This is a genomic window from Bacillus sp. FSL W8-0223 (assembly GCF_038006805.1).
Lineage (GTDB): Bacteria > Bacillota > Bacilli > Bacillales > DSM-4216 > Bacillus_O > Bacillus_O smithii.
Window position 1 is genome coordinate 2,965,602 of the sequence record NZ_JBBOVX010000001.1, and the last position, 57,671, is coordinate 3,023,272.

Annotated in this window: 43 protein-coding genes, 4 pseudogenes and 1 CRISPR repeat array (1 of these 48 only partly in view); of the genes and pseudogenes, 6 read left to right on the top strand and 41 right to left on the bottom strand. The window is 40.5% G+C overall.

What is annotated here, in order from left to right:
- Positions 1-187 precede the first annotated feature (187 nt).
- The 9 genes from NST81_RS14330 to NST81_RS14370 all read right to left on the bottom strand — a co-directional run bounded on the left by NST81_RS14330 (position 188) and on the right by NST81_RS14370 (position 9,830).
- Positions 188-1,729 (bottom strand): acyl-CoA carboxylase subunit beta, encoded by a 1,542-nt coding sequence (locus NST81_RS14330; protein WP_341030104.1) that lies wholly within the window; start codon positions 1,727-1,729, stop codon positions 188-190.
- Between the two features lie 14 nt (positions 1,730-1,743).
- A complete protein-coding gene (locus NST81_RS14335; protein ID WP_048623950.1) occupies positions 1,744-2,520 on the bottom strand; it encodes an enoyl-CoA hydratase in 777 nt (258 codons plus the stop codon).
- Between the two features lie 7 nt (positions 2,521-2,527).
- On the bottom strand, positions 2,528-3,442 hold the full coding sequence (locus NST81_RS14340; protein WP_003352519.1) for a hydroxymethylglutaryl-CoA lyase: 915 nt from the start codon (positions 3,440-3,442) through the stop codon (positions 2,528-2,530).
- A 7-nt stretch (positions 3,443-3,449) separates the two neighbouring features.
- The gene (locus tag NST81_RS14345) at positions 3,450-3,662 is read right to left on the bottom strand and encodes an acetyl-CoA carboxylase biotin carboxyl carrier protein subunit (RefSeq protein ID WP_327805493.1); all 213 of its coding nucleotides are present in this window, start codon (positions 3,660-3,662) and stop codon (positions 3,450-3,452) included.
- Between the two features lie 219 nt (positions 3,663-3,881).
- Positions 3,882-5,249, bottom strand: coding sequence for an acetyl-CoA carboxylase biotin carboxylase subunit (locus NST81_RS14350; protein WP_003352521.1), 1,368 nt, complete (start codon positions 5,247-5,249; stop codon positions 3,882-3,884).
- Position 5,250: 1 nt separating this feature from the next.
- Complete coding sequence (locus NST81_RS14355; RefSeq protein ID WP_341030105.1) at positions 5,251-6,891, bottom strand: AMP-binding protein; 1,641 nt, start codon at positions 6,889-6,891, stop codon at positions 5,251-5,253.
- A 21-nt stretch (positions 6,892-6,912) separates the two neighbouring features.
- The gene (locus NST81_RS14360; RefSeq protein WP_341030106.1) at positions 6,913-8,055 is read right to left on the bottom strand and encodes an acyl-CoA dehydrogenase; all 1,143 of its coding nucleotides are present in this window, start codon (positions 8,053-8,055) and stop codon (positions 6,913-6,915) included.
- Between the two features lie 99 nt (positions 8,056-8,154).
- Positions 8,155-8,793 (bottom strand): TetR/AcrR family transcriptional regulator, encoded by a 639-nt coding sequence (locus NST81_RS14365; protein WP_048623955.1) that lies wholly within the window; start codon positions 8,791-8,793, stop codon positions 8,155-8,157.
- Between the two features lie 158 nt (positions 8,794-8,951).
- Positions 8,952-9,830: a CvfB family protein gene (locus NST81_RS14370; RefSeq protein WP_341030107.1), complete on the bottom strand. Its 879-nt coding sequence runs from the start codon at positions 9,828-9,830 to the stop codon at positions 8,952-8,954.
- Between the two features lie 353 nt (positions 9,831-10,183).
- Here NST81_RS14370 and NST81_RS14375 point away from each other — a divergent pair, with 353 nt between their 5' ends.
- Positions 10,184-11,599 (top strand): LysM peptidoglycan-binding domain-containing protein, encoded by a 1,416-nt coding sequence (locus tag NST81_RS14375; protein ID WP_327797070.1) that lies wholly within the window; start codon positions 10,184-10,186, stop codon positions 11,597-11,599.
- A gap of 160 nt (positions 11,600-11,759) precedes the next feature.
- Here the strand turns inward: NST81_RS14375 and NST81_RS14380 are convergent, their stop codons facing one another.
- The 15 genes from NST81_RS14380 to NST81_RS14450 form a co-directional block, all read right to left on the bottom strand.
- Positions 11,760-12,908 (bottom strand): saccharopine dehydrogenase family protein, encoded by a 1,149-nt coding sequence (locus NST81_RS14380; RefSeq protein ID WP_327824108.1) that lies wholly within the window; start codon positions 12,906-12,908, stop codon positions 11,760-11,762.
- Positions 12,909-13,178: 270 nt separating this feature from the next.
- Positions 13,179-14,354: a M20 family metallopeptidase gene (locus tag NST81_RS14385; RefSeq protein ID WP_445662362.1), complete on the bottom strand. Its 1,176-nt coding sequence runs from the start codon at positions 14,352-14,354 to the stop codon at positions 13,179-13,181.
- Positions 14,355-14,556: 202 nt separating this feature from the next.
- On the bottom strand, positions 14,557-15,537 hold the full coding sequence (locus NST81_RS14390; protein ID WP_327797072.1) for a S66 family peptidase: 981 nt from the start codon (positions 15,535-15,537) through the stop codon (positions 14,557-14,559).
- A gap of 115 nt (positions 15,538-15,652) precedes the next feature.
- The gene (locus tag NST81_RS14395) at positions 15,653-15,979 is read right to left on the bottom strand and encodes a YnfA family protein (RefSeq protein WP_327805507.1); all 327 of its coding nucleotides are present in this window, start codon (positions 15,977-15,979) and stop codon (positions 15,653-15,655) included.
- A 253-nt stretch (positions 15,980-16,232) separates the two neighbouring features.
- The gene (locus tag NST81_RS14400; RefSeq protein ID WP_048623960.1) at positions 16,233-17,495 is read right to left on the bottom strand and encodes a PTS ascorbate transporter subunit IIC; all 1,263 of its coding nucleotides are present in this window, start codon (positions 17,493-17,495) and stop codon (positions 16,233-16,235) included.
- Positions 17,496-17,507: 12 nt separating this feature from the next.
- Positions 17,508-17,774, bottom strand: a complete 267-nt coding sequence (locus NST81_RS14405; protein ID WP_003352540.1) for a PTS sugar transporter subunit IIB — start codon at positions 17,772-17,774, stop codon at positions 17,508-17,510.
- Positions 17,775-17,787: 13 nt separating this feature from the next.
- Positions 17,788-19,860 carry a BglG family transcription antiterminator gene (locus tag NST81_RS14410; protein ID WP_341030108.1) on the bottom strand — a complete coding sequence of 691 codons (2,073 nt, stop codon included), beginning with the start codon at positions 19,858-19,860 and terminating at the stop codon, positions 17,788-17,790.
- Positions 19,861-20,251: 391 nt separating this feature from the next.
- Complete coding sequence (locus tag NST81_RS14415; RefSeq protein ID WP_048622726.1) at positions 20,252-21,535, bottom strand: IS110 family transposase; 1,284 nt, start codon at positions 21,533-21,535, stop codon at positions 20,252-20,254.
- 312 nt (positions 21,536-21,847) lie between these two features.
- A complete protein-coding gene (locus tag NST81_RS14420) occupies positions 21,848-22,666 on the bottom strand; it encodes an ABC transporter substrate-binding protein (protein ID WP_341030109.1) in 819 nt (272 codons plus the stop codon).
- A 153-nt stretch (positions 22,667-22,819) separates the two neighbouring features.
- Positions 22,820-23,842, bottom strand: a complete 1,023-nt coding sequence (locus NST81_RS14425) for an AI-2E family transporter (protein ID WP_270583451.1) — start codon at positions 23,840-23,842, stop codon at positions 22,820-22,822.
- Between the two features lie 485 nt (positions 23,843-24,327).
- Positions 24,328-25,146, bottom strand: a complete 819-nt coding sequence (locus NST81_RS14430; protein ID WP_341030110.1) for an alpha/beta hydrolase family protein — start codon at positions 25,144-25,146, stop codon at positions 24,328-24,330.
- Positions 25,147-25,967: 821 nt separating this feature from the next.
- Positions 25,968-26,513 carry a signal peptidase I gene (gene lepB, locus NST81_RS14435; RefSeq protein ID WP_341030111.1) on the bottom strand — a complete coding sequence of 182 codons (546 nt, stop codon included), beginning with the start codon at positions 26,511-26,513 and terminating at the stop codon, positions 25,968-25,970.
- Between the two features lie 164 nt (positions 26,514-26,677).
- Positions 26,678-27,400, bottom strand: coding sequence for an amino acid ABC transporter ATP-binding protein (locus tag NST81_RS14440; protein ID WP_048623966.1), 723 nt, complete (start codon positions 27,398-27,400; stop codon positions 26,678-26,680).
- Entirely contained in the window at positions 27,397-28,053 is a 657-nt protein-coding gene (locus NST81_RS14445) for an amino acid ABC transporter permease (RefSeq protein ID WP_003352551.1), read from the bottom strand. Before NST81_RS14445 ends, NST81_RS14440 begins: the two co-directional genes overlap by 4 nt.
- A gap of 101 nt (positions 28,054-28,154) precedes the next feature.
- Positions 28,155-28,970, bottom strand: coding sequence for a basic amino acid ABC transporter substrate-binding protein (locus tag NST81_RS14450; RefSeq protein ID WP_341030112.1), 816 nt, complete (start codon positions 28,968-28,970; stop codon positions 28,155-28,157).
- A 478-nt stretch (positions 28,971-29,448) separates the two neighbouring features.
- On the opposite strand from NST81_RS14450, the gene NST81_RS14455 reads away from it, so the two are divergent.
- Positions 29,449-29,976: a sigma-70 family RNA polymerase sigma factor gene (locus NST81_RS14455; protein ID WP_048623968.1), complete on the top strand. Its 528-nt coding sequence runs from the start codon at positions 29,449-29,451 to the stop codon at positions 29,974-29,976.
- 142 nt (positions 29,977-30,118) lie between these two features.
- Here NST81_RS14455 and NST81_RS14460 read toward each other — a convergent pair whose 3' ends face one another.
- The 15 genes and pseudogenes from NST81_RS14460 to NST81_RS14530 form a co-directional block, all read right to left on the bottom strand.
- Complete coding sequence (locus NST81_RS14460) at positions 30,119-30,532, bottom strand: FixH family protein (protein WP_341030502.1); 414 nt, start codon at positions 30,530-30,532, stop codon at positions 30,119-30,121.
- A 992-nt stretch (positions 30,533-31,524) separates the two neighbouring features.
- Complete coding sequence (gene cas5b, locus NST81_RS14465; RefSeq protein WP_048623969.1) at positions 31,525-32,217, bottom strand: type I-B CRISPR-associated protein Cas5b; 693 nt, start codon at positions 32,215-32,217, stop codon at positions 31,525-31,527.
- A complete protein-coding gene (gene cas7i, locus NST81_RS14470; RefSeq protein ID WP_341030113.1) occupies positions 32,214-33,113 on the bottom strand; it encodes a type I-B CRISPR-associated protein Cas7/Cst2/DevR in 900 nt (299 codons plus the stop codon). The genes cas5b and cas7i overlap by 4 nt, the downstream gene beginning before the upstream one ends.
- Complete coding sequence (locus NST81_RS14475) at positions 33,106-34,626, bottom strand: hypothetical protein (protein ID WP_341030114.1); 1,521 nt, start codon at positions 34,624-34,626, stop codon at positions 33,106-33,108. The genes cas7i and NST81_RS14475 overlap by 8 nt, the downstream gene beginning before the upstream one ends.
- Complete coding sequence (locus tag NST81_RS14480; protein ID WP_048623972.1) at positions 34,610-34,900, bottom strand: hypothetical protein; 291 nt, start codon at positions 34,898-34,900, stop codon at positions 34,610-34,612. Before NST81_RS14480 ends, NST81_RS14475 begins: the two co-directional genes overlap by 17 nt.
- A 2-nt stretch (positions 34,901-34,902) precedes the next feature.
- Positions 34,903-35,619 (bottom strand): CRISPR-associated endoribonuclease Cas6, encoded by a 717-nt coding sequence (gene cas6 / locus NST81_RS14485; protein WP_048623973.1) that lies wholly within the window; start codon positions 35,617-35,619, stop codon positions 34,903-34,905.
- A gap of 376 nt (positions 35,620-35,995) precedes the next feature.
- Positions 35,996-37,414: a glycoside hydrolase family 1 protein gene (locus NST81_RS14490; protein ID WP_341030115.1), complete on the bottom strand. Its 1,419-nt coding sequence runs from the start codon at positions 37,412-37,414 to the stop codon at positions 35,996-35,998.
- A gap of 1,130 nt (positions 37,415-38,544) precedes the next feature.
- On the bottom strand, positions 38,545-39,921 hold the full coding sequence (locus NST81_RS14495; RefSeq protein ID WP_048623976.1) for a putrescine aminotransferase: 1,377 nt from the start codon (positions 39,919-39,921) through the stop codon (positions 38,545-38,547).
- Between the two features lie 30 nt (positions 39,922-39,951).
- Positions 39,952-41,424: an aldehyde dehydrogenase family protein gene (locus NST81_RS14500; protein WP_048623977.1), complete on the bottom strand. Its 1,473-nt coding sequence runs from the start codon at positions 41,422-41,424 to the stop codon at positions 39,952-39,954.
- A 191-nt stretch (positions 41,425-41,615) separates the two neighbouring features.
- Positions 41,616-42,962, bottom strand: a complete 1,347-nt coding sequence (locus tag NST81_RS14505) for an APC family permease (protein ID WP_048623978.1) — start codon at positions 42,960-42,962, stop codon at positions 41,616-41,618.
- 406 nt (positions 42,963-43,368) lie between these two features.
- Positions 43,369-44,313 carry an agmatinase gene (speB, locus tag NST81_RS14510; RefSeq protein WP_048623979.1) on the bottom strand — a complete coding sequence of 315 codons (945 nt, stop codon included), beginning with the start codon at positions 44,311-44,313 and terminating at the stop codon, positions 43,369-43,371.
- Between the two features lie 342 nt (positions 44,314-44,655).
- The gene (locus NST81_RS14515) at positions 44,656-46,794 is read right to left on the bottom strand and encodes a sigma 54-interacting transcriptional regulator (protein WP_048623980.1); all 2,139 of its coding nucleotides are present in this window, start codon (positions 46,792-46,794) and stop codon (positions 44,656-44,658) included.
- 861 nt (positions 46,795-47,655) lie between these two features.
- A pseudogene (locus tag NST81_RS14520) lies at positions 47,656-47,814 on the bottom strand (aldo/keto reductase); the annotation flags it as partial.
- 144 nt (positions 47,815-47,958) lie between these two features.
- Positions 47,959-48,354 (bottom strand): aminoacyl-tRNA deacylase, encoded by a 396-nt coding sequence (locus NST81_RS14525; protein WP_048624529.1) that lies wholly within the window; start codon positions 48,352-48,354, stop codon positions 47,959-47,961.
- A gap of 43 nt (positions 48,355-48,397) precedes the next feature.
- Positions 48,398-49,759 carry an IS4 family transposase gene (locus NST81_RS14530; RefSeq protein ID WP_003353499.1) on the bottom strand — a complete coding sequence of 454 codons (1,362 nt, stop codon included), beginning with the start codon at positions 49,757-49,759 and terminating at the stop codon, positions 48,398-48,400.
- A gap of 1,078 nt (positions 49,760-50,837) precedes the next feature.
- On the opposite strand from NST81_RS14530, the gene NST81_RS14535 reads away from it, so the two are divergent.
- A complete protein-coding gene (locus NST81_RS14535; protein WP_341030116.1) occupies positions 50,838-51,416 on the top strand; it encodes a TetR/AcrR family transcriptional regulator in 579 nt (192 codons plus the stop codon).
- A 1-nt stretch (position 51,417) separates the two neighbouring features.
- Positions 51,418-51,972: an HXXEE domain-containing protein gene (locus NST81_RS14540; RefSeq protein WP_048623983.1), complete on the top strand. Its 555-nt coding sequence runs from the start codon at positions 51,418-51,420 to the stop codon at positions 51,970-51,972.
- 57 nt (positions 51,973-52,029) lie between these two features.
- Here NST81_RS14540 and NST81_RS14545 read toward each other — a convergent pair.
- A pseudogene (locus tag NST81_RS14545) lies at positions 52,030-52,239 on the bottom strand (butanediol dehydrogenase); the annotation flags it as partial.
- Positions 52,240-52,819: 580 nt separating this feature from the next.
- Here NST81_RS14545 and NST81_RS14550 point away from each other — a divergent pair.
- Positions 52,820-54,031: pseudogene (locus NST81_RS14550) on the top strand (IS1182 family transposase); the annotation flags it as partial.
- Positions 54,023-55,169: pseudogene (locus tag NST81_RS14555) on the top strand (IS3 family transposase). The pseudogenes NST81_RS14550 and NST81_RS14555, both read left to right, overlap by 9 nt.
- A gap of 24 nt (positions 55,170-55,193) precedes the next feature.
- Positions 55,194-57,317: a CRISPR direct-repeat array (repeat unit 29 nt; unit sequence CTTTATATCCCACTACGTTCAGATAAAAC).
- A 314-nt stretch (positions 57,318-57,631) separates the two neighbouring features.
- Here NST81_RS14555 and cas2 read toward each other — a convergent pair.
- On the bottom strand, positions 57,632-57,671 hold the 3' portion of the coding sequence (gene cas2 / locus NST81_RS14560; RefSeq protein ID WP_003352573.1) for a CRISPR-associated endonuclease Cas2. It continues 224 nt past the right edge of the window; 40 of the gene's 264 nt are visible here — the last part of the coding sequence; its start codon lies off the right edge, out of view — the gene reads right to left on this strand; its stop codon occupies positions 57,632-57,634.

Here is a 57,671-nt window from a genome sequence, read left to right on the forward strand (position 1 = left end):
TCCAACTGTATGGAGGCCTTTCCCTCGTACAAAAAGTTCAGAAGAGCAATGGACGTTATCAAAAACTGTACGCACAAAAATAGCAGGGCCAGGTTAGTCCCCGCTTGTCAGTTTTGAAAATACGTTTTATCTAATAATATTTCATCTGCGTACGGTTTTTTTTATCATCTGTCTTCGTCCTTTTGGATCAGACAGGATAAACCGGGTGCTTCCGCTCGGAAAAAACTAGATACTTGGACATATAGACTTCCAGACGTTGGGATAATTCTTCACGGAGTCGATTCGGCTCCACAATATCGTCCACGACTAACTCAGACGCCAACCGGTATATATCAATATCTTTTCGATATTCTTCACGCTTTGCTTCCACAAATGCCGCTCTTTCTTCCGGTTCCATCGCTTCTATTTTATTGGCGTACACCGCGTTGACAGCGGCTTCCGGCCCCATCACCGCAATTTGGGCAGTCGGCAAAGCTAAACAACAGTCCGGTTCAAAAGCGGGACCCGCCATGGCATACAGGCCGGCTCCGTATGCTTTGCGGACAATCACAGTCATTTTTGGAACCGTTGCTTCGCTCATTGCCGCGATCATTTTGGCGCCATGGCGAATAATCCCTGCTTTTTCTACATTCGTTCCAATCATGAAACCGGGAACGTCCGCCAAGAATAAGAGCGGAATATGGAAGGCGTCGCACAAATGAATGAACTTAGCGGCTTTGTCGGCAGAATCATGAAACAACACTCCGCCTTTTACACGCGGTTGATTAGCAATAATACCAATCGGCTGCCCTTCTAAACGAGCAAGACCCGTAATAAGTTCAGCCGCAAATCTTTTTTTGATTTCACAAAAAGAATCTTCATCCACAATGCGGTCAATAAGCTGATACATATCAAAAGGAGCGTTCTGGTTTTTTGGAATGATGTCTTCGATTGACTGATCAAAAGATTTGGGAGATTTTTTTTCGGCTCGTTTCGGCTTTTGCGTGTAATTGTCCGGGAAGTATGTTAAATATCGGCGGGAAAACTCGATGGCTTCCTCTTCGGTTTTTACGAGCACATCACCGCAGCCCGAAACACTGCAATGCATTTTGGCTCCGCCCATTTGTTCAAGCGTCACTTTTTCGCCGATCACCATTTCCGCCATCCGCGGCGATCCTAAATACATGGAGGCATTTCCATCCACCATCACGACAATATCGCAAAAAGCGGGAATATAAGCGCCGCCAGCAGCCGAAGGGCCAAATAACAGACAGATTTGCGGAATTTTCCCTGAAAGTTTTACTTGATTGTAGAAGATTCTTCCCGCTCCTCTCCTTCCAGGAAACATCTCTATTTGGTCGGTAATTCGGGCTCCTGCGGAATCAACCAAATAAATGAGCGGACAGCGAAGCTTTTCTGCCGTTTCCTGAATTCGAATGATTTTTTCCACTGTTCTTTTTCCCCATGAACCAGCTTTCACAGTGGAATCATTGGCCATTACGCATACAGTGCGTCCATGAATTTTTCCAATCGCCGTCACGACTCCGTCCGCCGGAAGGTCACCGGCAAGACAATTGGCAAATAGCCCGTCCTCCGCTATTATATCTTCGTCGAACAGAAGCTTGAGGCGGTCACGGACAAATAATTTCCCTTTCGCTTTATTTTTCCGATGGTATGTTTCATTCCCACCTTTTAGCACTCCATCTTTTATCTCATGATAGTTGGTAAGAGCTGCTTTTATTTCCGACATTGGGTGCCCCTCCTTTATCTTCCCGTGTATCGGGGTTGTCGTTTTTCCTGAAACGCTTTGAGCCCTTCTATTCGGTCAGAACTATTTAAAAGAGCGTTATAAGCCAATTCTTCTATTTTTAAGCCTGTCATGATGTCCGTTTCCATCCCTTTGTTAACGGCTATTTTGGCTTGCCGCAAAGAAAGCGGAGCGTTTTCCACAAATTCTTTTGCCAGTTCAAAAGCCTTCTCCAGCACTCGTTCCGCTTCTACCGCGTATTCCACCAGTCCAAGTGTTTCGGCTTCTGCCCCTGAAATTTTACGAGCCGCAAAGATTAATTCTTTTGCTCTTCCTTTCCCGATTAATCTTGGAAGACGCTGAGTGCCTCCCGCACCGGGGATAATACCGAGAGAAGTCTCGGTCAATCCCAGTTTGGCATCTTGAGCAGCAATTCGAATATCGCATGCCAGCGCCAATTCCAAACCTCCTCCCATCGCAGCACCATTGATGGCGGCAATCGTCGGCTGAGGAACATTTTCCACTTCGTTGATGATGGAACGTATCTGTTGTACCGCCTGTTTCACTTCTTCTTCATCCATCCCTTTTCTTTCTTTCAAATCAGCGCCAGCACAGAAAAACGGACCGCTTCCCGTAATAATGACCGTTTGAATATCGCTCTGTCCTTTTATTGTTTGCAGCAGCTGTTTTAATTCACTGAGCAGCTGTTTTGACAAAGCATTAGCTGCTTCCGGGCGGTTTAAAATAATGATCGCTATCTTCTCCCTATGTTCCCATCGAACCATTTCACCCATCGCTTTTTCACTCCTTCCTCGTCCGTCTTGCCAACTCCATTTGTTTGCTTGACAACGGCTTTTCCAATTTTTCTTCTATAAAATGCGCCGCTTGAAGCAGACGATTCCGATCAATTCCCGTCTCAATCCCCATCCCTGTAAGCATGTAAAGCAAATCTTCCGTTGCGACATTTCCGGTAGCTCCTTCGGCATACGGACATCCCCCCAGCCCTCCGAGTGAACTGTCAAAAGTGGTTATCCCCATTTGCAAAGAAATGAGAACATTGGCTAACGCAGTCCCACGAGTATCATGAAAATGCATCGCAAACTGATCCGCTTTATAAGATTTCAAAAGTTCTGAAAGCAAAGCTTCTACTTGCGACGGTACGCCCACGCCAATCGTATCGCCGAGAGAAATTTCATCCACACCCATTTCAAGAAGCCGATCTACCACCCTTTTGACTTGAGAAACCGGAATCTCCCCTTCATACGGACAAGCAATCACTGTGGATACGTATCCGCGCACCGTTTTTCCGGCAGATTTGGCTTCTGCCACGACTTCTTCTAAAACCGGAAAAGTTTCAGATATGGATTTGTTTATATTTTTTTGATTATGCGTTTCACTGGCTGACATAAACAGACAGACTTCGCCCACGTCCGCTTTCAACGCTCTTTCCAATCCTCTCAAGTTCGGGACAAGCGCTGCATACTTGACTCCTTCTTTTCTATGGATCTTGGAAAATACCTCTTCGGCATCGGCGAGCTGCGGAATCCATTTCGGGTTGACGAAAGAACTCACTTCAATCGAAACAAGCCCCGCCTCAGACAGCCGATTGATCCATTCCGCTTTGACATCAGAAGAAAGAATTTTATCTTCATTTTGGAGACCATCCCGGGGGCCAACTTCTTTAATGTGTACTTTCTTGGGCCACTTCAAAAACATCCCCTCCCTACTCCATTTCGATCAAATCGTCCCCTTCGTTGACAAAATCCCCCTCTTGAACATGAATGGCTTTTACGATTCCCTCTTCATCTGAAGAAATGGGAATTTCCATTTTCATTGATTCGAGAATGATCACATCTTGACCTGATGTTATTTTCTCCCCTTCTGAAACCAGTATTTTCCATACGCTTCCGGCCATGCTCGCTTGAATGGCACTCATATTTTCATCCCCCTGACATCCTATTTCTCGTATTCCGCCAACAAATTATTGCCTCCTTTTCCATCATTTCTCGTCGTTACCCAATTTTCTATAGCAAACAAGGAAAGGCGGCCTTTATTTTTATAGAAAATTCAGATATTTTTTCGTATACATCTTACTGATGGTCATAATGAAAAACTATGAAGGCAAGGTATGATTCTCCTTTTTCAATCAGCTCCCTTATGATGTTTTCGGCTGCTTGGTGCTTTCTTGCAAATAATGACGATTCACAAACTGCGTTGTCGTGTCTCCGGCTAAAAACCGCTCATGGGACACCGTTTTTAAAAGCATTGGGATATTGGTTTTAATCCCTTCAATTTGATAGTGTTTCAGAGCCTCGATCAACCGATTGCACGCTTCTTGACGGTCTTTTCCCCAGGCAATCAATTTGCCGATCATCGGATCGTAAAATGGAGTGATCACCGTCCCTTTTTCGATGGCCGTTTCATGCCGAATGCCCTCCCCTTCCGGCAATCGCAGAAAAGTGATTTTGCCTGGCGATGGATAAAATGTATTCGGATCTTCCGCATAAATTCTTACTTCAATCGCATGGCCGTCTCTTTTGATATCTTCTTGGGAAAATTCCAACCTTTCTCCGGCTGCTATTTTGATTTGGTGCTCAACAAGATCCAGTCCGGTGATTTCTTCTGTGACAGGATGTTCCACTTGAAGTCTTGTGTTCATTTCCAAAAAGTAAAAATTTTGATTTTTATCGACTAAACATTCCATCGTACCCGCATTGGTATAGCCGATTTTCCGAACCGCTTGCAGCGCCGACGCCAACATTTTTTTCCGAGTAGATTCGCTAATAAATGGAGACGGGGCTTCTTCCACCACTTTTTGATTTCGTCTTTGAATGGAACATTCCCGTTCCCAAAGCGCTACAGCATTTCCAAATGAATCGGCTAACACTTGCACCTCGATATGATGCGAGTCTTCAATATACTTTTCTACATACATCGTCCCGTCCCCAAAAAATGATTCCGCTCGTTTTTTATTGCCGGCAAATGCTTTTCGCAGCTCTTCTTCAGAACGAATCACTTGCATGCCAATCCCTCCACCGCCTGCAGAAGCCTTTAACATAAGGGGATAGCCGATTTCTTTTGCAGCCAATACAGCTTCCTCTTCATTCCGGAGGGGAATATCGATTCCTTCTATAATTGGCATTCCGGCTTGTTTCATTGTTTTTCTCGCTTCAATTTTGCTTCCCATCGCTTTAATGATATCGGAACCGGGACCAATAAAAACAAGTCCTTCATCGTGGCACACCCTCGAAAATTCGCTATTTTCAGATAACAATCCGTATCCCGGATGAATCGCTTCCGCTCCGGACTCCTTGGCGACACGGATGATAGCATCCATATTTAAATAGCTTTGATTGACAGGAGGCTTTCCAATGCAGAACGCTTCATCGGCCTCATGAACATGCAGTGAATCCTTGTCCGCTTCCGAATAGACGGCGACTGTTTCAATCCCCATCTTTTTGCAAGTACGAATGACTCGTCTAGCAATTTCCCCCCGATTGGCGATTAAAATTTTGGAAAACATCTTATCTCCCCTTTATATCCTCTAAATACCTTTCCCGAAGTTTAAATTTTTGAATTTTTCCCGAAGCGGTCATCGGATATTCATCTGTAAAGAAAACGTATTTTGGAACTTTGTGCCGTGATATCTTTCCTTTGCAGAACGCTCGTATTTCCTCGGCATCGGCTGTTTCTCCTTCTTTCAAAATAATCCATGCGCCTACTTCTTCCCCGAATTTCTCATCCGGCACTCCCACTACTTGCACATCTAAAATTTTCGGGTGTTGATAAAGAAATTCCTCGATTTCTCTTGGATAAATATTTTCCCCGCCGCGGATAATCATATCTTTTAGGCGACCGGTAATCCGTACATAGCCATTTTCATCCATTACCGCCAAATCGCCTGTATGGAGCCAGTGATCTTCATCTATTACTTCTTTTGTTGCCTCCGGATTTTTATAATAGCCTTTCATCACATGATAGCCTCTTGTACAGAGTTCCCCTTGTGTGTTCGCCGGCAGCACGCGGTTGCTGCCTGGTTCCACAATTTTTACTTCGACATGAGGCAATGCTTTTCCTACTGTTTCCACCCGCAGCGAAACCGGGTCGTCCGTGCGGCTTTGAGTGATGACAGGCGAAGATTCCGTCTGTCCGTAGCATATGGTAATATCCTTCATCCCCATTTTTTCCATGACTGCCTTCATCACTTCCATCGGGCAATTAGAACCCGCCATCACCCCCGTCCTTAAAGTCGTTAAATTGTATTTTGAGAAGTTCGGGTGATTCAATTCTGAAATAAACATCGTCGGAACGCCATGAAGGGCTGTGCATTTTTCTTTTTCTACCGTTTGCAGGACAGCCTCAGGGTCAAATTCCTGAACCGGAACCATCGTCGCTCCGACACTTACAGAGGCAAGTGTACCGATCACGCAGCCGAAGCAATGGAAAAAAGGAACAGGAATGCATAAACGGTCATCTTTCGTAAGCTTCATGCATTCAGCGATATTGCGGGCGTTGTTGACGAGATTATAATGAGTCAACATAACCCCTTTCGGAAATCCGGTCGTTCCCGAAGTGTATTGCATATTAATGACGTCATCAGGATGAAGAGATCGAGACCGTGCTTTCAGTTCTTGATCACTGATTCTTTTCCCCTTTTCTATCAATTGAGACCAATTGTACATTCCACTATATGGTTTTTCACTTAAAACAATCACATTTTTTAAGAGCGGCAGTCTTTTCGATTGCAGTTCTCCAGGCTGGGAATGGCGAAGCTCAGGGCATATTTCATAAATCGTATCCACATAAGAAATTCCCCTGTATCCTTCTATTAAGATTAAAGTCTTGGCATCGGATTGCCTCAGCAAGTATTCCAGTTCCATGGTTCGATAATTCGTATTAACCGTAACTAAAACGCCGCCCATTTTCCCGGTGGCGAACTGGAGCGCAACCCATTCTGGTGTATTGGTGGTCCAGACAGCCAAATGATCTCCCTTTTCCACCCCTAGCGCCATTAAGCCTTTCGCGACCAAATTGCACTCTTCGTTCAATTCACTGTAGGTCCATCTAAGATTGCGGTCGGCATATACTAATGCCTCGTGATCCGGAAAATCATGCACCTTTTCCTCCAACAACTGCCCAACCGTTTTACGTAGTAATTCGGCCATTTTCTCCTCCTAAAAATGGTTTTAGCAACCAAGTTGACGCGCGATGACGAGCCTTTGGATTTCGGATGTTCCTTCGCCGATTTCCATTAATTTTATATCGCGCAAGTGTCTCTCTACATCATATTCACGCATATACCCATATCCTCCATGAATTTGAATCGCTTGATTGCAAACGCGAAAGCCGGTTTCGGAGGCAAACAATTTGGCGATTGCCGCTTCTTTTGAGAACGGCTTCCCGTGATCCTTCAGCCATGCCGCTTTATAAACTTGGTTGCGAGCGAGTTCAATCTCCATTGCCATATCCGCTAATTTAAATTGAATAGCCTGGAATTTTGAAATGGGTTGACCAAACTGATATCGTTCTTTAGCATAACGAAGAGCTTTTTCAAACGCTGCTTGTGCAATGCCGACAGAAAGAGCCGCAATGGATATTCGACCTCCGTCCAGTGTATAAAGAAATTGGCTGAATCCTTTTTCTGGATCGCCGAGCAAATTCTCTTTCGGCACAAGCACGTTGTCGAGTACAATTTGACAAGTATTAGACGCTCTTACTCCCATTTTTTCATAGTCACAAGAGATTTGAACACCTGGCGTATTCGTAGGCACAATGATGGCTGAAACAATCGGTCGGCCGTTATCCCGCCTCCCTGTGACAGCGGTTACAATAACTTGTCTAGCAAATCCCGCATTCGTAATCCAGCACTTTTCTCCATTAATAACATATTCATTTCCGTCTAAAATCGCTGTGGTTCTCGTGCCCCCAGCATCGGACCCAGCATTAGGTTCTGTCAGACCGAAAGAGCCCAGTGTTTCCCCTTTTGCCATTGGAACGAGCCATTGTTTCTTCTGTTCCTCCGTACCGAAATAATAGATGGGACTAGCACCAAGGCTGATAGCGGCGGCATAACTGAGACCTGTCCCCCCACACGCTTTGCCGATTTCCTCTACAGCAATACAGTAGGAAATCGTATCCCCTCCCGATCCCCCATATTTTTCCGGAAACGGAATACCAAGCAGGCCAAGTTCGCCCATTTTTTTAAACGTTTCATATGGAAATTCCGCTTTTTGATCAAGTTCTCTAGCATAAGGTTTGATTTCCTTTTCAGCAAAATCACTGACCATTTCACGGATCATTTGCTGTTCTTTTGTCAACTCAAAATTCATGAAAATTCCCCCTTTTTAATAACCGACTAGTCGGTCTATATTCGTGTGAACCAACTGATCGAGGTCGCCCTTTTTATTTGCCATTTTAGCACCATTCATTCACCGCTTTACCGGCTGATTTCGAAGCAGATGCTCTTGTGCTGCCGGATCTTTCATGCCTTTTTCCGTTAAAAGGGCATGAAAAATTAAATCAACGTAGATTTTTCCAATGTCTTCAATGGAAAGCGGCCCTTCTTCATGAAACCATTTATACAACCAGTTCACCATTCCGATGACCGCCATGACGGTGATTTCAGCAGGGACTTCTGAACGAAAATCACCGGATTCTTGCCCTTCCCGAACAATTTGCAAAATGATATTTTTATATTGTTTGCGCTTCCGATTGATGTTGATCTCAAATTCTCCTTTAAGATAGGTGCTTTCTTGGTAAAAAACAGTGATGTGGGGTTTATACATTCCAAATACTTTCGTAAACGATTGAATGATGGCACACATTCTGGAAACGGGCGTCGTATATCGATCATATGCTTCTTGCGCTTTTTCAATGACATAAGAAATAAAAATATCATGAATGTGAAAAAGCAATTCATCTTTCGATTTAAAGTTGTGATAAAAACCGCCTTTGGATGTGCCGCATTGTTCTACAATCCGATCAACTGTCACCCCGTGGTAGCCTTCTTTTTCAAAAAGTATCAGCGCTGTATCGATAATCTTTTCTTTCAATGATTTTTTTCCCATAAAACTGATTACCATCCTTTATTTGACATACTACCATACGACGCGCTCTCTGTAAACAGAATAATCAGAATATTCAGTTTTTGTTACAAAAAAAGACCGTTGGCTTCTTTATGAAGCTGTCCGGTCTTTGTCTTTTATGAAAGTCATCTGCAGAACCATTACGATTGATCCCTTGTTTCAGAACCCTTTAAATAGGTCCATCCTTCTTCTTGATAAATTTTTCCCTCTTTCATCAGTCGGCCCATTGCTCGTTTAAAAGCCCCTTTGCTCATATGAAAGCGAGCCTGTATATCTTCAGGTTGGCTTTTATCGCTGTATGGCATCGAGCCGCCACGCGTTTGCAAATAAGCCAATATGGCAGCGGCGTCTTCTTCAATCGCTTCGTGAGTTCTTTTCAGAAGGGAGAGATTGACCGATCCGTCTGGTTTCACATCGATAATTCTGGCGTGGACCGTTTCGCCGAGGCCGGGTTCTTCCATCCTCTGCGATTCGTGAATAAATCCGCGGTACCCTTCCTCTGTCAAAACAAAGGTTCCTGACTTTAACGTACGATATACGACGCCGGTTACATCTTTATTGAAATCCTTCGCCGATGCTTCTACAAATAAATTCTTCATCACTTCTTCCGTTGCCAGTTTGGCATAAAGAAGCCCGTTCCGGTCCGTTTTCAAGGTGCAATAGAGACGTCCTCCTTTTTTCGGCCACACGTTCATGAGCGGTGGAAGGTCTCCTTTCGCGATCAAAATATCTTTATGAATGCCAATAGAAATAAATACGCCCAGTTCACGATGGACATCCGCCACTTCAGCCCAGCCGTAGCGACCGATTTGAATCTCCGGGATGATCATAGTGGCCGCTAATCTTCCTTGTCGATCTTGAAAGATAAATACGTCAACTTGTTCATCAGGACGAAAACCGTCTGTTATGCCGCTTTTATGTAAAAGCACTCTATCTTTCCCATTCGTTAAAAACCAGCCGTATGGCATCTCTTTATCCGGTTTTAACGTTACCACCGTTCCTGCTTGCAGAGCAGCCATTCCATCATTTCCTTTCCTAGAAGATCTTATTTTTCTATTTTTTTCAATGAGCCGAAAAATCCTCGCTATCATGAAGTTTTCCAATAGACCTTGCTTAAGGGTACCAAAAAAAGAACTGGACCGCAAAGGAATTCAGCTGCTCACAAAAAAACCGCCTCTATAAATTCAAATCATTCTTCTGATTTTCACCCGAAAGGTCATACATATGACCAGCCCCTTCCTGAATATAATGGGTATCAAACGTATATTTTACCGGACAGTCCTTATCAAATCTGCTTTTCAGAATAAAGCAAGGAAAGTGTTTTCCGTCTCAGGTAAAAACGGAATTTATCCAAGTATAGGAGCTGAGCATATTGCACATTCATGTCATTCAGCGCGGTGAAAACTTATTCACCCTCGCACGTCGATACGGAGTTTCCGTAGAAGATATTTCACTTGCCAATCAATTGGCGAATCCAAATCAGCTTGTGATCGGGCAAGCGCTAGTTATTCACAGCCCCGGACGGGAATATGTAGTAAAACAGGGAGATCAGCTCCGGCAAATCGCTGACAGGTTCGGCATTTCTGAACAGGCGCTTGCAGATTACAATCAAATTGCCAATCCAGCGCTTATTTTTGCCGGGCAAATTCTGTTTTTTCCCTACTCGATCTACACCGTTCGTCCAGGAGATAATCTTAGTAGGATTGCTGCACGCTTTGGAGTCACTGTGCAACAGCTTCTTTCAGCCAACTCCCTTTCAAATCCGAATGTGCTTTCACCAGGTCAACGACTCATCGTTCCAGCCGCGAGAAGGCCCGTCATTGAAGTGAACGCCTATTCCGCTAGTACAGACGAAAGCAGCCGGCAAGAGGTGTTGAGGCTTGGAAAATATTTTACGTATTTAAGCCCCTTCAGCCATTCCATACGCGAAGATGGAACCCTTTCACCATTAAACGACGATAGACTCCTTCAGGCAGCAACAGCCAATCGAACAGAGACTTTGCTGGTGGTGACCAATTTTGTGAACGGCAGTTTCAACTCGGACAGAGCCGCTGCCATTTTGCGAAATCCCTCTCTGCAAGAAACATTGATCACCAATATTTTATCGGCAGTACGTTCCAAAGGATACAGAGGGGTCAATTTTGATTTTGAATATATCTATCCTCAAGATAGAGAAAATTATAATGCGTTTTTACGGAGGGTCGTAAGCCGGCTCAGGCCATTAGGGATATCGGTATCCACGGCTCTCGCCCCTAAAGAAAGAGAAAACCAGCCCGGTTTATTATATGAAGCACATGATTACCGGGCTCACGGTGAAATCGTCGATTTTGTCATCTTAATGACGTACGAGTGGGGATGGGCCGGGGGAAGACCATGGGCCATCGCACCGATCAATAAAATCAAACAAGTTTTAGATTACGCCGTTACCGCCATTCCTAGAAAAAAAATTATGATGGGTGCACCGTTATACGGCCGCGATTGGAGAATTCCATGGATGGAAGGGACCATTGCACGCACCATCAGTCCGCAGGAAGCCATTCAGTTGGCCGTTCGCTATCGAACAAGCATTGAATATAGCGAGGCATACCAGGCCCCGTTCTTTCATTACACCGATGAAACCGGCCAGCGGCATGAAGTATGGTTTGAAGATGCCCGCAGCATGCAGGCAAAAATGGATATCATTAAACAATACGGATTGCGCGGAATCAGTTATTGGGTTCTTGGCAACCCGTTTCCTCAAAACTGGGCCATTCAAAGCCGCAACTTTCAACCAAGAAAAAGAATGTAAAAAAGCCGGTCCTCGGCAACTAATTACAGAGGACCGGCTTTCCATGAGTTATGTCTAAAAATGTGCCATCTATATCCATGATTCCACTATTTTCATCCGTTAGCCATGTTTCGCAGTTTTCATACTTATTATCCGTATCCTATTAAACTCCAATTCCTCTTTAATGCACTTTTTCCTTAATTAATACCCCTCTTTTGGCCATTTCCTTGATGTATTCCTTGCCGGGAACGATTGTCTCCGGCGGGTGCACCCCACGCTTTTGAATCGTACCCGTTCCGATCATTTGAGCAACAACGGAAAGAGTGTAAGCCGTCGATCTCGCCATGGCGGTCACTTTATGAATTCGATCGTTATAAGTCGTCATTTCAAATGTATGAACCGATCTTCTCCCATACTTTCTTCCTACAGTGATAACCCGCAACAATACGACATCATCTTTGCCTTTTAAATCGACAATCGGGTCGATCACTTTCAAAAAAACATCCCGAGGCTTGATTTTTTGTCCATTCACTTCAACTTCATAATCTTTCCTCGTTAAATTCAAATCGACGAGCAATTGGAATTTTTGCGCATGGCCCGGATAGCGGATGGTTTTATACTCTAAAACATCGAGATGGGGAAAAGTGCGGGAAAGAGTAGAGGTTCCTCCTGCCGTATGAAAGGCTTCAAGGGGGCCAAACTTTTCGAAATAAATTGGCTCTATTTCTGACAATGAGGGAACTTCCACTTTTCGTCCGTTGCGGATGATCAACGACGGATCCGTATAATGGTCAAACACACCTTCCATTGAAAATACATGATTGTATTCAAGGGGAGGATCAGGCTTAACGGGGATGCCGCCAACATAAATTTTGATTTCTTTTACTTCGTCTAATTGACTCGCCCCATATCCGGACAAAATATTAATCATACCTGGCGCTACTCCCAGATCGGGGATTAAGGTAACGCCGGCACCCTCCGCCGCTTTGTTCAGTTCCAAAACACGATCGGTCACATGGCCGATATGCCCGCCAAGATCGACCGAATGGACGCCGGCAGCAATCGCCGCCTTCGCAACCGCATAATTAAAAGAATAGAACAATGCATTTAATGCAATATCATGCTTTCGCATCAATTGCACCAGTTGGGTTTCGTCGCCCGCATCTACAAAAACGGGATGAATCTTTGGCGAGTGCAGATCGGCGCAAGCCAGCTTAGCTTTTTCGGTATCTACATCAGCCAACGTTACGAACTCCACCCCATCGCTATTCACTAAATCCCGGGCCGCCTCTTTCCCCATAAGACCTGCTCCTAACACTAAAGCTTTCATGTTATCAACCTCCTATTCTATTGAAGGTGAAAAAATGTTGGCATCATGGATACGACATCTTCTGTTTTCTGCCACCGTCCCGCCCTTTATTCCCACACTATTCTCCATTTAAAGATGACTATTAGAGGTTCGCCAAATGGAATTCATTTCCTATTTTCTGTTTTCCCAATCAATCCATTCTTTTTATATGTATTCAAGGGCGATTGTCCAGCGTTCCTTTTTCTTCAAAAAAATGGGGCCTCCAACGATTTTGAGGCCCTACTATTTCATTCAATTTTGCAAATATTGGATTGCCGCTGCTGCCAGCACCTTGGCTGCATAAAGCATGGCACGTTCATCAATGTCGAATTTTGCATGATGATGAGGGAAAGAAGCAAGCTTTTCAGAGTTTCCGGCTCCGGTTAAGAAAAACGTCCCCGGTACTTTTCGTAAATAATAAGAAAAATCTTCTCCTACCATTAAAGGGTCTGTTTCGAAAACATTTTCGATTCCAACGACTTTTTTTGCACATGCTGCTGCTAATTCGGTTTCTTTGGAATGATTCACCACCGGTGGATAGCCCTTTTCATAATGGAATTCATAATCCGCTTTTTTCGCCAGGCAAAGAGTTCGCAAAAGTGTTTCCATCTGTTCGATGATCAAATTCTGAATTTCCGGCTTGAACGTTCGAACCGTCCCTTTGATCACCGCTTGATCCGGAATCACATTATATGTTTCTCCTGCATGAAAAGAACCAACGGAAATAACAGCGGACTCCACTGGATTAATCGATCGTGAAGGGATTTGTTGAAGCAGTTGAAGATAATTAGCTGCTATTAAGATGGGATCGATCGTTTCATGCGGCTGGCCGCCATGTCCTCCTTTTCCTTTGATCACCGCTGTAAAATTGTCAGCTGCCGCCATGATCGGTCCTTTTCGAATGGCTATTTTTCCAACGGGAATCGGTGTCCAAAGATGGGTGCCAAATATGGCATCCACTCCGTCCAGACAGCCATCCTCAATCATCGGAAGAGCACCGCCGGGAGGCACTTCCTCAGCAAACTGATGAATGAGGACAATGTTCCCTTTTATATGACCACGATACGTTTGCAACGCTTTTGCGACCGACAAAAGCAGGGCCGTATGGGCATCATGTCCGCAGGCATGCATGACGCCTGGTATTTTCGAACGGTAAGGAACTTGTTTTTCATCTTGTATAGGCAGTGCATCAAAATCAGCCCGAATCGCCACTGTTTTTCCCGGCTGTTCTCCTTGAATGATGCCGACTACACCTCTTCCGCCTACCATCGTTCTCGTTTTAATCCCTAAATCATTTAAATATTCCAAAATTTTAGCCGGTGTTTTTTCCTCTTGAAAAGAAAGTTCTGGATATTGATGAAAAAATCTTCTTAATGAGACCGTTTCCGGAAAAATCGCATCCAGCTCGCTGAACACTTTCTCAATCACGCCGCCTCCTCCTTTCTACTTTTTCAATTATATGCTGAAAATTTCTAATTAAAGCGTACTGTACTTCGGAATGTACAAAACTGTATATGAGAATGTTTTCAACAAAAAAGCCCGAATTCCTGTCCATTCATACAACAGATCAGCTTGTATCCCCTTCCAAATCGCGTTCAAGAAAGGGGATATGAAAAGATGGCTTTCTTTTTTAGCTGTTCGGATACACCGAAATGGAGACTTCGCCATTTTCAGCATGAATGGAAGCTTGTCCGCCAATCGGAATGGTGGCGATTGGATCGGTATGCCCAAAGTTGACATTCGCAATAACCGGCACTCCTTTTAATTCTTTCTTGCTAAGAATCATTTTCTTTAATGCTTCAAGTGTCATGTTTGAATTTTTTTGAAAACGGCCGATGATGATGGCTTTGATCCTTTCAGCGTCCGGAAGATGCAGCAAAGATTGAAGCTGTCGGTCAAACGCGAATGGATGGCATTCTTCATCGTCCTCAAGAAAAAGCACAGCGTCCTTTAATGAAGGCATAAATTCCGTCCCTTGCAGCAAATTCAAAGTCGATAAATGTCCACCGACTAGAGTGCCTTCTCCTTCACCATCTTGAAGGATGTCGTAATCGGATTGCGGATAATAGATTCGGTCCTCTTTCTCCACATGCCATTTGTCATCGCTCCACTGCTTAGAAGGTTCAATGTCGAAAGGAGCATCATTTGTGAGCGCCTCCAAAAAACATTGCATCGTATAATCGGATGGCACTTTCATGCCCAATGTTGAAAAATGAGGTCCGTAGTACGTAATAAGGCCGGTTTTCCGGTAAATCGCCAGTTGAAGAGCGGTAATATCGCCGCATCCGCACAAAATTTTAGGGTGTTCTTTGATCAAGTCGTAATCCATTTCTTTTAAAAGCTGGTTGCTGTTATAGCCTCCGACCGCCGTTAATATCGCTTTTACTCGTTTATCTTGAAAAGCTTCGTGCAAATCTTCTAGACGGTGTTCAACCGAAGTAGAAAAAAACTCATCATGCTCCTCGACATGTTGGCCAAATGTAACATGAAAGCCCAATTTCTCTAATCGTTCTTTGGCTATTTGCAGCTGCTCTCCTTTGACAAGCGCCATACTGGTCGAAGGAGCGATGACACGGATTTCATCCCCCGGTTCCAATCTTGCTGGAAACATGCCTTTTCCTCCTATCTATCTATCTATCGATGTTGTATTTTTCTGCAAACAAGGACCGTTCTCAAGAAGCTCATTCGAACAGCGTGACAAAGCTATTATTTTACTATCACAAAACCTAATGCCTCGGCGCCCAAAGAATCACGCCAACTCCCACTAAACAAATCAAAGCACCGAGCCAATCATATAAATCGGGCGTTTTTCTATCGACTCCCCATCCCCACAGGACAGAAAGAAAAATAAAGACACCGCCATAAGCGGCATAAACTCGCCCGAATGCCGGATAGCTTTGTAACGTTGGAATGATACCATACAGGACAAGTACAATCGCTCCAATAACCCCGTACCAGAATGAATATTGTTCCCGAATCCACAGCCAAATCAAATAACCGCCGCCGATTTCCGCCAATCCCGCCAGCAAAAACAAAGCCGCCGCTCTTACCATTGCTCACACTCCAAAAATTTTATGTTCCTCGTTTTATTATAAACTAGAAAAATAAGTTTGTCAGAATAGGCAAGAAAGAAGATAAATGCAACGGTCATCTCTAAAGGTCATTTGTCATTTACTCGTTCCCGCGGGTGGACACCCTATCACCAGACAGTCGAAAACCATGAAAAATCCCTCCTGTGAGACAGGATGAGCTTTTTCAAAACTGTCTGCACATAAGGGATTCACTTTAGAAGAGATCAGCTTTTCATTAAGAAAACAATTTCATCAAATAGCCAAGAAGAATACCGACAATGCCAAAGTCAGCGTCACCGAACGTTGTTCCTTCGAAACCAAGCGATCCGAGGACCGGAAGGAGAATAGCCGGCAAAAACGAGATCAGCAGTCCGTTTGCGAATGAGCCGATCACGGCGCCTCTTCGGCCACCGGTCGCATTTCCGAACACACCCGCCGCTGCTCCTGTGAAAAAGTGAGGAACAAGACCGGGCACAATAACTTTTAAGTGGAACAAAGGAAGCAAAAACATCGAAACCAACCCGGCCACAAAACTAGTTAAAAATCCGATAATAACGGCATTTGGCGCAAAAGGAAAAACAGTTGGGCAATCCAGCGCGGGTTTCGCATCTTTTACAAACTTATCGGCTATCCCTTTAAATGCAGGAACAATTTCTGCGATGATCAAACGAACGCCCGATAAAATGATATACACGCCGGCAGCAAAGGTAATCGATTGCATAAAAGAAAAGACTAAGAAATTCGTTCCGCCGCTTAGCTCCTTTTCGATAAATGCAGGACCGGCGAAACCGGCAACGATGAAGAACAAGATGCACATTGTCAACGATACGGCTACTGAAGTATCCCGCAAAAATCCCAGTGATTTCGGGACTTTTATTTCTTCCGTTGTACGTTCCTTGTTTCCGAATACTTTGCCCAAAAATCCGGCCACAAAGTAGCCAAAGGAACCAAAGTGTCCTACGGCGATATCATCCGAACCCGTAATTTGGCGTACGAACGGCTGCAGAATCGCAGGAGAAATCACCATTAATAATCCGAGAATGATCGATCCAATAATAACAAGGGGTACTCCGGTAATTCCGCCCGTTGCCAGAACGGCAGAAATTAAACATGCCATGAATAAAGTATGATGTCCGGTTAAAAAAATGTATTTAAAAGGGGTAATCCTAGCCAAAATAATATTCACGATCATACCAAATACCATTATTAATGCCGTTTCACTACCAAATGTTTTTTGGGCGATGGCCACTATCGCTTCATTGTTGGGAATAACGCCTTGAATGCGAAAGGCATGTTGAAACATTTTACTAAAAATATCAAGGGCGCCTACGAGAATATTCGCTCCGCCGCTTAAAATCACAAATCCCATAATCGTCTTTAACGTTCCAGACACCGTTTCTGCCGCATTTTTCTTTTGCAGCAGCAAACCGACAAGCGCAAATATGCCGACTAAAATGGCGGGAGTCCCTAAGATGTCCTTCATTAAAAAGTCCAGCATGGCTTTTTCCTCCTAAAAGTATTTTTCAAGCTCTCTTCTGATTTCATTTTGATCGAGAATGTTTTTCAATGCGACAACCGTTCTTTTTCCATCCTCCAAGTTTTCTACAATCTCTTTAGAGCCAAGATAAATATCCGCTTGTTCCGATTTGCTTGTTGCCAGATCCGTATGACTGACCTCCGCTTCTACGCCCATTTCTTTCAAGATTTTTTTTACATTCATTTCCACAATTAAACTGCTTCCTAATCCGTTTCCGCAAACGACTAAAATCTTTTTCATATTCCATCTCTCCTTATTCTTTTGAATATTGATTGATTAAATCGAGAATCTCTTTTTTTGTGTCCGCCTTGATTAATTGCTCGATATTTTGAGAGTCTGACAGCAAATTAGATAATTGAGACAACGCTTTTAAGTGCGTTTCATTGTCCACGGCTGCCAAGACAATAACCAAATGAACATTGCGTGAACCATCCTCTGCAAAGGGTACTCCTTTTTTTAAGCGCAGCAATGTCATCCCCAGTCGATTAACTCCTTTTTCAGGCCTTGCATGAGGAATCGCTACTTTTGGTGCAATGACGATATACGGTCCCAACTCATGGACGCTTTCAATCATGGCATCGACATATCCTTCCGTGACCGCACCCGTTTTCAGCAGTGGCTCCGCCGCCGTTTTTATGGCATCTTCCCAGCTCTTCTCCTCCTCTTTTAACACAATGTGGTCTTCATCAATCAATTCATTGAGCATCGGTTTGTATACCTCCTTCATCGTCGGGGAAGGAACGGACAAAAATTCCTTTACCTTTCGTGCAAGACCTTCATAGTCGTGGATATCTGCATACTTTTCAATCATATTCATGAATGCTTGAACGGAAAGATTTTCTCTGTTATTTGTAAAGTGGTTCGTCCATTTCAGCAACTTGTTTTTTTCTGCTTCATTCATAATCGGATTTGTCAAAAATACAGGAATGCCGCGATCTTGAAGCGGTACAGTAGATACTACAAAATCGACATCAAGGCTTGCAGAATCATATTGTCTTTTCGTCAAGCTATCGACAATCTCGACGTTTGGCAACAGCTCTTTAAGCTGTCTATGCATAATCAAAGACGTTCCTACTCCATTCGCACATACGATCACCGCTTTTTTACGTTGATGCCCTTCTGCCTCTTCACGATTGAGCCATCCCCCGAAGTGGACGGCCAGCAAAGCTGTTTCGTCGTCAGGAATAGGCTTTCCCACCAGTTTTTGAAAATGATCAATCACTTTTTTGGTTAAAGCAAATATGTCCGCATAATTGGTTTTAATGGAGTCAAAGAGAGGATTGTTCACTTTGATCCCGTATTTCAGCCGATAAAAAGCGGGTTTCAAATGTAGCAGCAAATGATTCTCCACCGCTTTTCGATTTCGAAAGAACACACAAGAGTATTTTTGAAAATCGTCCACCATTTTTTGACATACTTCTCGCAGAGCAGCAACGTCAGAATTCCTCGCATCTAAATTTTGAGAATGGATAATTTTAGAACTGAGTAAGTGAGTAGTCAAAAAATAGATCTCGTCTTCCGGTATCTCCAGCTTGAAACAACGCTCCAACTGCTTGCCGATATGTTGAGCGGCCAAATATTCTTTTGTAGAACGGAGAATGTCTTTTTCAACCGGATCCATTTCCACAAAATACCCTTGCTTGATTCTTTTCGAAAAAAGATAAACACGCAAACTTAACGTTTGAACATCTTCATCCGTAAAGTGAAGATTTAACATGCTTTCGCTTTCGGAAATCATCTTGTAAATCAAGTTTAAATGTTCAGTCTTAACTTCTTGTAAAACGGGAAAGAATCCATTCATCCATTCTTTATTGCCACTTAACTGGGACAAGAAGTAAACAAGGGCATTCCGTAAATCCAGTTCTTTCCCAAAGAGAATATACCCTTTCTTTTTAGTGGAAACGATTTGTACATGAAATTTTTTACACTCTTCTTTCAACCCTTTGATATCTTCTATCACCGTATTCCGACTGACATCCACCATCTTCAATAAATCTGCTAGAAAGATGGGGCGCTCCTTCATCAGAAGCAAAACCATCATTTTGGCTTTTCGTTCTTTCGGCGAATATTCATAATGCCGATAGACAAAGGGCATTTTCTTCGGAATCTCTCGTTTTGATTTTTCTTCCAAGTAGAAACCTTGAGAACGAACGTATTGAACGGAAGGAAGTTTTTGTTTTTCCAGCCAATAATTGATCTTTTTCATATCATAATAGACCGTGCGCTTTGAAACATTTAAACTTTCCGTTAATTCTTGAACGGTGACAAAAGAAGGAGATCGAACCAATTTCGTTAACACGGCCATGGAGCGGTAGTCAAGCGTCATGATTCCTCCCTCCCTCTATAAACTTTAATTTTCTTCAAAATTCTCACGTTTTCTTTAAATTTCGCTAACACATAATAGCTTCTTCACCTCAAATGAGTGGATATTACTTGTATTTATTCAATATATTTACATGGTAAGGTGCATCCTATAATACAGATTTACAATATCTGTAATATCATGTATGACCGTGCAAGAAGTCTCCACACTTCTCATGGTCGCTCACCCTCCCATGTATCACTGGATTTTAAGATCCACACATTCCTTCGTCCTGCGTACCCATGAGGTGGAGGTTGGATATGCTCCTTTACAGGGTCTAATGCCCGAATGGTGAAAATATACTCCAACTCTGCACTATTGGTGTTTGTCAGAATAACAAGTCGTTTGAAAGCTTTTATGCAGCCTGTAATGCTTTTATTTGAGGTAATCCCTTTAATAGCTTTAATCCATCAAACTCACACTGTTTCTTACCAATGGCAAATAACACACGTAATAATTTACAACACAAGGCAATCAGAGACTGTTGTTTTTTTAACGGCCTGTCTGGCCGATTGGTATAGTAATGATGCAAGGCTTTAAATACAGGATTATGGGCAACCAATGGTCGAATGGCCAGGTATAATGCTTTTCGTAAACGTCTTCGACCCCTTTTGGTTATGCGTGTTTGCCCTTTATACTTTCCTGAACTGTGTTCTCTTAAAGAAAGCCCTGCCAGATTGACTAATTGTTGCGGATGATTGTACTTGGTTAAATCTCCTACTTCCGCAAAGAACAAAGCAATGGTAGTGTAACTAAGTCCCGGGATATTGGTCATTTGTTTCGCACCTGGTATGCTTTCAACAACACCTTCTAGTTCTTCATCTAGTTGTGCTAACTGTTTCTTGTAAAGCTCATATTGATCCAATAGGCAATCCAATTCTCTTTTTGCGAACTGGATTCCTGTCTCAATCCCAACGCTCTTTTTCGCTACTTCTACGAGTCGGGTTGCTCGTTTCAGCCCAACCCCACGCTGTACATACGGTTTCCATTTTTGCAGCACTTCTTCTGGTGACAACTTTTGAATATGAGAGGGAAATGGAAACATGCGCAAGGTATAAAAGGCGGCTTTACCTTTCCAATCTCCAAACACATCGAAAAACTCTGGGAAAAAGCGCTGAATGACGTTTTCAATCCGCCCTTCAATGATCATAAGCTGTTTGATGAGCTGATCTCGTAATTTGACGCCTTCCCTTAGTTCAGCGTATACGCCCTCTAATAGGTTCGGTACGGAGTATCGCCCATCTTTCATTAACTGTGCAATGACACGAGCATCTTTTGTATCGTTTTTTGTAGGCGAATTGTCATCAAGCTCTTTACTTTTTTTGACGTGCATGGGATTCACTAGCACTACATCATATCCTTTTGCCTTAAGAAAGTAAGCAAGATTTAGCCAATAATGACCTGTTGGCTCCATTCCAAAAATCACGTGGTCCTTATGATTTTCTTTTTGAATATGATTAACCCAATCTAATAAGGTTTGAAAGCCGTGTATACGATTTTCAAAGATCAATCTCTTGCCAAATTCTAAGCCTCGGTCATCTTGAAAACGGGCAACGTGCTTTTCTTTAGCTACATCAATACCTACAATGAGAGTTGATGGTGTAATTTGAGAGATTTTTTGATTTTGTGTATAATTCATTTTGAGTCCTCCTTGGTTTATTGAAATTCGGGGTCAACGCGCATTGACACCCTGTACTATACCAAGGGGACTTTTTTTTATCAAACCTCAAATTTCCTCATTACAGGAATGCTCCTGATTTTTGTAATCGCTTTCTAATTTGTGTAAAACAAGATTTTTTTCTATCTGTTTTCACTATATTACAGAAAAATAGAAAAAAACAGTCCAAATATAGTATCGTTTTTTGTGCAAAATTGGACGAATCGAAGGGCTCTCTAAATCATAAGAAAATCCAAAAAAACTGGACCATTTTTAGTCCAGCTCTAAAATGCATTATTGCTGTTTAATCCATTTTTTCTTGATTCGATCATACTCTCCGCTTTCCTTCAGTTCTTTTAGGAAAGAATTGATGTATTTCGTGAATTTCTCATCGCCTTTTCGAACGGCAATTCCGTATGGCTCATTCGTAAATGTTCCGCCAACCACTTCATAGTTAGGATCTTGCGCCGCCATGCCATAAAGGATCGAATTATCCGTTGTCAAGGCATCCCCTTTTCCCGATTTTAATGCGGTAAACGCTTCGGCGTAATTTTCAAATTCCAACACTTGCGTATCTGGAGCTTTAGCTTTCACATTATCTCCGGACGTTGCTCCTTTTACGGCCAATACTTTCGTTCCTTTTTTCAAATCTTTTACACTTTTAATCGGACTGCCCTTTTTCACAAGCAGAGATTGTCCCGCATCAAAATACACATCGGAAAAATTGACTTGTTTCTTGCGTTCATCCGTAATCGTCATCGTCGCAATAATGGCATCAATTTGGCCGTTTTGCAGCTTCGGAATTCGCGTTTTGGACGTTACTTCTACAAGCTTGACTTTCTTCTCATCGCCGAAAATTTTCTTGGCAAGCGCTTTGGCAATATCGACATCAAAGCCTGCTACTTTACCGGTTTTCGGATCCTTATAGCCGAATAAATACGTATCATATTTAACGCCGACCACTAATTCCCCCCGCTTTTTAATCTTATCCAATGTGCTTTTTTCTGTTGTGCCCGTTTCTTTCGATTTGCCGCATCCGGCGAATAAAGCCGCTGCCAGTATAAATACCAGCCCCATCAGCAGCCATTTCTTTTTGTGCTTCACATCTCCCATCTCCTTTTCCGGCAGGTTCTATAGCTGGTCCATTCTGCTTTTCCATACCAATCTATGAAGAAGAAGGAGAGATTATGCCGAACTTGGGAAGCACATATAATAGTCGTCTGCAAAAAAAGCCTGCATCTTTTTTTGAGATGCAGGCTTTCCATTTTATTCTTTTTCTTTGTTGTCGGATGAATCGGTGACTTCTAAAACATCCAGTAAAAACACAAAAATCGGAATCCCTAAGATCAAACCCCAAACACCGAAAAATTGTTCTGAAAAAATGAGGACCATAAATGTGTAAAAAACAGGCAAATTCGTTTTAGAAGACATGAGTTTCGGGTTCAGCAAATAGGCTTCGACCGCATGAACCACAGCGATCATAATCAATACATACAATACTTTTATATACCCGCCGATGCTGTATGCGATAATGGAAAGCGGAATAAGCGAAATAATCATTCCGGCAACCGGTATAAAGCCGAGAAAAAGAATCATGATCGCTAAGCCAAACAATTGGGGAAACCCCATAATCCAAAGTCCGGCGATCGACAAAATCGTATTGACGATCGCAATAACGACTTGGGCCTCAATCACCTTGCCAAACGTTCTTACAAACTTCCGGCCGAAAAACTCAATTTCGTCATAAAACATGGACAATTTGCTGTGCTTAAATTTACGGGTAAATCGAATAAGCCGCTCTTTTTCCAGCAAAAAAAACAGACTTAAAATAATGGCAAGCAAAACTTGAAGTACGATTTTGCTGATATCCGTAAAATACTTCAGCAAGAAGGTAACGCCTTGCTGCAAATAACTGGATATTTGCTTTTCTTTTAAGAAGTCCACCAAATAATTCAAGATGACATTATGCTGCGGCCGCGTGTAAAACTCAGTGATTTGTTTCACCAACTGGGTAATTTCCGCAACAATCACCGGCAAATACCTGACAATTCCATACAAAAGCAAACCAACCACAATGGTATATAAAAGGATGACGGTGATTTTTCGATTGATTCGAATGAATCCGGATACCATTTTTTCCAATCGATCCATCAAAAAGGTAAAAATAAATGTAAGCAAAATAACATTCATCATGCTTCTTACTATATAGAGAAAAAAGACAATAATGGCCAGAATCACAATTCTTCGCCATGTTTTCGAATTGGCAAATCGTTTCACGTAGTCTTCCATCGACTCATTCTTTTCCCCCTTTTAGGTCTCTTGAGTTGCTATTTAATCGTAAAGGGAAAATGGGGCAAGCCGCTTGTCCACTGTTCAATAAACAACGCCACGCCGATGGATTCCTAAACAGCGTCCCGTTTTCCTTTCATCTTTTTATAACATAATATGGGCTTTCGATTGTCCATTTTCCTTACTTTTCAAAAAGAATTCAAACAGCAATCTATTGCTCAAAGGAACCATACGATTATTTTAACATACCTTCCAGCCCGTTATAATGAGAAAAATTGCGATTTTTTCCTTTTTAAAAAATAAAACAGGCCAGCTCTCCCTATTAGAACCAGCCCATCCAAATCCGTCAATCGTCATCTTTTTAATAATGCAATCATATGAACATAAATCTTTCACAACAGGAGCCATCCCGAGAGGCCAACCACTTCTTTTCTCTTCGGAAAGGTGAATGTTAAAGTCAAACCCATTTTTGGATTCATTAGCTGTCAGACGACTTTTTTTCTCGTCTCCCTTTTCAATACAGCAGCAAGCCAACGTCTTGTTTCCGAAAACAGATCTCTTTGGTCGACACAGGAGGAAAAAGTATGATTTGCCCCGGCAATAAGCCGTTTTTCGCACGTTCCTTTTTCTCTTGTTTGAAATACGGAATCGTAGCGCAAACAATATTCGGCAGAAATGTCTTCATCATTCGTTCCATGAAGAATGATTACATCTCCTTGAAATCGGGAAGCTTCCTTGAGCGGATGGTACAATGACAATGAACGAAAGAAGCGGGAGGTCAACTGATAGCCCATATAATCAATAAACGTTTTTTGTTTCAGTTTTTCCACTTCTTTTTCGCCGACAATGGCGACAATATCCTTATACGGTTGACCTACAGGAGCCCAGAGGATTAATTTTTTCACTCTTGAATCATTGGCGGCAATCCATGATGCAACTGCCCCGCCTAGACTATGCCCAAGAAGGACCAATTGATCGGCGTCCACTCCGTTTAATTGCAACCCAAAATCAATCACATGATTCGTTTGATCGATGAAATCATCCAAGCCTGTCTGTCCATAGTCTCCGTCGCTTTCGCCGCATCCCGCATAATCGAACCGGATCACCACATACCGGTCTTCCGCCAATTCTTGTGCCGCTTTGTAAAACAACCGATTTACTCCTACCCTGCTTCCAATAAAACCATGACAGATCACGACTAAAGGATAGCGTGCATTTTTTTCCTGATCGGTCCACTCTGCAGGATAGTGAATCGTCGCAGCCAAATGATGGCCTTTCCATTGAATTCTTACGTGTTTTTGCATCCCAAGGCACCTCCTAAATTTTTAATTCTTATAATTCTTATTAAAATAGTATGTTTTATTTGTATAGAAAAACCTCTTCTTCAAAAGAAAAGGTGCGGTCTTACCAAAAAAACAACCGTATTTATACATTTTCGGCTCGTTCAATTGGCATCAAGAAAATGGCAGTGATAAACCGTCAAACACAACTAGTCTTCTTTCAGCTTGAATGGCGGATTCGCCTATTCTCTTCTAGAATAAACGGCTTCTTCTGCATTGTCAACGATCCTGAGAATTTTCTTTTCCAAAACATTGACCCGGTCCGGATTTGATGTATCTTTCTCACTATTACAAGAATCCTCGTCATTTTCTCCCTGTACCAGTCAAAAAAAGGTTCGGGACCTCACATTTTCGATTGATCTGCGGCCCTCTTCGTGTTTGCATGCACTTTCTTCATAAATTAGCAATAGTAAGTTGGAAGAAGAGGGAATTAGAACATTTCCTTTCATAAACATTCAAGAAGAATGAAATGGAAAAGAGATCTTCGGAGGCATTTTTCAAGAAAATGAACGGAGCAAGGCGTAAAATGGCTATTTCAATAAAATCCATTAGGAATAGACTATTCCGTTTCATGTCTGTTGATCAAACTTTGTCTGAAAAAGCGATGGAATGGGTTATCACCGTTCAATAGCCTTTAGCACACGAAAGCCGGCAGTACAGAGACAAACGGCGAAAACCCTTTAGCAGCTGCTGTAAGCAATATCACGTTCCAGTATTCATTGCAACGATTGGACTTACCTCCGGACTCAAAGTACCAATAACTCCAAGAAGATTTGATTTTCAGCTTAATTCATCACGCCGATTTTTTGGATGGGCCAAGCACGAAAAACGGCCGAACCAATAATATCCTTTTCGTCGATAAATCCAAATCTTCTGCTGTCATTGCTTCTTAAACGATTGTCGCCTAGAACAAATACTTTACCATCAGGAACCTTTTCTTTTCCTGTGATTTCTTTTAATGTGAAATCTCCGGTAAAACGGTTCAAATAGGAATATTGCTTTTTCAGCTTATTTAAGTATGGCTCTTTATACGCTACTCCGTTTATATACAGAACATCATTTTTCATTTCTACTGTATCGCCCGGCAGTCCGATCACGCGCTTAACATATACCTCATTAGAATTCGGCGCATGGAACACCACAATGTCAAATCTCTTTATATTTTTCATCTTGTTTACAATTAACTTATTTCCTTCTTCCAAAGTAGGAGACATCGATTCTCCTTTTACTATATAAGGAGAAAAAAGAAACGTATGAATGATAAACGAAATGATTAGCGCAAACAAGATCGACTTTATCCAAGAAAGCCATTCCGATTTTGGATTTGACATTTCATTCTCCCTTATCCAAATAATTTTTCTTCCTGTACATTTTCATCATAGAGGACAGATTGCAAAAAGTAAATACAGAATTTTCACCCAACACCGTCAAGAACAAACTTCAAGAATCGACCTTTCACGCCGGCATGAAAAAAAGAAACAGCTGTCTGCTGCTTCTACAATACTTTGCTTAAAAACGATTTTGTCCTTTCATGTTGAGGATGATCGAACAATTCTTGCGGAGTATTTTCTTCCACAATATAGCCTCCATCCATAAACACAACCCTGTCCCCTACTTCACGAGCGAATCCCATTTCGTGGGTAACGACCACCATGGTCATTCCCTCTTGAGCAAGCTGTTTCATCACTTCCAACACTTCCCCGACCATTTCCGGATCCAAAGCTGATGTCGGTTCATCAAACAGCATGACTTTCGGTTCCATCGCAAGAGCTCTGGCAATCGCAACACGCTGTTTTTGCCCTCCGGACAACGAATGAGGATATACGTGCGCTTTATCGGAAAGACCTACTTTCTCAAGCAGCTCCATCGCTTTTTTTTCTGCTTTCTCTTTGCTCCATTTTCTTACTATGATAGGAGATAAGGTAATATTCTCCAGAACGGTTTTATGCGGAAACAAATTAAATTGTTGAAACACCATGCCTACTTCGGTGCGAACTTTGTTAATATCCGTTTTCTTATCTGCCAAGTCCATGCCATCAATAATCACATGTCCTCCAGAAATGGTTTCCAACATGTTCAAGCATCTCAAAAAGGTGGATTTTCCCGAACCGGAAGGACCGATCACCACTACCACTTCTTTCGGATGGATGTCAATCGAAATATCTTTCAATACTTCTATATCGCCATAGGATTTTTTGAGTCCTTTTACCGAGATCATTCTTTTTCCAACCTTCTCTCTATATAATTTAGCAAGTATGTTAACGAAAGAGTGAGAATTAAGTAGATGACTGCCACTGTAATATACGGCTCCCAAACACGGTAATATTGCCCTTGAGCAGCCCGTCCCCAATACATTAATTCCGGTGCGGCAATAATGGCCGCTAAAGAAGAATCCTTCAATAACGTGATAAATTCGTTTCCAAGCGGCGGAATCATTCGTCTAAACGCTTGCGGCAAAATGATGTGCCACATTGCTTGAACATGCGTCATTCCTAATGAACGAGCCGCTTCCATTTGCCCTTTATCGATCGATTGAATACCGGCCCGAAAAATCTCCGCAACGTATGCGGACGAATTTAAAGATAAAGCCACAATCCCTGAGACAATCGGATTGACAGGAGACATAAAGAGCGGCATGACCCCGAAATGAATCAGCAAAATTTGCAAAAACAATGGAGTTCCTCTGTAAAAGTTAATGTGCCAAATAAAAGGAAGCCGCACCCATTTGTTGGACGCCATTTTTCCAAGTCCAATCAACAGCCCGAGAATCAGGCCGATCAGCACGGCAATCAAGGACATTCCGATCGTTAATAATGTACCTTTTGCAAAATACGGCAAATATTCTCGGATGATATCAAACTGAAAATCCATCATTCTTCTCCTTTTCTTCCCGTGTTTTCATAAAGCAAAAATCGGCTGCACCCAAAATGAGGCGGCAGCCTTGTTCTTTTGCCACATTCGCATGCTGAAAGTTATGATTTCGCTTTTTTTAGAACTTCCATATCCGGCTCTTTTCCAAACCATTTTTTATAAAGTTTTTCATAGGTGCCGTTTTCCATCACTTTGTCAAGCGCTTGATCAAATTTCGGCGTCAACTCGCTGCCTTTAGGAAATGCGATGCCGTAAAATTCGGATTCAAAGTTTTTGCGGTCCGTAATGACCTTTAAATTCTCTTTCGGATGGTTTTTTACGTACTCATTGGCGACGACATTATCGATGACCACTGCATCTACTTCTTTATTTTTCAAAGCCATAAAGGCTACCGTTACATCCTCGTATTTTTTCACATTCTGACTGTTTTTGCCTAATATTTTTTCAGCAGCATCTTGTCCAGTCGTTCCGCTTTGAACGCCCACTTTTTTTCCTTTTAAGTCCAAGGCATTTTTAACATTGCTTCCTTTTTTCACCACAATGACATTGGCTGCTTCAAAATACGGGCGGGAGAAATCATACGTCTTTTTGCGATCATCATTGATCGTAATGCCGGAAATAGCCAGATCGGATTGTTTGTTTTCCAAATTCGCCAACATGGAATCCCAGCCTTCATGCTGCACATCGACTTGATATCCGGCTTCTTTCGCCACCGCATGGATCAAATCGATATCAAATCCGGTCACTTTCCCTTTCTCCATATATTCAAATGGGGCAAAAGCGGCATTTGTTCCTACCTTTAGCGTTTTGATCTTTCCATCAGAATCGCTTTTCCCTTGGTTTGATCCGCATGCCGCCAGCAAAAACACGAAGCAAACCGCAAGAAACAGCGAAAACTTAGCTCCTACTTTATTCATAATTATGCAAACTCCTTTATTTTTATTTGTTGTCAAGTTACTAAAATAATAAACCGAAACCCGCATTTTTTCAACGTTTTTTTTCTATTATTTTATTATACATTATTTTCAAAATGTAATGATTATAAATTAGTGCCTTCAGTTCTATGTATCACATATATACATGGAGATGTTCTCCCCCTTTAAGGCATCTTATTCCGGAAAATTCCGATTTTTCTTTTCCTTTTTCTCTATAATGGCATGTTCAGCACAAAAAGAAAAGGACTATTGAATGAAAAACAAAAACGATTAAATGAGCCCAAAAACTATTTATTTTTGCTCATTTCAAAAGAATAACGTATGAAAAAATGGATTTTCACTTAATTATTTTCCTATTTTTTCATTTTTCTCTTTTCGAAAAAGAGCCAAGTTCCCGATAAGGTGAAAGCACCCGGGAATATTTGAAAAGCGCGCTTTTCAGAAAGGAAAGGAAAGGAAAATGGAATCGTTTGAGCAGTTGGCTGAAAAATATTCACCCATGATTCACGCCATTATAAACAAACTGCACATTTATAAAAATAAACAGGAGTTTTATCAAGTCGGATTGATTGCCCTTTGGGAGGCGCAAAGAAATTTCCAGCCTGAAAAAGGAGCTTTTGCCAGCTACGCTTATTCATTCATTAAAGGAAGAATGCTGACCGAATTATCCAATTCCAGAAAGTGGGAAGAAGCGGCATCTACTTTATTAGTGGAAACAAATGCCGGATTTTCGGAATTTCCCGCAAATGATGAACCATTTGAAAAAGAAATCCTGCTATCGTATTGTAAAACACTCACGTCTAAACAAAAGTTTTGGGTCATCGCTTCTTTTTACGATGGATTGACAACAAAAGAAATCGCTCATAAAGCAAGTGTATCCGAAAGCGCGGTGAAAAAATGGAAGAAAGGTGCGTTGGAAAAACTAAAACAACAATTCAATCCCGAAACGAAAACGGAAATAAAGAATAGTAGAGGAAATCGATTTTAATAGTAAAGAACCAATCTATAGAAGGAAGTAGAATCGTGATCCTGCCGGACGAATCAGCTTTTTGGGTTGACCAAAACTCCATGGAACGGGGATCGCAGGCGACTGTCTCATGGAAAAAGCCGGCTTTTTAGGCCGGCCTTTTTTATTGTGGTTGTCCTACCCAAAATTCTTTCTGCGGCATATTGTGCATCCCTCTTGCCGTCACATGGGATACAACATAATACGCTCCTTTTTCGGCAAATCTTGTCTGGATCGAATATATCCCGTCTTTCTCATGTTTGCCCGTTAACATTTTGTGATTGGCTTGTCCTTTTTTCCAAATTTCAAACTTTACTTCATCCGCGTCATCCACCTTCTCTCGCCCTTGCGTCACCACCGCTTCCACTTTCACTTCTTGATTAGGCTGAATCGCCTTCGGCAAACGAATGGACACATCGAGAGGAATGGGAGTGCTGCTTGCTTCGCTCTTCTCCGTTTTTTCCTTGCCATTTCCCGAACATGCCGTGGCAACCAGCCCAAACGCAACTATAAAAATAAGAAGAAGCCGTTTTCTCATCTTATCCAATCCTTTCTCTTCCAAGCGGATGTTTTTATCGCTGGTAAACAAATCGGAAAATTCAGAATAAAAGAACGATAAGACACTTCCGCTTGTTGTTCCTTTAATCTTTCTCTAGTTATTGATTAAGAAAAAATTCCATTTCATTGCATCCACTAAATATTCGCTGTGAAATCTTTGAAAGGGATTTCCTTTTGGAACAAATTTTAGGAAAATTTTTCCGCTTTGTCAAGAAAAGGGAATATCTTCCTTATTATTAAGCAAAAATCATAGCCTCTATCCCATAACAATCATCGTTTCATAGCTTTTTCTTTAAAATGGTGAAACCCTTAATCGCCAAAAAGTGCGACGACATATGCAATAAACCAACGTAATCAACAACCTAAAACTTCAAAAGAAATACAGCTTTTGAAACTCTCTCTTTCCTACTATATATTCGATAAAACTCGCTTCATCCCTGCCGCAATACGTGAATGCGGAATTCTCCTTATCCCTCTACGTTCAGATAAAACAACCTTTTATGAATTGGTTAAATAAAATTTATTCTATCTTTATATCCCTCTGCGTTCAGATAAAACCTGTGGTCAATCAAAATACATCAAGCGTAGAATAAGACTTTATATCCCTCTGCGTTCAGATCAAATCAATCCTGATCCCGGTCTAATTTTTTAAAAAAGGAATGGCCGGGAGCGGATGGCAAATGATAAACGTTTTAAGCACCTGTTCCCAATCAAGAAAGTTTTTTTCACGTTTCGAATTTTATTTTGAAAAATCGTATCCTCTATTCCGGCATCATATCACTTTTCTGCCCATACAAGCAATTGCCAATCTCGCTTTATCAACAACGAAACAAAAGAACGGCATAATTTCTTGAAATTTCCTAAACATATCCGTATCTCATGTCATGTTTTTGAATCGTTTCCCCGGAAAAGATTCGCATAAAAGCTCATCCCATTCCAATATATCTATAGATTCCTTCAAACACAAGATTTTTAAGGAAAAAGAACCAAATCCCCGTATGAATCCAGCGATAATAAGTCATACTGTTCAATAGCTTCTCCGGCCAGCATATATCCAACATCAATTTTATTCCAAACTCTTACACCTTGAATCATACGATACGTCCAATTCAGCTTATACGGATAATAAGTTTCATCTGTTATTATTTTCATCGGAACATAAGCATTGTATTTTAAAACAGGCTCATCCTCGCAATCTCTCAATTCGACAATCTCACAACGGTCGATTCGAACCAAATCTTCCCATCTTCCCAAGCTTAAATGAGTGGTGTTTGTTTTTATGTTTCGTTCAAGATCCAATAAGACCTCATCTTCTGCTTGAACATGAATCAGTAATTCAATGTCATAAAGCATATGTACATAAATCGGCATCGTGGTCACATCTGCCAAATTGAATTCGAATCCCAGCCCGTCAAAAATTAAAGCAAATTCCTTCGTACGATCATTCTTAAAAAAATAATGAGTTTGGTAATCCGTCACTAACGAATCATATTTTCCTTGAACGCTGATTTTCATCGGGATGAGAGAATTTGCCCCCATCACCGCATGAAGCATTCCTTTTACCGTTGAATAGGGAGGAAGAGGATACGTTTCTGATACTTTGAATGCAAATGGCTTCTTATAACAAGCTGTTTGCTGATATAGTTCTAAACGAAGAGCCTTCATTCATTGTTCACTCCATAGTAGGATCGAACCTCATTTTTCATGGCAGCAAAAAAGTCTTCGATGGAACCTGTTTGGCTGCTGTTCACTAAACCATTAAACTCTGTTTCATTTCCAAATACGCCCGAAACATATCCAATATAGGTTTGCTCTCGGATGGATTGACCGGCAAAAGTTGTTTCTAATACATCCTTTAATCCTTTAACATTCAGTATCCAATGATGGGCTTCGTTCTCTAATTTGATCCTTCCTAAGAAAAATGGATTAGCAACCGGATACAAGCCGCCTATGATAAAAAGAGGGGCTAAGCTTTCTTGACGGCCACGGATATTGCGGTTTAGTAATTTTATAATTTCCAGCAACTGCTCTACTCGATTGGAACGAGTTTCTTTACTCAACTCTACATCCCCATCGATCCCTACTCTGTCTAAGTCGATCGTCACCGTATAAGTATAAAAACTTTCATGATGTTCAATGTTGGCAAGATTGGGATTTTCATGAATCCGCTCCGCAAGCCCCATATTATTGAGAAATTCCATATCGCTGCGGTATGGTTCAAGGGAGACGGCATGGGAAAGCCGGACAACGGCCGACCGTTTTTGAGAGGTTTTTCCCGTTTTTAAATAACCGAAAAAGTCCATTTCAACGGAATCGGCAATCGTCACATCTTCCCGAAACTGCAATGTTCCTTTTGTCTTATCAACCGTTTGAAGATTCCATTCAAACCACTCGTTTCCAAGACGGACAATATCGTAACGAATGCTTTGTCGTGAAGCAAAAGTCAGTACGTCTCCATTTCCTCTGTGAATCTTCTTTAATTCCGCAATGTTGGCAACCCCTTCTCCATAATTTAAAGAATTGGCTTGAAACACAACGGTAAAAGATAACGCTTTACCCACTTGTCACAGCTCCTTCGTTCTTAGTTTGTTCTTGTCCTATCAGGCCGGCGATAAAGGCACTTGAAATCGTTTCAAAATCCAGCCCTTCTTCTTTAAACGAATCTATAAAAACGGAAGGTACATCAAGCCCGGAAGCCAAATAAACACGGAAAATCATCTCCATAAATCCTCTTATATTCCCCGCTTTCGCTTCATTAAGCAAACGATAGGCAATCCCGTCTATCTTTTTCTTCCCGCCGGCTCGATAACGCCTTCTCTCTTGTCCATCCATACGTTCTTTCATTAATACTTTTCGCAAATGACGACCGAGATCATAAACATCAGAGATCGTTTTATCATGATTCGTCATATTTTCTGCTCCTTTTTTTGCCTCGAGAATTCGTTTTCGTTCACGTACTGCAAAAAAAGCTCCCCTTGCATGATGAGGATTCTTAATGGCCATTCGTAAATAGGCAAAAATCGTTTCTTTCGGATCAATCCCTTTTAACACCGCTCTAAAAAAGGAATCTTTATGTTCACGGTAATAAAGAAAATCCAGTGATTTTCCATGTTCCGCAACATATTGGGCAAGATAGGCCGGTATGTGATAACAATCCAGCAGCGTTTTTTTCATTTGATAATTGGAATACACTTCAAGAAACAAATAAGGGTTTTTGATTTTTTTCGCTTTATCCGTCGATTCTCGTAAAAGACCAACAATGGCTTCCGCAAAACTTAAACCTTCTCCTCGAAGCTTTTGATAAGCATGATTTTCTTTAATCACTTCAGCAAAATGTTTTTGCGAAAGAATCATTCCCGCGTAGTGAAGAGTTTCACTAGCTTGTCCATTTCCCAGCCTTCTTGAATAGAACGCCATGCCAAAAGGAGCCATAAACAGGATTAACCTTGCTACAGCACTGATTGGAACCGGCAGATTCTGATCAAAATTCCAGTTGAAATTTACTGCTTTCTTTTTCGAAAATGCTAGAGGCGAAAAAATCATTTCCTCATAAGATTGAGTCGCGATCAATCCTTCTATAAAAGAACAAGGCAAAATTTCATGGCGAAGATAGCTGATGACCTGATCTTTATTTGCCCACTTCTTGATTGTCTTCAACAAATTTTTAAAAGGTTTATAGTCTTTATGTTCTTCAAGAAAAGCAACAATCTCTTGAATGTTCGCCGCCGAATCGAGTTTCTCAGCGAACATCAACTCCAATTTTGCCGGTTGAATAAAATCGGCTTCCATTTGTCGAATATGATCTTCTGTACTTTTAGAATTAAAAACCGGTTGAAGAATGGAGGTTTGTCCATAGAAAGGATTTAAAATGACAGCCTTTACATAATTTAACGTTAGCTTTTCATTAATAAACGGAGTAGAAGCGATTTCTCTGTACTGTTCTATGTATTCTCGAATAAAGGGAGCTTCCTCGGGCTCTTTGATATCTTTTAATCTTTCCAATAATTCCTTTAATCTCTTGCATTCCTCCGTATCAGAGAAATATTTTTCTATTTTTTTATATTGATTGTTCATGTTTTTTCGAACTTCTGCCGCGAACTCCTCTGCCCGTTCCGGTTGTTTGTTTGCTTGGTCGGCATACCACATCATTTTTTTTGACTTCACGTTTTACAACACTGAACTGATCAATCAAACCTCGAATAAATTTTTCAGCAAGCGAGTCAAGAATGTCATCCTTTAACAGAATGCCTGTTGCTGTTCTTGGCAATTCTTCTTCCGAATAAAGCTTAGCCAAACCTATACAACCGGCAGCCATCGGCCACTGCTCTCCATCTACTTGGATCTCCATTCTTACACCTTCTCATACTCGTATTCCACTAAACCAAAATAGGTCGTTCTTTTGCCGATCCCCAATTGGTACAGCAGCTGCAAGTCTTGAGGACTTCCTTCCAACATGAACAATCCCCGGTATGTAGTGAAATAAAGAAAGGAATTTTTTTCTAAATGTCGATTTCTTTCTTTAATCACCATTTTTTTCATATGTATAGGCGAAATATGGATCGGTTCATAAAGATCTCTTCCCGCAAATTGATAAATTTGCAAATTAGCATAATAATTTAGTTCTTTTTCATAAAGAGGATCTGTCGGCGCCAATGGTCTTCCATTTTTATCTTCAATTAAAATAGGGGAGCATGTCCGAAAGACGACCTTACGACTTGTAATGACAGGTTCTTTTAATAATTGAAAGTTCAATTGACGCCACAATTCACCATTCACCGAATATTCCTTTAATTTTCGAAGACCGTTAAAAGCGTGAACGGCAAACTCCATATCAGGACTGCTGATGGTGATGGTGATTCGATCAAGGGTAATCGTGGTGTCACCCAATGTAAAATTGTGCAAATATGTAGAAAACGAAAATGGTTTTATCCTCTTTTCGAACTGCAAAAAAAGCTTGTTGTAATAGGGCTTATTTACCGTGCGCACGGCTTCTTTGATTAAACTGTACACCCTCATTCGGTAAGCTTTTTCAAGTTTGTTGACTTGATAGCTGACAGAAAATCGCATATGACACCTCCATTTTTTACTATTTCAAACTTTTAAATAAAAATTAGCACTTTGTACCTAGTATTTCAATCCTTTATTCCCAATATTTGAATTTATTTTTTATATAAAAATAACTCTTTTGTGAAACATTGGTACATAAATCCTACAGGAATTTTGAAACGATAATATAAACTAAATGTCAATATCATTTCAATCAAAGGATTGACTGGGATATATACCAATCCATTTGGTGAACTTATTATGGTGAAAAAATATGTTCTGCCACACGTGACCCGTACGCAGAATCACGCGTTGTTTCCGTTCTTTCCACCGTTCACTTTGAAACAACAAAAAAGACGGAGAAAGTGTTCCCTTCTCCGTCTTTTTCATGATCGGTTTATTTGCTGTTGGAAATGATCGCACCATTGGTCTTTATGACATTTTGATACCAGTAAAAACTTTTCTTTTTGATGCGGCGTAAATCTTTTAAATCAAACTCATCGCGGTTGACATAAATGAAGCCATAGCGTTTGTTGATTCCTTGGTGAGTGCTGACCAAGTCTATGGCGGACCAAGGCGAGTAGCCAAACAATTCTACTCCGTCCGTAATAGCCAACTGACATTGTTCCAAATGTTTGGCCAAGTAGTCTATGCGGTAATCGTCATTTATGACATCGCCATCTTCCAGTTTATCGTAAGCTCCTAATCCGTTTTCCGTCACGATCAACGGTAAATGATAGCGATCGTACAATTCGCGCAAAGTAATTCTGAAACCTATCGGATCGACTTCCCAGCCAAATTCGGTTGTTGTCAAGTATGGATTGGAACACCCTTGATAAGCGCCCGGTTCACCAATAACAATGTGCTCGTCTCCGGTGCTGTGCGCCTCTTTTTCCTCTTCGCTTGCTTTGACCGTAATCGAATTATAATAATTAAACGCAATAAAATCCGGGTTGGCACCGGCTAAAATGTCCATATCTCCCTCTTCCATATGAGGAGTATAGCCTTTTTCTTCCATGTATCCCCAGACTGTGCTGTTGTAGCGTCCGAATACCGCCGCATCCAAATAAAGCCAGTTGCGGATCGAATTGAAAGTTTGAGCCGCCAGCACATTTTCCGGTTTGGAAGACGCCGGATAGACATAAGCGATATTAGGAGCCGGCCCGATCTTTGCATTCGGGAGCATTTCATGACAAAGCTTCATCGCTTTTGCTTGGGCCAAAAGCATATGATGATTTTGCTGGTACAGCATTTTTCTTGGATCTTCTATACCGGGATCCGTCGTTCCGATGGCTGAGCCATGAAGAATCATCGTGTTTTGCTCATTGATCGTCAGCCAATACTTCACACGGTCGTCGAACTCACTGAATAAAGTTCTGGCATACCTCTCAAAAGCGTCAATCGTCTCTCGATTGGACCATCCGCCTTTTTCCTCCAAAGCGTACGGCAAATCGAAGTGATACATCGTCACAATCGGCTCAATCCCATGTGCGATCAGTTCGTTAATCAGATGATTGTAAAATTCAATTCCTTTTCGGTTGACTTTCCCGGTTCCATTAGGATAAATCCGAGTCCAAGCGATGGAAAAACGATAGGCTTTCAATCCAAGCTCCGCCAGTAAAGCGATATCTTCCTTATAACGATGATAATGGTCGCTGGCTACTTTGAAATCCGCTGTCCCTTCCGGATGGGGAGCTTTGTCAATGACGGACGGTCCTTTGCCGTCTTCATTCCATGCTCCTTCAAATTGATAGGCAGATGTAGAAGCGCCCCATAAAAAATCTTTTGGAAAAGGTTTTAACGTTTTATAGTCCATATCATGTTCCCCCAAAATTGAAGTTTTTATCGCGAGAAAAAGGAACGCCGCTTTTTATACTATATACTCTGAATCCTTTATTCTTCCCATACTCATGATACACCAACAACGGAATGTTAAATTTGTCAAAATTGGCTCTAATTCTCTAACCGCGCAAATAGTCTGGGGTTAAGTTAATGTAAAGTTATTCCATTTACTTTCAGAACATAATGGTTGATCCCGTCCATGTATCTAGTCAATCATTGATTAACGATTCGCGAAACCGCTTACTTAATAAGGCACAAAAATCGACCTAAGGCATAAGTTTCACCGAACCAAAACGATTGCATACGAAATTTATTATATCCATCCATTAACGAACAAAACTCCCCGCCGGCCAGTATATCAATGATAGATTCCTTATAGCTAAGATTTAAACGTATATTAACGAGCTTAAATATTATGATCGGGAGAAGTTTCAATTCCTTATAGGTAAGATTTAAACCCCAAACATGATTGAATTTAAGGGAATTTTAGCAAACGGTGTTTTTTAAAAACAACTTTTTTAGTTGGAGCGAATAATCAAAATTTCTTTAGTTTTCTTTCTTTTTCTTTCATTTTCTCGGTTTTTCCTACATATGAAAAATGTCGTCGATCTCCAGGGTTTTTTACCTCTTAAAAGGTCGACGACAATGTAAAGGTTCTATACTTTTTTGAATCCTGTTTCTTCTAGATATTTTTGAGTTTGAAGGAGTAAAAAATAACCGAACTTTCGTAAGGTTCTAGTAAAAGTTCCCATTCTTTTTTCAACCTTTGTATAGTCAGCCTGTGAAAATTCTCCTTCCAACACTTAGTTTTGAACCCAGTTCATGTGCTGTCTGCAAATTTTCAACGCCTTTTCCGCTCTATTTACTGTTCCAAAAACTCGTCGGTCTGTAGCAGGTTGAAGAAGGATTGGGGTTGAGTATGCCCCATTTTAGCTGACTCATTGTCAAAACTCTGTTTGAATCAAATCAATGATGAAGAGGTAAAAAAATCAGTTCATTTCAGCCATTTCCTACACGGATTATTTTAAAGATTCACATATACTGCCATAGGGCATATAATCCATAAAATAATTTCACCATGAGAAAAGAACTCTCTTGCTTTCTTTACTTAATTTTTACATTAGGCAATACTTCTTTAAAGACTCTAATAACTTCGTTGACTTCTTCATAGCTGATCGTTAAAGGAGGCTCTATACGAATGGTTTTGGAATTCACAAGGGTTCCGGCCACAAGAATGCCTTTGTCGAACATTGCTTTAGACACTTCATATCCGACTTCGTCTTTATGGAATTCAATACCGATCATTAATCCGATTCCACGAATTTCAAGAACTTTATCTTCATGACCTTTCGCCGCATCTTTTAGACCTTGCAAGAAATACTTACCGACTTCGGCTGCGCGTTTAGGTAATTTTTCTTCTAACAAAATATCTATGGTCGCAATGGCCGCCGCACATGCAAGCGGATTCCCGCCAAATGTAGTTGTATGCATAAACGGATTTGGAAACCAGCTTTTGAATACTTTTTCTTTAGCCACAACTGCTCCTGCCGGCATAACCCCGCCGCCAAAAGCTTTTGCAAGGCAAAGAATGTCCGGTACAACATCATATAATTCAGCAGCAAACATTTTCCCGGTGCGTCCCATTCCTGTTTGTACTTCATCGAAAATGAGCAATGCACCGTATTGATCACATAGTTCTCTTACTTGTTTTAAGTAGCCTTCAGGAGGAAGAATGATCCCTCCTTCCCCTTGAATCGGTTCTAAAATGACGGCTGCTACGTCTTCTCCTACTAAGTGACAAGTTTCAAATGTTTTTCTCATCATGTCAATATCGCCAAACGGCACATGACGGAATCCCGGGATTAATGGTAAAAATGGCTTTCGAAACACGCCTTTGGCGGTACCTGACAATGAACCAAGACTCTTTCCATGGAACGCCCGCGTTGTTGATATAAAAGTCGAGCGCTCACTATACATTTTTGCAAGTTTTAACGCAGCCTCTACACTTTCTGTTCCGCTGTTTGTAAAAAATGAGTATTTTAAGTCTCCGGGCGTTATGTCAGCTAAGATTTTCGCAAGCACCGCGCGAAGCGGATCAAGTAAATCCTGACTGTGAAGAGCTTGACGCTTTAGTTGATCGGTAACCGCTTTGATCACTTTCGGATTTCGGTGTCCAACATTGTAAATCCCAAATCCTCCTAAACAATCAATATATTTCTTCCCGTTTACATCTTTAAAACAGTTTCCTTCATCCGTCCATTCAACGGCCGCAAACTGTCCACCTTGTGTAACCGTTTTGCGGTATTCCAGAAATCCCGGATTAACATGTTCACGAAAGTTATCTACTGTTTGTTTTGTAATCCACTTGGCTTCTTCGCCCGTCACCTCGTCTTTTTCGATAAGCTCCAGTACTTTTTTAATGTATTCCCTTACAGGCACTTCTTTCTGCAATGTTTGATTGTTTTCGATTTCTAGACTCATATTATCTCCCCTTTTTAGGTTTTGTTTTACTTATTTAGAAAACCAGCCAATGGGTTCAACTTGTAAATTAATGTTGATTTGTTTAATTTCCTGGAATTCTTCCAGTCCGTATGTCCCGAGTCCACGTCCGATTCCACTTTGTTTATAGCCGCCCCACGGAGCTTCATTATAAGTGGGGTGATACGTATTGATCCACGTAATGCCTGCTCGGAGCTTTTTAATAACCCGTAATGCTTTTGCACCGTCAACAGTGAACACCCCTCCTGCAAGTCCGTAATCTGTATGGTTTGCAAGTTGAATCGCTTCTCGCTCGTCTTTGAATTTTTGAATAACAACAACCGGGCCGAAAATTTCTTCCTGTACGATCCGCATATCGGGTTTTACATCGATAAATACGGTTGGCTCAACAAAAAACCCTTTATTTAAACCATTCTTTGTGATACGGTTTCCGCCACAAACGAGACGAGCCCCTTCTTTTTTTCCAATCTCGATATATTTCAGAACTTTTTCCATATGTTCTTTGCTGACAAGCGGTCCCATTTCAGAAGCAGGATCATCCCCGGGACCCACGTTGATTTGTTTTGCTCGTTCGACAAATCTTTCAACAAATTTTTCATAAATGCTTTCCTCAACTAATATGCGTGAACCTGCAGAACATACTTGCCCTGCTCCGGAATAAATTCCAAATAAGGCATAATCAACCGCCGTTTCAAAATCCGCATCTGCAAAAATAATGTTTGGCGATTTTCCGCCTAATTCCAGAGAGATTTTCTTCACATTTCCGGCTGCTGCCTTCATGATGTGTTTCCCGGTTTTCGTGCCGCCCGTGAAGGACACAAGGTCGACATCATGACTTTCTGCAATTTCGTTGCCAACGACAGGGCCTGCCCCCAACACCAAGTTGGCAACGCCTTTAGGCAGCTCAATTTCCTCCAAGATTTCAAACAACTTTGTTGGAGTTACGGGTGTCACTTCAGACGGTTTGAAAACGATCGTATTGCCCGCCGCTAATGCCGGAGCGATTTTCCAAACACTCATTAAGAGAGGATAATTCCATGGAACAATCAAACCGCATACACCGATCGGCTCACGTACAACCATCGCTTGCACTGGGTCTGCCACATGATACGTTTGTCCGTCCGGCTTAGTGATCAACCCTGCATAGTAACGGAAGCAAGCTGCTGCATCCCCCACGTCAAAACGTGCTTCTCGAAGCGTTTTACCATTGTCCGTTGTTTCAAGATGGACAAGCTCATCGGAATACTCATCAATTTTATCCGCGATCTTAAATAAATAGGATGCTCGTTCAGATGCAGGCATTTCAGACCAAATGCCGCTTTCAAAAGTTTCTTTCGCCACCTTGATTGCTTCTTTAGTGTCTTCCACTGTCCCTTCGGCTGCCTCGGCAAAAATTTCACCATTTGCCGGATTTATGATTTTTCTCTTTTGCTTATTCCGCGAATCTCTCCACTCTCCATTGATATACATTTTTAAATCAAGCATCATCATTCCTCCTCGTCTTAAATGTATGCAAAACTTATGCCAACAATAGCCAGACGACCGTTATACGTGTAAAAGAGTATTCCAATTAAATACAATTCATGAAATTATGCAATTTTGCATAGGATTAGCAACGTGTGCATACTTTCGCAGGCCCAACCATAAAACAGATACCGGGTACTTGGTATCTGTCGTCACATTTGCAATTCGTCCATTTCCATTTGAGGTGGTGCTGAACGGAAAAATTTTGTGATGTATAGTAGATAGCAGAATCCAATGGCGGCCCAAACCAGACCCATAATGAACGAACTTGATTCTAAATTTACCCATAAGACGGCAACCGACGCTGCTCCTATCAAGGGTGAAACAAGATAAGTCATAAAACCTTTAAGTGTGTTATGTTTCTTTTCACGGATAACAAAATGACTGATCACACTTAAGTTAACGAACGTAAAAGCGATTAATGCTCCAAAATTAATAAGAGAAGTCGCTGTCACCAAGTCAAAGAAAATAGCTGACAAGGAAATAATTCCCACTAATACAACGTTAAAAGCAGGTGTTTTCCAACGCGGATGGATATATCCAAACCATTTAGACGGAAACACATTGTCTCTGCCCATTACATACAAAAGACGGGAAACGCTGGCGTGGGAGGCGAGGCCTGAGGCAAGGGTATTGACAAATGTTATGACTAAAAAAACAGACTGAAAGAGTTTTCCGCCGACATATAGAGCAATTTCCGGCAACGCTTGTCCGGGATGTTTGAACCGTGAAATATCAGGAAAAAACAATTGGATAAAGAACGATGTTGTTATAAATATGATCCCTCCGATCAAAGCAGTAAGGAAGATGGCACGCGGGATCGTTTTGGAGGCATTTTGTGTTTCTTCCGAAAGTGTTGTCACCGCGTCAAATCCTAAAAATGAAAAACAAAGGACAGTCGCTCCTTCTACCAATGCTGTGAATTTCATATCTTCAGTAAAAAATGGCTGTATGGCTAATACTTTTCCAGCACCTTCCCCTTGATGAAGCCCTTTGATCACCAATATGATAAATACGATCATGATCGCAATTTGAATCATTACTAATATCGTATTGAAATTAGCCAGCACATTTACACTCCGTAAGTTAAGAAAAGTTACAATTCCAACAAAACCGACAACCAAAATCCAAGACGGTACCTCAGGAAATAGAGCGGAAAGGTAAATCTTGGCCAATAATGCGTTCACCATCGGCAAGAATAGGTAGTCGAGCAAGGAAGACCATCCGACAAGAAAACCAATATGAGGACTAATCGTTTTTTGTGTATACGTATAAGCTGACCCTGCTTGGGGAAAAACTTTCACCAGCTTTCCGTAGCTCGCCGCTGTAAATAACATTACAGCCAAAGCTACTATATATGCCGTGGGGACATGTCCGTCCGTTATACCGGATACGATACCAAATGTATCAAATACAACCATTGGGGTCATATACGCCAACCCCATCATTACAACTTGCCACAACTTTAAAGTACGCTTTAACCGTGCATCATTCTCCATGTATCATTCCTCCCTTATTGTTTTCAAAATAAATGGCTAGCGACAATGTTTCGATACAAACAACCTGTTAATAAAGAATACCTTTTTATTCTGAAAATTCCGATTACATAAGATATCATGCAATATTCGTGCCAACAATTAAAAATTCATTCATTGCTCCATACTGCCTTACGTGAAAAAGATCTGAAAAAATGAATAGCTTTTTTTGATTCCAATCATTTATTTCTGCATACTTTATTCAGCTTTTAATACTTAATCAAATGAACATAAAAAAACGGAGTACCTTACTACCCCGTTTTACACCGACCATTTATAATGCGGATTATTGTTTAAGGATGTTTAAGGAATTGTATGGATTCATCTGGAATAGGAGGAAGAAAACCGTTCCTGCACTTCTTTTTTGATGTTAATTTTGAGCCTTGCGTTTTTCTTTTAAAGCTACAATACTTGCAAAATCATGTACAAGCGTTGCTGCTAAAAGTGCAGTGATTTGGGTTGGATCGTACGCAGGAATTAATTCTACGAGATCAAATCCTACATAGTTAAAATCTGTAAGTGAACGAACGATTTCAAGGGTCTCACGGCTGCTAAAACCACCTACTTCGAGTGTCCCCGTTCCCGGCGCAAACGAAGGATCCACAAAGTCAATATCAAAGCTTAAAAAACAAGGAGTATCCCCGATGGTCTCTTTCATCTCTTGAACGAGATCGTTTACACCGCGTTTAGCCAACTCCTGGGTTGTAATCACGTTGTATCCAAGTTCAAGGCTGGCACCTATGTCTCCTGGATGATTCAGTGTGCCGCGAATGCCAATTTGAAATACTTTATCCGGTATTAGTAGTCCCTCTTCATGTGCACGCATAAACGGCGAGCCATGCCAATATTTCTCTTCATAATACGTATCCCATGTATCTGTGTGAGAATCAAAATGTATCAAGGCAACAGGTCCATGTATTTTAGCCGCTCCACGCAAATTTGCGAGAGTAATGGAATGATCTCCTCCCAATCCAATCGGAACGATTCCCTTTTTCATAAGATCTAATACGGCATTTTCCATGAGTTCATAACTTTTATGAATATTTTGTTGAATCACCGGTACATCACCAATATCAATGCCGTTCGTATCTTCGAAAGGATATACTTTATGGATGGGATGGTAAGGAAACAATGTCATGGATGCTTGGCGAATTGCCTGAGGAGCAAACCTTGCTCCAACACGGAAGGATGCAGCCGTATCAAACGGCATTCCTAAAATAGCGAGCTTCGCATTCTCACGATAAGCGGGTAACCGCATAAACGAGCCCGTCGAGCAAAACTCAGGTTTTACATCCGGTGTAAGTGGATATTGCATCTGTTTTCATTCCTCCATTAATTGTAGTTATACCAAAATTTATGCAATTTCCATGCCAAGCATTGAGATTCCTAATTTCATATGAAACTTACTTGTATGATGCGAACCTTTTTATCAAAGTTAACCGCCCAATACTTGTGAAAAATTTTTGATTTCACACTACGGACATATGCATTTCTATCGCAGAAATGTTTTTGAATGAAAAAGTTATGCAAAAATGCATAACTTCACAACACTTGCATGATTTTTGCTTCCTTTCGCTTAAAAACTGCTGTTCAATCATAAGTGACTAGCTTTTTTCTAAATTTGAACAACTTGTCGCAACCTTCTTCTTTTGGAAGATTAATACCATGCTATACTTTCGTTTTTCATTTTCTTTTTATTAATAAATTTCTGATATTTACGGCTAACGGAAGATTGACTGATGCCAAGCGCTTTGGCAGCTCTCGTCGTCGTTTTATATTGTTTCATTGCCAATAATATTAGCTGTTCTTCAACATAATCCAGAGCCTCTTGAAGTGGGAGAACCTTAGAAATGATCAGCTTTGATTTGTTGAATTCATTGCCAAGCGATAAAAACTTGCTGACAAATTGAGCATTGATCGTTTCGTCATCGGCGGAAACAACCAACCGTTCAATCATATTTTGTAATTCCCGTATATTTCCGGGCCATGAATACGCTTCTAACAAATTTAGCGCATCAGGTGTCAAATGATAGTTTTTATGATATCTTTCATTTAATTGCTGCAAAAAGTGAAATGCCAGTAACGGGATGTCTTCAGGTCTTTCACGCAGCGGAGGTACGTGAATCGGAATGACATTTAAACGATAAAACAAATCCTCTCGAAACGTCCCTTCTTCAACCATTTTTTCCAACCGCTTATTTGTAGCTGCGACAATTTGCACATTGATTTTGATCGGAGCAGTGCTTCCAATCGGGACGACCTCTTGCTCCTGAAGAACTCTCAATAATTTCACTTGCAGGTGCATCGGCAGTTCACCGATTTCATCTAAAAACAAGATTCCTCCATCGGCTTGTACAAAATACCCTTTTTTGCCATTTTTATCGGCCCCTGTAAATGATCCTTTTGTATATCCAAATAATTCGCTTTCAAGCAAGTTTTCAGGGATTGCACCGCAATTCAGTTTTAAAAATGGCTTGTCCGAACGGCTTCCTAACTGATGAATCGCCTGCGCAATGACTTCTTTTCCTACTCCTGACTCTCCGTATATCAACACGGTCGATGAAAAATGAGCGACCTTTTTTACATGGTTCATAATTTTTTCCATTTTCGGACTGCAATAAATCAATTTTTTGAAAAATCGATCTTTGCTTTTGATGCTGTCCAATTCTCGTTTGTATTGGTCTGATATTTTTTTCATCTCGCGTAATTCTGATTTAAGTCTAGTGGTTTCCGTAATATCCCTTGAAGCAATGATAATCCTGGAAATTTCCCCGTCATCATTGAAAACCGGGTTGCCAACCGCAAGTATTTTCTTTCCGTTCTTTGTCTCTTGAACAACCGATACTTTTTTCTTTTGTTCCATTACAAGCCTGGTTACCGACGGGCTGAACAAACCTGTATTTTCCAACTCCAATAGACTTTTACCTAAAAGTTCTTTTAGATCCACATTCCAAAATTCCGAAATGACATTATCGCTGTAGCGAATGAGTTCTCCTTTATGATTGACAACAAGTATCTCGTCATAAATGGTGGACAAAATGGCATTTAAATCTTTATTCAAATTTTTGATGTCTTCAATTTCCATGGCCATTTCCTCAACCATCGGCAAATCTTGAACAATAATGACCATTCCGTCTACTTCATTGTTAAAATGAATAATCGGACTGTAGTCAACCAGCACGCTCATCTCCTCTGAAATGTGCAACTGGTTTAACACAGTTTCACCTGTAGCAAAAACGTTTTCGATATGTTTTCCGTTGAAAATATTCTCTGCTGGTACATTGAGCACTTTATCCGGAGTTGCCCGAATCATCTTTAATGCCGACTCATTATAATTGACGATTCTTTTTTCACGATCAACAATAAATATCCCTCTTGGAATGGATGTCAAGATGACCTTTAGCAAATCAACGCTTTTCGTTTCTTGTTTAAATAATTCCGCTAAAACATCTTCTCTTCTGATATAGCCAATCGGTTCACCTTTGTCGTTTTGTACAAGCGCGATGGATTCGCCGATAATTTGGAAGAGTACGGGCAGTGAAATGGTTTGACTCAATTTGCACACACTGGTTAGCAAGACGGCACGAGATAGCATGGCATCTGTTGTGATGACCTCATTATGTCCCCCGTCCAACAAAAAGTCGTTAACATATATATAAGCAAATAATTGATTCTTCTTTTTTAGAAAAAGGAACGGTTCTTGACAGTTTCTAATGATGTCGAACCAATCTTCTACATGATTATCGATTGAAACGGAAACGATAGGTTTAATCTTTTTGTCAGAAAGCGAGAACATGTCGCTCATCCCCTCTTGAACATTCTAAAATGATGGTGTCCTCTATTGGCTAAGCAGTTTTATTAATTAGAATGTCAGTTTTATAACTCCACTATTTTATTACTTATTTACACCATGAGAATATACGGAAAACCTTCTCTGAATTATTTTCTTAATTTTCTAAACTTAAATTCATTTTAATTTGTTTGCGTTTAATTAGTCAATCTTTTGTGTTATATTATATTACACAAAAAAACCGGTTAAACGTTAAGATCTGTTAAAAAGCGATTTATCTTGGCAAAAAGATTTCTATTCAGACATATTTTCTGACAAACAAAATAAGAATAATCATTTTTCTTTATCTATAATGTCAATTTATATACCATTATGACGCCTATAATGAACAGAAAGAAGACAAGCCTGAAATCCATAATGGTACAAAAATCTGATTTTTGTTTTTGGTTTATGGGAACGATCGGTAATGCGGAAAGAAGTAAACATGCAGCCTTGATAAGAAAAACGGAAAGGGTGTTTTATAAATTATCTCTCCATGATGAATTTAGCGAAAATATTCTATGGTAATTGAATGATCGAGAAGCGAATCCTTCCAAGAATCACACGAAAGACGTTCTTTATCAAATAAATAAATGAGGAGGTACGAACAGGGGTGAAATAGGCAGCCGGAGGTGAACCGGTCATGAATGGGCCTTTTAATGAATTAAGGAGAGAATAAAATCTCCTTATCTTTTAAGCTACAACTTTTCGACAATCTAAAAGAATGGCGTCTTCGTTATCCGGTACAAATAACAAACCTCAGAGTTTGCCTTCTGTACCGAACGTACACCGAAACAAAACCGTTGCTCGCCTCATCCAATGTGATCCTTATGCAAGAATCTCTTCAATTTTTTCAATGACTTCATCAGAAAGTTGAACATCCACAGCTTTTACGTTTTCCTCTACTTGCTCTGGTTTGCTTGCTTCAATTAATGCGCTCGCCACGTTCGATTGACGTAAAACCCAAGCAAAAGCTAATTGTGAAAGTTGTTTCAATTCCTTATATGAAAGATCTAAACTAATTGTAGCTGGTATTCTCCCTACCATGTATGTGATGTTTCAATTCCTTATAGGTAAGATCTAACCCCCAAAAATATTGCGTTGAAACCGGGTGATTTACTTAAACTAAATTTAATCCAATAAAGCAACAACTTGATTCAGCTTTTCCAAAGCGTTTGGAGTAATTTTCAGTGTCGAAGTTGGTTCTCCTGTTCCGCCATAAATAAATGGGTAACGAAAAATATTTCTATCTAAAATACAAGGCATTGAAAGGCCTACTAAAGGAACACTGCCAACAGTGTATCCAGTTATTTGCTTGATTTCTTTTGGTTTTGCCAATTTTAGTTGATTACATCCCAGAATTTCTGAGACTTCTTCTAAATTTACACGCCGACGACCTCCAGAAATAATCATCGCAAAATAACCTTTTTCATACTTAAGAATCAATGTTGGTGCTGTTTGACCTATTTCAATTCCAAAATATGCAGCGCCTTCCTGTGCTGTACGGATTGGATTTTCGTGATACATAATTTCAAATTGAACTTCATTTTCTTGCAAAAAAGTTATTAACTCAACTTTCGCACACAGAAATATGGAGACAGTCCTTGATATAACGAGGTAAAGAAGTAATCCAATTGGACAGTTGACACTGAAAAATGTCCATACTCAAATAAACCTTAGCTTCAGCCAAAGTTTGGAAAAGAGAAATCAATTGTAGTAAAGCCGTTTTAAAGTCCATCTCCTTTACTTCGTCACATAGAAACAAGAATAAGTTGCCCATGGTCTTCGGATCCTCTTCTTTCCGAAGTTGCCAAGCAATCAAGATATACCGAGTGAAGACAATGGTAGTATGGCTAATCATCATGTCATAGGAACGACCTTGAAACTCTTTGGCTAAATGTAAAAACGATTTACTGAATTTAAAAAAGGTTTCAATGTCCCAACGCATCCCATAGATTCGAACGATTTCTTCATTAGACAGCGTGGTATCTGTACTCAAAATGGCTAGCCATTCACTTTGGTTGTTTCGATTCCGCACAAACACGATTTTCACTGGTAAACCCGTATGAAGGGTTGCGTGAATCGAGCCGAGTGTTTCTTTTTTGCCAATGTCTCGTTTCGCTTTTCGATACAGTTGTTCCAAGGTTAAACGTTCTCCGTTGAAAAGATACCGTTGTTTCAGCTGTTTGACCATACCAATGACAAAAAGGCCTTTGGAGTGAATCTTCTCCACCAACGGGGCATGAGTAAACCATGTATCCATGAGCACATAATCAGCGAAAATTCCTTTATCCAATGCATGTTCTACTAATTTCAACACCATGTTTGGTTTTGCTTCCAATGCCTCGAGCCGTCGTTTGTAGCCTGTGGTTCGTTTATCAATGGACGAATGGATTTCGTTCAAGCGATTCTTTTGGTTCGCTGAACTCAAAAGAGCGAAATCGATAGGTACAAATGTAAAGCCATCGGACCATCCGAGCGTTAATAGTTGAAAACCATTGACAAACTGACGAGTGGAATGATCGAATACTTTAGCTAGAAGCTCAACCGATTTACTACGGTTACGAGAATAAATCGAATCGTCTACAATAAACACGGTAACACGGCGCTTCGAAATCGTTTGTTTCACACGACGAATCACTTCGGAGCTCAGAGATAGTAAAAAGGTTCTCCAGTTATACGTAGACGAGTTCAAAAAACGATAAATGGTATCTTTTCCTGGTAAATCGGCAGCCTTTTTGCTTTGTAAGGCGTGGTACCAGTTTCTGTATTGAAAAACAAGAAGAAATAATAGTTGAAAAATCGATAAACAAGAATAACCACAAGCCTTGATAATTCCTGCTTTTCTTAAATGATTACCAATTTGTAATTCAGAAAATCCGTCTTTTATTTCTTTTGGTAATTGCGCAAAATACTCTTTTTTCGTTATCATAATGGTGACACCTTTCTTTCTTTGGTTTTTGGTTTGGTCACCAATAGTTTACCAAAAGAAAGAGGTGTCTTTTTGTTTTTTAGACGAATTTTTTCAGTGTCAAGTGAATATGAGATACCCAAAGAAACCTATCAAATCAAGGATTATTCATAAATTTTTCACTGCGAAAGTTGAGTTATTAAATTTTCCAATCGTGGATGCCCCCCCTTTCAGGTGTTCCTAAAATCCAATCAATCATAAGAGACTTTCCAATACCTTACTTCAAATACTAATCCCAATTTCCCTATACAAATTAAGAAACAACAAGAAAATAATCAACATATAAATTATGCGTTTCTATTCCCCATAGTTAAAATAAAAACGAATCAAACATATCTGTAATTTCCCCGAATCCTCGAAGTTTCCAATTCCTTATAGGTAAGATCAAAACGAAGCTGATCGTGTCTGCAATCCAGATAGCTATATTAAGTTTCAATTCCTCATAGGTAAGATCTAAACCCCAAAAAAGCTGATATTGCAGTATTCTTCATTGAGATCATAAATCCTTCTTTTCAAACAAAAATTTTTTCCTGTTGAAAAAGTCCGACCCATCAAGGATATTTATAAAAACAATATGTCGTCGATCCCAAGGGTTTTTGACGCTACTGGAGATCGACGACACATACAGATCTAATCGTTCAACCAACTTTTGATGAAATAGACATTCTCATAGTTTTTTTCTTTAGCTTCCTGACGTTCCAGTGACCTGTTTTTTCAGGTATCAATAAAAACTCCACAAGTCATGACAACAAGACGCTGATGATATATTTTCCTAAACCTTACTATCCATTAAAAAACTGCCAAAACTATTTTATAACAACCTAAAATGTACCCCTAACCCTCCCACAAAAAAAGGTTAAATAACGATATATTCGGGCTAGTCCTCTGTGGACGCGCACTTTATTCTCTCCTTTTCCCTCACATGCTCCTAATCAAACCTGCCTTGTTCGAAAGACAAAAAATTTCTGTTTACAACAAAAGAATTTTCGTTAAAATTATAACTAACTGATTAGTTAGTTATATAAAGGGAGGATGAACGTTGTCCAGAACCAAAGGTGAAGAGAGTAAACGAAGACTGCTGCAAGCAGCCGAAGAATTGTTTGCGGCAAAAGGCTTTGATCGTACCAAAATCAGTGAAATCGTGACACAAGCGGGTTTAACGCAAGCGGCTTTTTACCTGTATTTCAAAAGTAAAGAAGATATCTTTCAACAAATGCTTCAGGAATTTGACCAGCAGTTATTACACTTTAGCGACGCCGGAAAAAAAGCTGCGGAATTCCCGCCGCAGGATGTCCGACATTTTGTGACCACTATGTTTGTCCAATTGTTTGCTTTTCTTGGGAAGAATCCGAATCTGACCAAGATTGCGCTTCAACAGTCCGCAGAAAGCGATCAGATACGAAAAAAGATTGTGGAGCAAATCGCAAAGAACATGTCCAATAACCAGCGGCTCGGAATTGTAGACACATGGGTAGTCGCCGAAGCGATGGTCGCCGTCACAGAACGCCTGGTCCATCGGTATTTGTTGACTGGAGAAAAAACGACCAAGGAATTGGGTAAACAAGTTGCCCAATTATTTTTGAGCGGGATTTTGGATCATTCACAAAGAGGGGATTGAAATGATTTTGGAATGGTTGGACGCCCACCTTCAAATTCTCACTGTTTTTTGGCTATTTCCCATTATCTTTATGTTTCACGATTTCGAGGAGATGCTCACCATAGAAAAATGGACGAAACACCATAAAGAACAAGTGTTCAAGATTTTGCCGGAATCCATCCACAAGTATTTTTACAGCAGTTTTCAAATGACAACACTTCAATTTGCTCATGATGTCTTCTGGATTTTCCTGACTATTACGATGTCAACCGTTCTGGCGGTTCTTTTCTCTTTTACCTTTCTCTTTTTGATGCTGCTCGCCGTCTTTTTTGGCCATGTGTTCACACACATAGGGCAAACCCTTATTCTTAAAAGATATACGCCTGGCGTGCTCACCGCTATCATTCTGGTGTTTCCCTATTCTTCTTATGCCTACTATCGACTGCTGAGCGAGCACATCATTAGCGGAACCGAAATTTTCTGGAGTCTCATCGGAGCAATCCTCATCCTGCCTATCTTGTTTCTTTTTCTCGTTCATGAAAGAAATAAAGCGACAAAAACAAGTTATAGGATTTGATCATTGAAAAAGGGATAATCCATGATGGATCATCCCTTCAGCAGTCGCTTTCCGCTTTTATTCAGGTTTGACCAAAATTTTTACTTGCTCTTTTTCTTTCATCAGCGTTTCGAATCCTTCTGTGACGATATCATTTAACTGAATCCGTTTGGTTACGAGTTTTTCCGCTTTAAAATAGCCTCGTTTCATTAATTCCATGACGGCAGGGAAAATGTCGCGCTACGAGATGATGCCCTTCACATTTCGCTCTTTTAATACGAGGTTATTTCTAAAATGAAAATACAAAATTTACTGCGGATCCTGCAGTGACATTTGTCACATCTGCATTATTTTCTCAAAAAGATTTAAACACTTCTTTACCTGACGAATGATTCCCAGAAAAGGACATTGAAGATAAGTACTGTACGTTTCTATCATCAGGAGGGCTAATATGGGAACCATTTATTTTCTCATCGAAAAGCGCAGCACCGAGCGAAGGAAAAAGCGCTAAGAGGTTTTCTTTTCTGATAGGTAAGATCTAAACCTGTCTTAAAATCGAACAACGTGCCAAAAGTAGCTGGTTTCAATTCCTCATAGGTAAGATTAAAACGTTTTTTCACCCATTAAATGTTTTTGAATTTTATAATTTCAATTCCTCATAGGTAAGATCAAAACCCCAAAAAACTTTGCGGTTGAGCCAATTTTAACAAATTGGTTTTGGGTTGTAAATGATTTCCTTTAAATGAACAAAAAGTGAAAAAACCAATGTATTCATTGTTTCAGACTGTCGACAAATCCGAAAAAACCGGATTTGCCGACAGTCTTTTTTTGTATAATTAAGATACCGTAATGAATTGAGGTGGATGAAGTGCTAACAAAAAATACACAGATGAATCGTGATCAAATAGAAATGATAGCTTTAGACCAACTTGTACCTGCAGATCATTTGGTTCGTAAAATCGACGCTGCTATTGATTTTTCATTTATCTATTCGCTTGTTCAAGACATGTATTCATCGGAAAGAGGTCGACCAAGTATTGATCCAGTTGTATTGATTAAAATGGCTTTCATCCAATATACCTTCGGTATTCGTTCCATGCGAAAAACTATAGAGGAAATCGAAACGAATCTGGCTTACCGTTGGTTTCTTGGATTTGGTTTTTATGATAAGGTACCTCACTTTTCAACGTTTGGGAAAAACTACGAGCGACGCTTTAAGGATACAGACTTATTTGAACAGATATTCTATCGCATTTTGAAAGAAGCTGCAGATAAGAAGCTGATAAGCAGTGAGCATGTCTTTATTGATTCTACTCATGTCAAAGCGAGTGCGAATAAGCATAAATTTGTGAAGAAAGTGGTTCGAAAAGAAACGAAAGCCTATCAAGCACGTCTACAAGATGAGATAAATGCTGATCGAGAAGCACATGGAAAAAAGCCATTTCCTCCAGATAAATTTGGGAAAGAAGAATATAAAGAAATAAAAGAAAGTACCACTGATCCGGAAAGTGGTTACTACGTAAAAGACGAGCGAACAAAACAGTTTGCTTACTCATTCCATGCTGCTGCGGATCGAAATGGCTTTGTTTTGGGGGCTATTGTAACGCCAGGGAATATTCATGACAGTTCCGTATTGGAGCCACTTCTTGAAAAAGTCATCGAAAAACATGGAAAACCGGTTGTAGTTGCTGCTGACGCTGGATATAAAACTCCCGCCGTTGCCCAATACATATTTGAAAATGATATGACCCCTGCTTTACCTTATACTCGCCCTCGTACAAAGGATGGTTATTTCAAAAAACATGAGTATGTTTACGATGAATACTACGATTGTTATCTTTGTCCGCAAGGACAAGTGTTAAAATATGCAACTACGACGAAGGAAGGCTATCGTCAATATTTTTCTGATCCAGTCCAGTGTAAAGATTGTCCATTCCTTTCGAAGTGCACCCAAAGTAAGGAGCATAAAAAACTGATTCAGCGACATGTATGGGAATTTTATTTAGAGGAAGCTGATCATCTTCGGCATACACAAGAGAATAAGAGCATTTATGCAAGACGGAAAGAATTTATGAGAAAAAGACGAACATTCACCACAGAATTTAAGGCTCAAATGGTCAAGCTTTATGAAAGCGGGAAGTCCAGAAAAGATATTATTAGTGAATATGATTTAACGCCTTCAGCGTTGGACAAATGGATAAAACAAATCCAAACGTCCGGTTCCTTTAAGGAGAAGGACAATCGTTCCCAGAAGAAAACGAATTGATCCAGCTACGGAAAGAAAACAAACGTTTATTGATGGAGAACGATATTTTAAAGCAAGCCGCGCTGATACTAGGACAAAAGTAAATGTGATCAAGAACAACAGGCACAAATACTCGATATCAGCAATGTGCGATGTCCTACAACTTTCAAGAAGCACCTATTATTACGAAGCAAAAGAACAAAGTAATGCAGAAGATGAACTGACAGCTGCCGTTCTGGAAATCTTCCGAAAAAGCCGCCAAAACTATGGTACACGTAAAATAAAACATGAATTAGAGAAGCTCGGTATGATTGCCTCAAGGCGAAGAATTAACAGAATCATGAAAGAAAACGAGCTAGTATCAAACTATACAGTTGCCCAGTTCAAGCCCCATGTTGATAAATGTAATGAATCAAAAGTGGAAAACGTGTTGAAAAGGGAATTTGACCAACAAGAAGAATGAACAGTTGTAGTCAGCGATTTAACATACGTGAGAGTAGAAAAAAGCTGGCATTACATCTGTTTATTTGTCGATCTCTATAATCGAGAAGTTATTGACCATAGTGCAAGTCCAAACAAAGTTGCCCAGCTAGTTTATCAAGCATTATCGACAGTGAAAGCAGATTTGCGGCAAATTCAATTATTTTACACAGACAGAGGCAACGAATTCAAGTACAACATCATTGACGAAGCGCTAGAAACGTTTAACATTAAACGATCGTTAAGAATGAAGGGCTGCCCCTATGACAACGCAGTAGCTGAAGCAACCTTTAAAATCATTAAGACAGAGTTTGTGAAAGGTAAATATTTAGAAAGTTTAGAACAACTGAAACTGGAATTAGATGATTATGTTCATTGGTTTAATCATATTAGAATCCATGGAACGCTAGGGTACTTGAGCCCGATGGAGTATAAAGAGAAACACCTTAAAAAAGTGTCTAGTTTAGTGTTGACATACCATCCTTTGTTTTGAATTAATAAAAGCCAATCATCTTTTCTTTATATCCCACTACGTTCAGATAAAACGTCTTTTCCGGTGTCGTACCATCCGCCAACAGGTGCTCTTTATATCCCACTACGTTCAGATAAAACTTTGCCCATTTTTCCTTGAATTCTTCCCATTTTTCCTTTATATCCCACTACGTTCAGATAAAACTTGGAGGAGATATCCAAGCAGGTGTTGAGAAATCCTTTATATCCCACTACGTTCAGATAAAACTTCCATAGCATTTTTTTGCCCACTGAATCATTTCAGCTTTATATCCCACTACGTTCAGATAAAACCTTGAGCAATGACATTGTTATATTCGATGATCTTTCTTTATATCCCACTACGTTCAGATAAAACGTTATGCTGTTGTTTCACAATAGCCCGTTCACCGATCTTTATATCCCACTACGTTCAGATAAAACGAAAAACCCTAGAAACGTTGATATATCAACTTTTCCTTTATATCCCACTACGTTCAGATAAAACGATACCCGGCATTCATAGCAAACGTACTCAATCATCTTTATATCCCACTACGTTCAGATAAAACGGTTGTTTCGACTACTGCACCTATCCTTTCGCCAGTGTCGCTTTATATCCCACTACGTTCAGATAAAACGATAGAGGGAGGTCAAGGATATCTCGCTGTTAAGCGAACTTTATATCCCACTACGTTCAGATAAAACGCCTGATCTGCCGGCACAATCAGCGCCAAATCCTCCTTTATATCCCACTACGTTCAGATAAAACGCGAATCAGCACCATTGGTTCTTTCAACTCGTTTTTCTTTATATCCCACTACGTTCAGATAAAACAATTTCAGTCGGCTGGGGCGTATTTAAGTATTCGTCCTTTATATCCCACTACGTTCAGATAAAACCTTATAGCCTGTCTCATCAGCGCCGGTAGGCCATTTCCTTTATATCCCACTACGTTCAGATAAAACAAATCGCCCGTTTATACGGTTGTTCACAAGAAACATCTTTATATCCCACTACGTTCAGATAAAACGGTAGCAGTAGCGAGGAAGAATATGAGTTTCAGTTCGCTCTTTATATCCCACTACGTTCAGATAAAACAGTTTCCAAACCCCAAGACCTCCTATCTACCATCATTTTCTTTATATCCCACTACGTTCAGATAAAACTGTTCCAGTAGTGCCACATCTACTTCATATGACAGCTTCTTTATATCCCACTACGTTCAGATAAAACCTAAAATGACTTGGGGTGCTGGTGGTTTAACTAGCTTTATATCCCACTACGTTCAGATAAAACGTTCTTGATCGACAAAGAGAAAGTTGAAGAACGTGCTCTTTATATCCCACTACGTTCAGATAAAACTCGTTTCGAATCATCAGCATTCTCCTTCCATTCATCTTTATATCCCACTACGTTCAGATAAAACGCAAAAAAGCTTAAATAATACCCAAGCATTTTCTTTCCTTTATATCCCACTACGTTCAGATAAAACGTATTTCCGTTGATATGATCGCAAACCATGTCATCCTTTATATCTCACTACGTTCAGATAAAACCCAATAGGCATTACACAAGTCGCTCAAATATCTCATGCTTTATATCCCACTACGTTCAGATAAAACGCTTCTTCTCCATTAGATCCAAAACTGATGGAAGCACTTTATATCCCACTACGTTCAGATAAAACTGGTTGTATCTCCGGCTAGTCGTTCAAAATATTTTGCTTTATATCCCACTACGTTCAGATAAAACTGCATCAAGGAGTTGCTGAATTTGCTCTTCTGTAGTCAACTTTATATCCCACTACGTTCAGATAAAACGGTAATCGGAAGCCCATTGCCAAGCACCTTTTCCATCTTTATATCCCACTACGTTCAGATAAAACACGTATTTCACCGCCAAAAGTATCTTTTATGTTTTGACTTTATATCCCACTACGTTCAGATAAAACAAGTTTTTCGCGATATAATCACCAATAAGTTGATCCTTTATATCCCACTACGTTCAGATAAAACATATACAGATCATTTTGGAGTGAAAAGAGCGCAGAACTTTATATCCCACTACGTTCAGATAAAACGCGGGCGCGGCGATTGGCGGAAAGAAAAAGGATACCTCGACTTTATATCCCACTACGTTCAGATAAAACCCTACAATTTGGCACTCAAAAAATCCTTATTTATCAAGGACTAGGGATACTTCAATGTTTCGACGAACATATTAGTTTTGCAGCAAATCGGTAGTTGTGTTTTTCACTAGATCTTTAAAAGCTATCAAAACCCTTAAGCAGCAAGAGATTAGGGTGATTTTTATAAAAACGAGATTCGCTGCAAAACATCAATTGAAGAGATCAGAAACATTTTTTATAAAGTTTTAAAATTCTTTGTGGATCCTACTGTCACTTTTTTTAAATTTAAGACGACTCCACATTTCATGGATTGTATTTATTACATTGAATCGCGTTTATAAAAATAAATCTAAAGGATTCTTCTCTTGACCATAA

Excerpts from the sequence above, each read along its gene's own strand:
- NST81_RS14330 (WP_341030104.1), bottom strand. The coding sequence starts at position 1,729 with ATGTCGGAAATAAAAGCAGCTCTTACCAACTATCATGAGATAAAAGAT.
- NST81_RS14335 (WP_048623950.1), bottom strand. The coding sequence starts at position 2,520 with ATGGGTGAAATGGTTCGATGGGAACATAGGGAGAAGATAGCGATCATT.
- NST81_RS14340 (WP_003352519.1), bottom strand. The coding sequence starts at position 3,442 with ATGTTTTTGAAGTGGCCCAAGAAAGTACACATTAAAGAAGTTGGCCCC.
- NST81_RS14345 (WP_327805493.1), bottom strand. The coding sequence starts at position 3,662 with ATGAGTGCCATTCAAGCGAGCATGGCCGGAAGCGTATGGAAAATACTG.
- NST81_RS14350 (WP_003352521.1), bottom strand. The coding sequence starts at position 5,249 with ATGTTTTCCAAAATTTTAATCGCCAATCGGGGGGAAATTGCTAGACGA.
- NST81_RS14355 (WP_341030105.1), bottom strand. The coding sequence starts at position 6,891 with ATGGCCGAATTACTACGTAAAACGGTTGGGCAGTTGTTGGAGGAAAAG.
- NST81_RS14360 (WP_341030106.1), bottom strand. The coding sequence starts at position 8,055 with ATGAATTTTGAGTTGACAAAAGAACAGCAAATGATCCGTGAAATGGTC.
- NST81_RS14365 (WP_048623955.1), bottom strand. The coding sequence starts at position 8,793 with ATGGGAAAAAAATCATTGAAAGAAAAGATTATCGATACAGCGCTGATA.
- NST81_RS14370 (WP_341030107.1), bottom strand. The coding sequence starts at position 9,830 with ATGGCTGCTCTGCAAGCAGGAACGGTGGTAACGTTAAAACCGGATAAA.
- NST81_RS14380 (WP_327824108.1), bottom strand. The coding sequence starts at position 12,908 with ATGAAAGCTTTAGTGTTAGGAGCAGGTCTTATGGGGAAAGAGGCGGCC.
- NST81_RS14390 (WP_327797072.1), bottom strand. The coding sequence starts at position 15,537 with ATGTTTCCAGCAAGATTGGAACCGGGGGATGAAATCCGTGTCATCGCT.
- NST81_RS14395 (WP_327805507.1), bottom strand. The coding sequence starts at position 15,979 with ATGGTAAGAGCGGCGGCTTTGTTTTTGCTGGCGGGATTGGCGGAAATC.
- NST81_RS14400 (WP_048623960.1), bottom strand. The coding sequence starts at position 17,495 with ATGCTGGACTTTTTAATGAAGGACATCTTAGGGACTCCCGCCATTTTA.
- NST81_RS14405 (WP_003352540.1), bottom strand. The coding sequence starts at position 17,774 with ATGAAAAAGATTTTAGTCGTTTGCGGAAACGGATTAGGAAGCAGTTTA.
- NST81_RS14410 (WP_341030108.1), bottom strand. The coding sequence starts at position 19,860 with ATGACGCTTGACTACCGCTCCATGGCCGTGTTAACGAAATTGGTTCGA.
- NST81_RS14415 (WP_048622726.1), bottom strand. The coding sequence starts at position 21,535 with ATGAATTATACACAAAATCAAAAAATCTCTCAAATTACACCATCAACT.
- NST81_RS14420 (WP_341030109.1), bottom strand. The coding sequence starts at position 22,666 with ATGGGAGATGTGAAGCACAAAAAGAAATGGCTGCTGATGGGGCTGGTA.
- NST81_RS14425 (WP_270583451.1), bottom strand. The coding sequence starts at position 23,842 with ATGGAAGACTACGTGAAACGATTTGCCAATTCGAAAACATGGCGAAGA.
- NST81_RS14430 (WP_341030110.1), bottom strand. The coding sequence starts at position 25,146 with ATGCAAAAACACGTAAGAATTCAATGGAAAGGCCATCATTTGGCTGCG.
- lepB (WP_341030111.1), bottom strand. The coding sequence starts at position 26,513 with ATGTCAAATCCAAAATCGGAATGGCTTTCTTGGATAAAGTCGATCTTG.
- NST81_RS14440 (WP_048623966.1), bottom strand. The coding sequence starts at position 27,400 with ATGATCTCGGTAAAAGGACTCAAAAAATCCTATGGCGATATAGAAGTA.
- NST81_RS14445 (WP_003352551.1), bottom strand. The coding sequence starts at position 28,053 with ATGGATTTTCAGTTTGATATCATCCGAGAATATTTGCCGTATTTTGCA.
- NST81_RS14450 (WP_341030112.1), bottom strand. The coding sequence starts at position 28,970 with ATGAATAAAGTAGGAGCTAAGTTTTCGCTGTTTCTTGCGGTTTGCTTC.
- NST81_RS14455 (WP_048623968.1), top strand. The coding sequence starts at position 29,449 with ATGGAATCGTTTGAGCAGTTGGCTGAAAAATATTCACCCATGATTCAC.
- NST81_RS14460 (WP_341030502.1), bottom strand. The coding sequence starts at position 30,532 with ATGAGAAAACGGCTTCTTCTTATTTTTATAGTTGCGTTTGGGCTGGTT.
- cas5b (WP_048623969.1), bottom strand. The coding sequence starts at position 32,217 with ATGAAGGCTCTTCGTTTAGAACTATATCAGCAAACAGCTTGTTATAAG.
- NST81_RS14475 (WP_341030114.1), bottom strand. The coding sequence starts at position 34,626 with ATGAACAATCAATATAAAAAAATAGAAAAATATTTCTCTGATACGGAG.
- NST81_RS14480 (WP_048623972.1), bottom strand. The coding sequence starts at position 34,900 with ATGGAGATCCAAGTAGATGGAGAGCAGTGGCCGATGGCTGCCGGTTGT.
- cas6 (WP_048623973.1), bottom strand. The coding sequence starts at position 35,619 with ATGCGATTTTCTGTCAGCTATCAAGTCAACAAACTTGAAAAAGCTTAC.
- NST81_RS14490 (WP_341030115.1), bottom strand. The coding sequence starts at position 37,414 with ATGGACTATAAAACGTTAAAACCTTTTCCAAAAGATTTTTTATGGGGC.
- NST81_RS14495 (WP_048623976.1), bottom strand. The coding sequence starts at position 39,921 with ATGAGTCTAGAAATCGAAAACAATCAAACATTGCAGAAAGAAGTGCCT.
- NST81_RS14500 (WP_048623977.1), bottom strand. The coding sequence starts at position 41,424 with ATGCTTGATTTAAAAATGTATATCAATGGAGAGTGGAGAGATTCGCGG.
- NST81_RS14505 (WP_048623978.1), bottom strand. The coding sequence starts at position 42,962 with ATGGAGAATGATGCACGGTTAAAGCGTACTTTAAAGTTGTGGCAAGTT.
- speB (WP_048623979.1), bottom strand. The coding sequence starts at position 44,313 with ATGCAATATCCACTTACACCGGATGTAAAACCTGAGTTTTGCTCGACG.
- NST81_RS14515 (WP_048623980.1), bottom strand. The coding sequence starts at position 46,794 with ATGTTCTCGCTTTCTGACAAAAAGATTAAACCTATCGTTTCCGTTTCA.
- NST81_RS14525 (WP_048624529.1), bottom strand. The coding sequence starts at position 48,354 with ATGTATCACGAAAATCCAATCCGTACAGCACAGGAAGGCGCTGCATAT.
- NST81_RS14530 (WP_003353499.1), bottom strand. The coding sequence starts at position 49,759 with ATGATAACGAAAAAAGAGTATTTTGCGCAATTACCAAAAGAAATAAAA.
- NST81_RS14540 (WP_048623983.1), top strand. The coding sequence starts at position 51,418 with ATGATTTTGGAATGGTTGGACGCCCACCTTCAAATTCTCACTGTTTTT.